General features: G+C 55.6%; 46 protein-coding genes (1 of these 46 only partly in view). 17 read left to right on the plus strand and 29 right to left on the minus strand.

Features of this window, described 5'->3' with window-relative positions:
* Positions 1–299, plus strand: partial view of an RDD family protein gene (locus AC1DA5_RS04565; protein ID WP_480289373.1) — the 3' end only. Its footprint begins 541 nt before the window's first position; the window shows 299 of its 840 coding nt (coding positions 542–840); its start codon lies off the left edge, out of view; it ends in the stop codon at positions 297–299.
* A 1-nt stretch (position 300) separates the two neighbouring features.
* Here AC1DA5_RS04565 and AC1DA5_RS04570 read toward each other — a convergent pair whose 3' ends face one another.
* Positions 301–774 (minus strand): DUF3499 domain-containing protein, encoded by a 474-nt coding sequence (locus AC1DA5_RS04570; RefSeq protein ID WP_480289435.1) that lies wholly within the window; start codon positions 772–774, stop codon positions 301–303.
* A 96-nt stretch (positions 775–870) separates the two neighbouring features.
* Here AC1DA5_RS04570 and AC1DA5_RS04575 point away from each other — a divergent pair, with 96 nt between their 5' ends.
* On the plus strand, positions 871–1,290 hold the full coding sequence (locus tag AC1DA5_RS04575) for a metallopeptidase family protein (RefSeq protein ID WP_480289374.1): 420 nt from the start codon (positions 871–873) through the stop codon (positions 1,288–1,290).
* A gap of 19 nt (positions 1,291–1,309) precedes the next feature.
* Here the strand turns inward: AC1DA5_RS04575 and AC1DA5_RS04580 are convergent, their stop codons facing one another.
* Genes AC1DA5_RS04580 through AC1DA5_RS04590 form a run of 3 tightly spaced genes read right to left on the minus strand, consistent with a single transcriptional unit; the run spans position 1,310 to position 6,601 of the window.
* Positions 1,310–2,797, minus strand: coding sequence for a DUF5719 family protein (locus AC1DA5_RS04580; RefSeq protein ID WP_480289375.1), 1,488 nt, complete (start codon positions 2,795–2,797; stop codon positions 1,310–1,312).
* On the minus strand, positions 2,794–6,327 hold the full coding sequence (locus tag AC1DA5_RS04585) for a glycosyltransferase (protein ID WP_480289377.1): 3,534 nt from the start codon (positions 6,325–6,327) through the stop codon (positions 2,794–2,796). Before AC1DA5_RS04585 ends, AC1DA5_RS04580 begins: the two co-directional genes overlap by 4 nt.
* 4 nt (positions 6,328–6,331) lie before the next feature.
* The gene (locus tag AC1DA5_RS04590) at positions 6,332–6,601 is read right to left on the minus strand and encodes a WhiB family transcriptional regulator (protein ID WP_371935782.1); all 270 of its coding nucleotides are present in this window, start codon (positions 6,599–6,601) and stop codon (positions 6,332–6,334) included.
* A gap of 263 nt (positions 6,602–6,864) precedes the next feature.
* Here AC1DA5_RS04590 and AC1DA5_RS04595 point away from each other — a divergent pair, with 263 nt between their 5' ends.
* Entirely contained in the window at positions 6,865–7,848 is a 984-nt protein-coding gene (locus tag AC1DA5_RS04595) for a hypothetical protein (RefSeq protein ID WP_480289378.1), read from the plus strand.
* Positions 7,849–7,910: 62 nt separating this feature from the next.
* On the opposite strand, the gene AC1DA5_RS04600 is transcribed toward AC1DA5_RS04595, so the two are convergent.
* From AC1DA5_RS04600 to AC1DA5_RS04630, 7 genes are all read right to left on the minus strand, one after another.
* The gene (locus AC1DA5_RS04600) at positions 7,911–8,672 is read right to left on the minus strand and encodes an ABC transporter ATP-binding protein (protein ID WP_480289380.1); all 762 of its coding nucleotides are present in this window, start codon (positions 8,670–8,672) and stop codon (positions 7,911–7,913) included.
* Positions 8,673–9,557 (minus strand): ABC transporter permease, encoded by an 885-nt coding sequence (locus AC1DA5_RS04605; RefSeq protein WP_058237037.1) that lies wholly within the window; start codon positions 9,555–9,557, stop codon positions 8,673–8,675.
* Between the two features lie 21 nt (positions 9,558–9,578).
* Positions 9,579–11,582 carry a glycosyltransferase gene (locus AC1DA5_RS04610; RefSeq protein WP_285015759.1) on the minus strand — a complete coding sequence of 668 codons (2,004 nt, stop codon included), beginning with the start codon at positions 11,580–11,582 and terminating at the stop codon, positions 9,579–9,581.
* Complete coding sequence (gene glf / locus AC1DA5_RS04615) at positions 11,579–12,796, minus strand: UDP-galactopyranose mutase (protein WP_480289381.1); 1,218 nt, start codon at positions 12,794–12,796, stop codon at positions 11,579–11,581. The genes AC1DA5_RS04610 and glf overlap by 4 nt, the downstream gene beginning before the upstream one ends.
* 97 nt (positions 12,797–12,893) lie before the next feature.
* On the minus strand, positions 12,894–14,954 hold the full coding sequence (locus AC1DA5_RS04620) for a DUF6541 family protein (protein WP_480289436.1): 2,061 nt from the start codon (positions 14,952–14,954) through the stop codon (positions 12,894–12,896).
* Entirely contained in the window at positions 14,929–16,836 is a 1,908-nt protein-coding gene (locus tag AC1DA5_RS04625) for a glycosyltransferase (protein WP_480289383.1), read from the minus strand. The genes AC1DA5_RS04620 and AC1DA5_RS04625 overlap by 26 nt, the downstream gene beginning before the upstream one ends.
* 53 nt (positions 16,837–16,889) lie before the next feature.
* On the minus strand, positions 16,890–18,179 hold the full coding sequence (locus AC1DA5_RS04630) for a nucleotide sugar dehydrogenase (RefSeq protein WP_480289385.1): 1,290 nt from the start codon (positions 18,177–18,179) through the stop codon (positions 16,890–16,892).
* 98 nt (positions 18,180–18,277) lie between these two features.
* Between AC1DA5_RS04630 and wecB the strand changes: the two genes are divergently transcribed.
* The 3 genes from wecB to AC1DA5_RS04645 are packed head-to-tail and all read left to right on the plus strand — an operon-like array spanning position 18,278 to position 21,732.
* Positions 18,278–19,375 (plus strand): non-hydrolyzing UDP-N-acetylglucosamine 2-epimerase, encoded by a 1,098-nt coding sequence (wecB, locus tag AC1DA5_RS04635; RefSeq protein ID WP_285015767.1) that lies wholly within the window; start codon positions 18,278–18,280, stop codon positions 19,373–19,375.
* Positions 19,372–20,526, plus strand: coding sequence for a glycosyltransferase family 4 protein (locus tag AC1DA5_RS04640; protein ID WP_285015769.1), 1,155 nt, complete (start codon positions 19,372–19,374; stop codon positions 20,524–20,526). Before wecB ends, AC1DA5_RS04640 begins: the two co-directional genes overlap by 4 nt.
* Before the next feature lie 57 nt (positions 20,527–20,583).
* On the plus strand, positions 20,584–21,732 hold the full coding sequence (locus AC1DA5_RS04645) for a glycosyltransferase family protein (protein ID WP_285015771.1): 1,149 nt from the start codon (positions 20,584–20,586) through the stop codon (positions 21,730–21,732).
* 25 nt (positions 21,733–21,757) lie between these two features.
* Here AC1DA5_RS04645 and AC1DA5_RS04650 read toward each other — a convergent pair whose 3' ends face one another.
* Both AC1DA5_RS04650 and AC1DA5_RS04655 read right to left on the minus strand, forming a co-directional pair.
* Entirely contained in the window at positions 21,758–23,017 is a 1,260-nt protein-coding gene (locus AC1DA5_RS04650) for a hypothetical protein (protein ID WP_480289387.1), read from the minus strand.
* Entirely contained in the window at positions 23,014–24,108 is a 1,095-nt protein-coding gene (locus tag AC1DA5_RS04655; protein ID WP_480289389.1) for a glycosyltransferase family protein, read from the minus strand. The genes AC1DA5_RS04650 and AC1DA5_RS04655 overlap by 4 nt, the downstream gene beginning before the upstream one ends.
* Before the next feature lie 165 nt (positions 24,109–24,273).
* Between AC1DA5_RS04655 and AC1DA5_RS04660 the strand changes: the two genes are divergently transcribed.
* Positions 24,274–25,407 (plus strand): glycosyltransferase, encoded by a 1,134-nt coding sequence (locus AC1DA5_RS04660; protein WP_480289390.1) that lies wholly within the window; start codon positions 24,274–24,276, stop codon positions 25,405–25,407.
* Positions 25,408–25,409: 2 nt separating this feature from the next.
* Here AC1DA5_RS04660 and AC1DA5_RS04665 read toward each other — a convergent pair whose 3' ends face one another.
* Positions 25,410–26,627 carry a lipopolysaccharide biosynthesis protein gene (locus tag AC1DA5_RS04665; protein WP_480289392.1) on the minus strand — a complete coding sequence of 406 codons (1,218 nt, stop codon included), beginning with the start codon at positions 26,625–26,627 and terminating at the stop codon, positions 25,410–25,412.
* Positions 26,628–26,788: 161 nt separating this feature from the next.
* Positions 26,789–28,261, minus strand: coding sequence for a hypothetical protein (locus tag AC1DA5_RS04670; RefSeq protein WP_480289393.1), 1,473 nt, complete (start codon positions 28,259–28,261; stop codon positions 26,789–26,791).
* Between the two features lie 184 nt (positions 28,262–28,445).
* Between AC1DA5_RS04670 and AC1DA5_RS04675 the strand changes: the two genes are divergently transcribed.
* A complete protein-coding gene (locus tag AC1DA5_RS04675; protein WP_480289395.1) occupies positions 28,446–30,041 on the plus strand; it encodes an asparagine synthase-related protein in 1,596 nt (531 codons plus the stop codon).
* A 36-nt stretch (positions 30,042–30,077) separates the two neighbouring features.
* On the plus strand, positions 30,078–31,166 hold the full coding sequence (locus AC1DA5_RS04680) for an acyltransferase family protein (RefSeq protein ID WP_480289396.1): 1,089 nt from the start codon (positions 30,078–30,080) through the stop codon (positions 31,164–31,166).
* A gap of 19 nt (positions 31,167–31,185) precedes the next feature.
* Here the strand turns inward: AC1DA5_RS04680 and AC1DA5_RS04685 are convergent, their stop codons facing one another.
* The 3 genes from AC1DA5_RS04685 to AC1DA5_RS04695 form a co-directional block, all read right to left on the minus strand.
* On the minus strand, positions 31,186–33,276 hold the full coding sequence (locus tag AC1DA5_RS04685) for an acyltransferase family protein (RefSeq protein ID WP_285015788.1): 2,091 nt from the start codon (positions 33,274–33,276) through the stop codon (positions 31,186–31,188).
* 121 nt (positions 33,277–33,397) lie between these two features.
* A complete protein-coding gene (locus AC1DA5_RS04690; RefSeq protein WP_285015790.1) occupies positions 33,398–34,672 on the minus strand; it encodes a lipopolysaccharide biosynthesis protein in 1,275 nt (424 codons plus the stop codon).
* A complete protein-coding gene (locus tag AC1DA5_RS04695; RefSeq protein ID WP_285015791.1) occupies positions 34,656–35,675 on the minus strand; it encodes a glycosyltransferase family 2 protein in 1,020 nt (339 codons plus the stop codon). Before AC1DA5_RS04695 ends, AC1DA5_RS04690 begins: the two co-directional genes overlap by 17 nt.
* A gap of 66 nt (positions 35,676–35,741) precedes the next feature.
* Here AC1DA5_RS04695 and AC1DA5_RS04700 point away from each other — a divergent pair, with 66 nt between their 5' ends.
* Complete coding sequence (locus tag AC1DA5_RS04700) at positions 35,742–36,842, plus strand: UDP-N-acetylglucosamine 2-epimerase (RefSeq protein ID WP_285015793.1); 1,101 nt, start codon at positions 35,742–35,744, stop codon at positions 36,840–36,842.
* 7 nt (positions 36,843–36,849) lie between these two features.
* Complete coding sequence (locus tag AC1DA5_RS04705) at positions 36,850–38,877, plus strand: DUF6541 family protein (RefSeq protein WP_285015795.1); 2,028 nt, start codon at positions 36,850–36,852, stop codon at positions 38,875–38,877.
* 6 nt (positions 38,878–38,883) lie between these two features.
* Here AC1DA5_RS04705 and AC1DA5_RS04710 read toward each other — a convergent pair whose 3' ends face one another.
* From AC1DA5_RS04710 to AC1DA5_RS04730, 5 genes are all read right to left on the minus strand, one after another.
* Positions 38,884–39,240, minus strand: a complete 357-nt coding sequence (locus AC1DA5_RS04710) for a DUF2304 domain-containing protein (RefSeq protein ID WP_285015798.1) — start codon at positions 39,238–39,240, stop codon at positions 38,884–38,886.
* A 10-nt stretch (positions 39,241–39,250) separates the two neighbouring features.
* Complete coding sequence (locus AC1DA5_RS04715; RefSeq protein ID WP_480289397.1) at positions 39,251–39,997, minus strand: glycosyltransferase family 2 protein; 747 nt, start codon at positions 39,995–39,997, stop codon at positions 39,251–39,253.
* Between the two features lie 183 nt (positions 39,998–40,180).
* Positions 40,181–41,209, minus strand: coding sequence for a Gfo/Idh/MocA family protein (locus tag AC1DA5_RS04720; RefSeq protein ID WP_480289399.1), 1,029 nt, complete (start codon positions 41,207–41,209; stop codon positions 40,181–40,183).
* Positions 41,210–41,214: 5 nt separating this feature from the next.
* On the minus strand, positions 41,215–42,336 hold the full coding sequence (locus tag AC1DA5_RS04725) for a DegT/DnrJ/EryC1/StrS family aminotransferase (RefSeq protein ID WP_480289400.1): 1,122 nt from the start codon (positions 42,334–42,336) through the stop codon (positions 41,215–41,217).
* Complete coding sequence (locus AC1DA5_RS04730; RefSeq protein ID WP_480289402.1) at positions 42,336–42,998, minus strand: acyltransferase; 663 nt, start codon at positions 42,996–42,998, stop codon at positions 42,336–42,338. The genes AC1DA5_RS04725 and AC1DA5_RS04730 overlap by 1 nt, the downstream gene beginning before the upstream one ends.
* A gap of 124 nt (positions 42,999–43,122) precedes the next feature.
* On the opposite strand from AC1DA5_RS04730, the gene AC1DA5_RS04735 reads away from it, so the two are divergent.
* The 4 genes from AC1DA5_RS04735 (at position 43,123) to AC1DA5_RS04750 (ending at position 47,652) form a co-directional block, all read left to right on the plus strand.
* Positions 43,123–43,797 carry a glycosyltransferase family 2 protein gene (locus AC1DA5_RS04735; protein ID WP_480289403.1) on the plus strand — a complete coding sequence of 225 codons (675 nt, stop codon included), beginning with the start codon at positions 43,123–43,125 and terminating at the stop codon, positions 43,795–43,797.
* A gap of 5 nt (positions 43,798–43,802) precedes the next feature.
* Entirely contained in the window at positions 43,803–44,294 is a 492-nt protein-coding gene (locus tag AC1DA5_RS04740; RefSeq protein WP_257525480.1) for a DUF2304 domain-containing protein, read from the plus strand.
* A 288-nt stretch (positions 44,295–44,582) separates the two neighbouring features.
* Positions 44,583–45,767, plus strand: a complete 1,185-nt coding sequence (locus tag AC1DA5_RS04745) for an LCP family protein (protein WP_480289405.1) — start codon at positions 44,583–44,585, stop codon at positions 45,765–45,767.
* Between the two features lie 262 nt (positions 45,768–46,029).
* Positions 46,030–47,652 carry an LCP family protein gene (locus AC1DA5_RS04750; protein WP_480289407.1) on the plus strand — a complete coding sequence of 541 codons (1,623 nt, stop codon included), beginning with the start codon at positions 46,030–46,032 and terminating at the stop codon, positions 47,650–47,652.
* A gap of 186 nt (positions 47,653–47,838) precedes the next feature.
* On the opposite strand, the gene galE is transcribed toward AC1DA5_RS04750, so the two are convergent.
* The 6 genes from galE to AC1DA5_RS04780 all read right to left on the minus strand — a co-directional run bounded on the left by galE (position 47,839) and on the right by AC1DA5_RS04780 (position 54,878).
* Positions 47,839–48,834 carry a UDP-glucose 4-epimerase GalE gene (gene galE / locus AC1DA5_RS04755; RefSeq protein ID WP_070726300.1) on the minus strand — a complete coding sequence of 332 codons (996 nt, stop codon included), beginning with the start codon at positions 48,832–48,834 and terminating at the stop codon, positions 47,839–47,841.
* Between the two features lie 161 nt (positions 48,835–48,995).
* Complete coding sequence (gene purE, locus AC1DA5_RS04760; protein WP_070726297.1) at positions 48,996–49,577, minus strand: 5-(carboxyamino)imidazole ribonucleotide mutase; 582 nt, start codon at positions 49,575–49,577, stop codon at positions 48,996–48,998.
* Positions 49,578–49,763: 186 nt separating this feature from the next.
* Entirely contained in the window at positions 49,764–50,960 is a 1,197-nt protein-coding gene (locus AC1DA5_RS04765) for a 5-(carboxyamino)imidazole ribonucleotide synthase (RefSeq protein WP_480289437.1), read from the minus strand.
* Positions 50,961–51,156: 196 nt separating this feature from the next.
* Complete coding sequence (locus AC1DA5_RS04770; RefSeq protein WP_058237061.1) at positions 51,157–52,482, minus strand: HAMP domain-containing sensor histidine kinase; 1,326 nt, start codon at positions 52,480–52,482, stop codon at positions 51,157–51,159.
* Between the two features lie 223 nt (positions 52,483–52,705).
* Complete coding sequence (locus AC1DA5_RS04775) at positions 52,706–53,386, minus strand: response regulator transcription factor (RefSeq protein ID WP_058237062.1); 681 nt, start codon at positions 53,384–53,386, stop codon at positions 52,706–52,708.
* Positions 53,387–53,621: 235 nt separating this feature from the next.
* A complete protein-coding gene (locus tag AC1DA5_RS04780) occupies positions 53,622–54,878 on the minus strand; it encodes an adenylate/guanylate cyclase domain-containing protein (RefSeq protein WP_092648733.1) in 1,257 nt (418 codons plus the stop codon).
* Between the two features lie 268 nt (positions 54,879–55,146).
* Between AC1DA5_RS04780 and AC1DA5_RS04785 the strand changes: the two genes are divergently transcribed.
* On the plus strand, positions 55,147–55,980 hold the full coding sequence (locus tag AC1DA5_RS04785; protein WP_058237063.1) for a Maf family protein: 834 nt from the start codon (positions 55,147–55,149) through the stop codon (positions 55,978–55,980).
* A gap of 199 nt (positions 55,981–56,179) precedes the next feature.
* Positions 56,180–57,202, plus strand: a complete 1,023-nt coding sequence (gene dapD / locus AC1DA5_RS04790; RefSeq protein WP_257525482.1) for a 2,3,4,5-tetrahydropyridine-2,6-dicarboxylate N-succinyltransferase — start codon at positions 56,180–56,182, stop codon at positions 57,200–57,202.
* The last annotated feature ends 469 nt before the right edge of the window (positions 57,203–57,671 follow it).

Consider the following 57,671-nt stretch of genomic DNA (forward strand, 5'->3'; position numbering starts at 1 on the left):
CTGACACTGCGTTGTTCACTGATCCTGGAAGTGACGTGAGGGCGTACGGCCTGTATCTGATGCGCACGATCGCAACCATGTCGCCAGCTCAGCGCGCTCAGCTCACATCGGAGTACGCCCACTCGTTGCTGGAGTATGTCTCACCTGCCCCGCCCACGGCTGATGCGGAGCGTTTCATCGCGGCATTCCTGGTGACATTGCGTAATCGCGAGTATGTGCGCGACGTGCGTCGCCATCACCGTGATGAAGTTCAAAGGTCACGCACAGGCGCCGTGCCTTTTGAGATCGGTGCTGCCTGAATTATTCCTTGTCCTCAGGAGTCATTCCCTGTGTCGTAATCACATGGAACCGTGATTTTCTGGCCTCGTGATCACCAGCGAAGGGACCGCGTTCAGCCTGCCAGGGGCGGTTGAGTGTGTCTTTCCCGTCAATTGACGAAGGGGCAGCCGGGTCGCCTTGTTGGGCGTGGTGCGCGACGCATTGAGCCACTGGTGAGGCTGAATCGGTGTGGGCGGCATCGCGGACTGCGTCAACGAGCGCCATCAGGTCATCGGCCGATGGTGGTGCCGGGTCAAACGAGCTCTGCAAACGCACGATTTGCCATCCTTGAGGGGCAGTCAGATTATTCGCGTGGCGTTCACACAAGTCGTATGCGTGCGGCTCACTCGCTGTTGACAGTGGACCGAGGACGGCCGTCGAATCGGCATAGTCATACGTCAATGTTGCAACAGGAGCCCCTGCGCATCCGGGTTTGGAACAGTGTCGAGCCAGCATCACGCCTTCTACTGTAGGGTGGCCTGACGCCGGTTGCGTGGAGGCACACCCAAGGTTGACTGCCATTTTCGCCATGCCATCGCTTACAGTGACCATGTGCCTACACGGAGTCAAGGTCGTCGTGATCGCCACGGACGAGGGATGCGCGGACCACAGTTTGTGCCGGGTATCCCTGCGCGCATGACGCGGCGCGCACAGTTTGTGCGCTGCGTTCAAGATGCTGTCAGTGAGCTGACTGAACGGTGGCCAGCTGTGGCGACCATTGAATTCGGTGTGGAGGATGTTCCACCGTCCGATCCTGCTGCGTGGGAGGACCATTCGGTGGTCATTGCCCGCATTTTTCCCGCTGATCGCCGGCGCGGGCTGCGTGACCGTATCGTCGTGTATCGCCGGGCGATGGAGCTGCACAACGCGCGCTCAGACATGGACACGGTGATGCGTCAGATTCTGGCTGACCGTATTTCGCATATTCTGGCGATTCCGCCCGACGAGCTCGAAGAGTATTTCGACATGTAGTCGCTTCAGTCCGGTCCGCTTATCGGCTGGGCGTCATGAGGATCGTTTCCTGGCCTTGTCCTAATCCGGCGTGATCCAGCCCTGTCACCGCGTGAAGCATACCTGTCGGTGTCTTCACACTCAGTGCGAGGCTGACGTGGACCGGCTGGCTGGCTTCGAATGTCTGCTCAGCTGCTTCGTCCAGATCGATCTGCGTGCTCGTCCCGGCCGGCAGGTCGTATGTGAGATCCCCGATGCTCACCTGTGTGGCGTTCGCGCCGGTGGTGACATGCACGGACATGGTGCTCAGTTCTGCACCGCTGGCAGTTTCGAGGGCTGTTGGACGCGCCACCTGCTCCTCAGCCAGAATGTCACTCAGGAGTGCCCCGAGGTCCTGGCGAGCCGGGATGGTGAGCGTCGTGATGGGAGCGACCCCGACGGATGCATCTCTGTCTTCCCAGTGCGTCTGCGACCCGTTCCATTGGCTCCCAACCGTCTTCACCATCACGGTTGTCGCGATGGGCACATCTGATTGGACGCGAATTGCACGAGCCTGGTCATCCAGCGTGGAAATATCCACATCCAGAACTGTCCCGTTGTCCACGGTGAGCTGGTCGGTGCCGGCCAACGGCGTTGTTCTCACGGGGTTCAGCACGCTCAACGTGACCTGCGCGTTCTCTCCGCTGGGTACGGCGATACGGATGGCTGCTGATTCGAGTGCGGTGCGATCCGGCAACGCTATGACGGAGTCCAGCGATGCTGGCTGCCCTGCAATTCGCGTCAGTCCCAACGGTGTCTCACCGTTCATGCCGGATGACTGTGCCCAGGCGATGACGCCGGGACCGTCGGCTCGAACGTGCAGTGCAAGGCGCTCATATCCTGGGAACCAGGAGGCTGCCAGCAGCGACATGCGTGATTGGGGCGGGACAACGACGGCAGGTCCTGGCGTGGTGGTCGGGCCAGATTCGCTGATTGCATCGATGGAAACCTGTGTCGACTTGTCGGATGGGTTGACCAGTTGGAGCACCACGTCCTCACCCACGAGAGTACTTCCGAGCGCAACCCACTGGTCCTGCAGAGCTGGTCGGCATGTGTCGAGCGCCAAGGAGCGCAGTTCTCCTCCGCCGTTTCCTGACAGCACCAGCGCGGTGGCACGTTGCACGCGCTCTCCTGTCACGGTGAGTGCCACGTGTGGTTCGTTCTTTGCAGCATCGTTCCCGCCAGCGTTGACACCAGAGGATCCGGCAGGTGACACCCACCATTGCGCCGGCATCCGCGTATTGCCGACGGCTTGCGGGTCGTCCAGGCCTCCCGGGCAGCCCAGTGTCACTGACGAGGGGGACGCCGTCACAACCGGAGCTTCAATACGGGCCGGGCCGATGGCACTGGGCTGCGTTGTGGCGGAGCGTGGGGCCAGGTAGCAGATTGACGCGATAGCCATAATCGTGATCAGTGCGGCGACCATCGGTCGCCGTGAGCGCGCCAGCTTCGTGCCGGGCACGGCTGTGGGTGTGTGCGCGGTACTCATGTGCGCCTCCTGAGTGGCACGAGGCCCATAATGCAGGCGGCTCCGGCCACAGCCAGCACAACGCGCCACAGGGTCTGCGGCCACCACGACCAGGTGATGACAAGCTGCCCCGATTCTGGCAGTGCAAAGCCTTGAGCCCAGGTGGCTTCCGAGGGTGTCACGTATTCAAGTGCGCGCCCGTCCACAGTGGCATGCCAGCGCGCATCTGAACGCTCCGCCCACACCAGGGTGGCAGGGGCTCCCTCGTCCACCCCTGCTCCAGTATCAAGGGTGACTGACGTGCCGAGTTGAGTGGAGTCAATCGGCGTCGTGCCGATCCGTAAGTGTGCGGGCTGGGCTGAATCTGGTCGGACTCTCCACAGGGCACCCGCATCCGTGTCACCTACTTTTTCCAGTGCCGCCACTTTGTCGAGTGATTCTTCGACGTTGGCCTGGCAGTGAGAAGCAGCCGCGTGGGAACCTTTCGATCCGGTGCACACCACTGTGTCGATGTTGTGCTGGTACAGGATGCGCGCAGCCTGCTCGTCAGGGGTCGCAACCAGCGTGGCGAGTGCGCTGAGAAGCTGCGCGGATGCGGGGTCTGGGAGGGCTGCATCGCCATCCGCCTCGCTCGGACTGACTGCGATCAGACGGGCCCATCGTGTCAGCGCTGAATCATCGGTCCATGACACGTCCTGGGCGCGCAGGATCCACGCGGCCAGTGCGCCTTGAGCGCGCGTCGCGTCCTCGTCTTCCTGATGATCATGCGGACTGGCCGCACCTGTCCCCTCGGCCGGGCCAGACGTTTCGGCGGACGGTTCGAGTGGGGCGATCACGAGGGTGCGTCCGCCTCGCGGTGATTCCTGTGCGTGAGTGGACACAGCTGGCAGGGCCGGGCGCGATGTGGCGGTGACTTTGCTCGCCGTTGCGGGTGCCATCATCATCGTGACCCACACGATCATGGGGACCAGCGCGGTGCAGGCAACCAGTGCGGTGGCTGCGCTACGGATGAGAGGCGGGCGCTGCGACCATGCGCGCATGCGCACAGTCAGCTCACCGTCTTCAGCCTTGGCCGTGTAGTGCGGACTGTCGCACGTTGACAACGCGAGGGTCATGCCCAACAGTCCCAGTGAAATAAAGGGGCCGGGCCACGCATAGGCTACCGTGTCTGCGGCGAGCCATCCGGCAGGGGCATGAGCATCGGCCCCCAGTGCCACTGGCACTGTGCTCACACCGTAGGCTGCGAACAGGCTCAGCGCTGCCACGGCCATTCCCCACATGCGGGTGAAGGGCTCATGGACACGCACAGGGAGGATGCTCAACAGGGCGCACACCGCCAGCATGACAATAACGACTGCCCCGCAGATGAGCGCTGTGGTCAAACCGTGAATATTCAGCCACGTCCACACCGACGGGTTGTGTCTGCCGAGTTCTCCGTAGGGGGCACGAATGTCAAAGGGCAGACCCAGTGCAATCTGCCAGGCCTGCGCAGGAGGAACTGCAAGTGTTCCACCGCCAGGCGTGATGAGCGCGTGCCAGCTTGTACCGCCAGTGCGGATCGCCGCGCTGACCAATGGGGTGATCACAACTCCAGCAGGCACGAGGGACCACGCGAGGGCGGCGGCACGCCTCCTCCACCGCATCAGTGCAACGGCGGCGATCAGCACAGCCGCACCCATCAGTGCAGGCACCGCGCTCACGATGACGGCCAGGCTGATTGCCGCAATCCCCCACGCTCCGCCGGCACGGACATGGCGGTCAACAGTGGCCACACCATCCGCGCTCGGGACGACCAGTGTTGGCTTTGCGCGGCTGATCAGTCGGATCCAGCCCCACGCTGCCAGGGGAAGAAAGACGTGGACGAGGGCGGCGCTGAGACGTCCCTGGAGTAATGCCAGCAGCAATGTCGGGGGGCAGGCCCACACCATACACATGACGACTCGAAGGCGCACTGAGGTCGTCACAGCGCACGAAAGGGCCCACATTGTCAGGCACGATGCCGGTATGGCTGCGGCCAGCAAAAGAGCAGTCGCATACGTTGGGGATACTCCCACAGCGCACAACGGCGCAATGAGCACCGTGAGAAGAACGAGGAACGGGTCAGGAACAGCAGCAATTCCACTGCCTGACGGCAACCACCATGTCAGCGCGGCTTGCGCCGTCTGTTTCCATGTCGATGGCAATGCAAGCCAGGCACCTCCGCGCAGGGTGGACAGATGCGAGTGCCAGAGGACGATACTGAGTGCGACAGTGATCACGGTCATCACGGTGAACGTCACAGCACTGGTCATGCGGTAGCTGCGCAGTGAGGCATGCTGGATGGGGTCGCCCTCGTCCATGTCGTTGCGTGCGCGAATGGTGCGGGCTCGAAGTTTACGGGCGCGCCACACCTCGCGCGGACTGGCTTCCACTGATGCGAGTACTCGTCGAGGCAGTGTGGCGGTGCGGGCGGCAAGGTGTCGAGCGCGAATCAGGTCGGGCGTGTGCGCGACCAGCTTGAGCCAGGCGCTCAGCTCAGGTATCGCCAGGTGGGCGGCACTGGTCATGATCCTGCCGATGGCGCGTAGCGGTGTCCACACGGTAAGAGCCACCATGAGCAGCGGCAGTTGCCACCACGGCACAGCCGCCATCCAGTTGAACAACTGGGCATAGCGGCGTACATGGAAAGACGCGTCATCGGGATGGCCAGTGCCTTGGTCACGCAGGCTGGCCTGTTCATGTCGCACTCGTGCCTTCGGAGCGACGACGACGCGGTACCCGGCGCGCCGCGCCCTGCGGCCGAACTCCAGTCCGTCACCGAAAGGTCCGAGGTAGGGGCTCAAGCCGCCCAGTTTCGTCCATGCCTGCCTGCTCACCAGCATGCCGGCGGTGCCGACCGCGAGGACATCGGACGTGTCATCGTATTGACCTTGATCGATCTCATCGGGCATTACTGTGTCGACTCGCCGTGCTGAACGGGTGGCGCGAATACCCAACTCAAGGAGGCGTAAGCCGTCCATTGCGACCTGTTTGGCACCGACCACGCCGATTGTGCGTCCGCTCTGGGCGGTATTCCACTGACGAGACAGACACTGTGGGTGCGCCACACAGTCATCGTGAATGATCCACAGCCACGTGGAATTATCGATCAGTTCAGCCACGCGATCGTTGTCGGCATATGCACGGTGGATGGCGTCAGAGAGGTTGCGCGCACCTGGTGTTGAGACGAAGGTGGTCGGAACCGTGAAGTCACGAATGGCATTGTCGAGCGTGGCGTGTTCGTCAGCCTGGGCGGCAGTGTGAGGTGGCCGGGAATCCCCAGCTTCCGCATCGATGATGACGAGGTGTTCGGGCTGTTCGGCCTGGGAATCGATACTGACCGCGGCTGCGCGGCAACGGTTGTCATTCGTCGAACGGGTGACCAGCACGGCGACAACGCCGTGAGCAGTGTGGCCGCGCGCGCGGCGTGAACCTGGCTCATCGCCATGAGGTGAGACGTCAGCGTCTGATTGTTCAGGATTGGACGAGGGTGGCGTAGTGTGCGCCGAGCGGTGCGAAGCGCTGGAGGTCATGTCATCAGCCAGCGGCACGGCGCAAGCGGCGACGCTCCCGTTCGGACAATCCGCCCCAGATTCCGAATCGCTCATCATGAGCTAATGCGTATTCCAGGCACTCTTCGCGCACTGAGCATGATTGGCACACAGCTTTCGCTTCGCGCGTCGATCCTCCCTTTTCCGGGAAGAAGGCTTCTGGATCTGTCTGTGCGCACAGCGCATGCTGCTGCCACGCCAGCGGGCCATCAGCACGGGCAAATGCCTCGACATCCGCAGCCTCGGACCATGTCAGAGGTCCGTCACCCAGGATGTTCCACACGATTTATCGTCCCCTCGCCGTAAACAGTTCGTACCTGAATTACACCGTTGTTATCCGCCGGTGTCAAGTTCGCTTGCGATTTTTTCTCCGCCACTCGGCGTGTCGAGTTGTCGCTGTGTCGCATCGCGGGTTAGCGTGGCCACTCACGGTGACCTAACCGTTATTCAGCCTGCAATGTCACGGGTTTGCGCGGGCACACCCCCCGTTCCCCCGCCTTTTTCGCTAACGTACCGAGTATGACTCTTCATCAGCTGGTCAGCCTGCTTCAAAGACAGCCGCTGCCACTACTGACGTGGTACGACCTTGCAGCCTCCCCCATTGAGCGCACCGAGCTCTCCGGCCCTGTTCTGGCCCGCTGGTTCTCCAAGATCGCGAACCTTTTGATGGAGTATTCCGCGATGAACCAGTGGGGTGACCTTGCCGGCGTCGGCAGCGGTGACAGTCGCAGCATCAACGCGCCGAGCGGGCAGGTCGCCCTCGACGATCAGGACTGTCAGCCGCGCGGACGGATCTGCGTGGACATGCCGTCTTCGTGGCAAGGGTGTCTGTGGGCGGGTGTCTCGTGGCTGTGCGGGTGGCGCACCGTTGACGCGGCCCTCATGGACGAGGGGGACGCCGACATTTTGATCACGGGCGAGGTGTCTGAGCGGGCGTGCGCCGCTGATGAGGCCGGTGTGAGTGTGTATGCGCATAACTTGTCTGCGCTGGCGTTGCAATGGGACGGGGACCTGCCCGGCGCGATGATGGATGCGATCGCTGAGGTGTCGGGGTACAACGATGTGCCGGACTTCGGTGTTGATGAGTTGCCTACTTTTTCTGCCGGCTGGCGGGTCGATGAGCCCTCGAATCTAGCGTGGGGGCAGTTGTGGGAGACTGACGGCGGCGCGCCTGGCGCTGCGCACGATGAGGGCGCTGCGTCGGAGTCTGTGAATACGGACGGCGGTGTGACGGAGTCCCCACGCGGTGACAGTGCTGTGCCCGGATCTCCACGCGCTGACAGCGCTGCGCCGGCATCCCTGCGCGGCAGCATCGACCTGCCGCCTCGTATCGCTGTGATGAGCCGGGGCCTGGTTGCAGATACGAGCCTGCTGCTCTGGGCGCTGAGCCGCAGCTGCCCTCTGGTCATCATCGCCTGCGGCGGGCTTGACCGAGACGATCCAGCCGTTGCCGACCAGATCACCCGCATCGCCACCCAGGAACGCGCGCAGCTGCGCCCTTAGCCTTCTGGCGGCTTCGCGCGGCGCGGGCGTGTCCTCACAAAAGTCCGGCGGCACCTTGGTCCTTATCGAGAGGCGCGGAGGAAGTCGACGGCCTCAACGATTGACCCATCGAACTTCTTGACTCCATGATCCAGCACGATGCCGCGCTCACAAATGTTCTTAATCATTTCGAGGTCATGGCTGACAACAACAAGCGTCTGGCCGGTACCCCGAAGCTCTTCCATCTTCGAAATACACTTGCGTTGGAAAGGCTCATCTCCCACGGCGAGAATCTCATCGACCAGGAAGACGTCAGGCTCGCAATGGACGGCAACGGAAAAAGCAAGCCGCATGTACATACCTGAGGAGTAGAATTTCACCTCAGTATCGATGAATTTCTCGATCTCGCTAAACGCCACGATCTGATCGAACTTTTCGTCGATCTCCTTTTCTTTCATGCCCAAAATCGCCGCATTCAGGTAAATGTTTTCGCGCCCGGTCAGATCCGGGTGCATTCCCGCGCCAACTTCAATCAAACCGGCGATTCTGCCGCGAGCCAGAACAGTGCCCTGATCGGGGCGCATCACGCCACTGATCAGTTTGAGCGTGGTGGATTTTCCTGAGCCATTGAAGCCAAGGAGCGCCACGGACTCACCCTGGTGGATCGACAATGACAGGTCGTCGAGCGCTTTGAAGGAATCGTCCAGTTCATCTTTGCGCCCCTTCAGGGTCCACACCATGTATTCCTTGATGGAACGGGTGTGGCGCAGCCGAAATTCCTTATCGAGGTGTTCAAGCCGGACCATCTCGAGGGCTTCGGACCCAGAATTGTGAGGATCGTTCATTTACAACTCCTGTGCGAACTTACCTTCAAGACGGTGGAAGACCAGTTGGCCGATGAGCAGCACACCAAACGCAATGACGAAGGATCCCATCATCAGTGCGGGCATGTTTGGGGCCATGAGGTCCCAGCTCGTATGGCCGGCTTCGACAACGCCTTGCGTCGGTGCCCAGAAGCAGAAGTGAGACAGTTCGACGCCCATCGCAAGAGGGTTCAGCATGTAGAGGTTGACAAGCCACCGAGGGAAGACATCCGCCACCATATGCCATTGGTAGAACACAGGCGAGACCCAGATAGCAACCATCGACAGCAAGTCAACGAAGTTTTCAGCGTCACGGAAAAAGACGTTGAAAGCCGCGAAGAGCAGACCTAAACCGAGGGAGAACATGCCGATCGTCAGCACTGAAAGTACACCGACCAGAATGTGCACTGGGGTTGGTCTCCATCCGAAGAGGAGTGCTCCGACTATCAGCACAACGATCTGCGGAACAACATGGACGAAGGCGACCCACAAGCTTGAGACCGGGAATAGCTCGCGTGGTAGATAGATCTTGCCCACCAGCGGAGCGTTCCAGATAATCGATCGCGTGGTGTTGGACAGGATCTCGTTGAAGAAGTTGATCATCACCATGCCGGCGAACAGGTAGACCACGTAGCTGGGAATGGAACGACCCAGGCCCATGAATTTACCCATTGCGATGTAGTAAACGACCAGTTGGACCGCTGGTTTTACATAGCTCCACACCATGCCCAGCGCGGACCCTCTGTAGCGTACCCGCAGTTCTTTCTTCACCAACAGGCGCAGGAGGAAACTCCATCGTCCCAAGTCGAGCAAACCGGCCGAATGGCCGGGCGCTCGAAGTGGGTATTCGCTCAGTTCTTTAGTCATCAATGGAAGAATTCTGTTCGATCAGTACTCCGCGGCGGCAGTTTCACTTGATTCATTGGACGTGATACCAAAAGTCTTCGCCCACTCGTCGAGCGAGACGATATGCGCAAGAGCCTGTCGATATTGCGCTGAAAGTTCATCCCAGCGGCTGATCAGTTGGCTTCTGGCCGAAATTGACTGACTCAGGAGCTTACGCAGTTTCCGTGGATCTCGTTTGTACCATGCTGTGCCAGAGCCGTCCGCTTTCGTGACGAGGACAGAGTCAAACTGGCTCAAAATAAAGTACTTCGAGTCAGCGTGTGCAACAAATCCTTCCGGATGCTGTTTTGCGCTTTCTTTCGGAGGCGTCATCAACCGGATCAGTGTTTTCAGTGTCCAAGGCGCCAAGGTCAGCATATTTGGCCCCTTGGGTAGCCCTTTCTTGAAACGCGAACGGCTCAGACGATTAATCGGCGGGAAGGCGTCCGGCTCTGACTTGTACTGCGCGTCAGTAAAGTTCTTCGTCATTTCACGAAGCTGTTGCATGCGCGTCTTGAGGGTGCGGTGGAGATGCTCAGGGCCAGACAAGATATCGCGCACTGCCATCAGTCGCGCTGACTGGGCGTAGTATTCAGCAGATACAGAGTGCTTCACGTCAAGTGTCGTGAGCTCGTACGGCAGGCGGCCACCGTGGTCATATGGCGAATGCAGAAGAGCCGTCAGGATCCTGTTGTGCTCGTGGTAGTAGGCCTGCCAGTCGCGTGCGTCGTCTTTGTCACCCCACGCTACGTGCCACAGACCTGCCCCTGGGAGGGTCACTGTGCTCACGCCATGCTCGGAGGCGCGCAGCGAGTATTCAAGATCGTCCCACTTGATAAAGATCGGCAAGGACAAGCCAATTTCTTTGATCACTGAGACAGGAATGAGCGTCATCCACCAGCCGTTGTAGTCGACGTCGAGTCTGCGGTGCAGTTCACGACGCTGACGGAGATTAGCCAGTGCAAGATCAATGCGATTCTCAGTTCCCGGAACAGGTCCCCACAGCCAGCGCCACGTATTGATTCCCTCGCCAAAGGAGTGAGCAACTGCACGGTCGTTAAGATCGAACATCTGCCCACCGACGATCGTGCGGTTACGGCACAGTGATGCGAAGCGAACCAAACGTTCGACTGATTCGGGGTTCACGATGACATCGTCATCAAGCAGCATGTGGAATTCTGTCTCGTCAGCTTGTACCGATTCGTACATGCCGCGCGAGAATCCACCGGAGCCGCCCATATTTCCCTGGTGGATCATGACAAGGCGATCGCCCAGTGCCTCCACTGCTTGAGGGTACAGCTCGTCGTCGCTGACAAATTGATTACCTTGGTCAACAACGTAGACCCGCTTGAGAATGTCCTTCAGGTTTTCGGCTTCACCAAGGGCGAGGATTGTCTTTGCGCAGTAATCAGGGCGATTAAAAGTGGTGATACCTATTGACAGGGAGACATCCCATTCGGGTTGCGCGTTCACCTTCCAGCACCCGGAGAGGAACTGCGCGTCTTCATCTGATGCAATGACGTCGAACCAAATCCAGCCGCCGTCAGCAAACGTCTTGAGTGGAACGTCGAATTCGACGGTTTCCGAATCAACGGCTGCGGAGTCGATACGGATGAAGCGTCCCTGAGCATTGGACTTGTAGACCAGGACCGATGCACGTCCTTTGATCGTTATTTCGAGACGTGCTGCTGTCGCACGGGTCCACTGGCGCCAGTAGCTCGCGGGAAACGCGTTAAAGACTGACGCGAATGAGACTCGAAGACCTCCAGGCAGCCTCATTGTCGAGTCCCCGTTGATCAATGCACTATGGTCTTCGCCCCCATGGCGTTGCATGGCAAGACTACGCAGTGTGGCATTGCGCGCCTTCTTGCTGCCGGCATCAATGGGTTCTGTCGAATTGTGTGCCCGGCCGAAATCTACATACAGGGGCAGCAGATCCTCTTCCCCCTGTGCGGGAAAGACTATTCGCGCGACCTGCGTGTAATCATCGTGTGTCTTGGTGCTCATTGGTTTTCTTCTCCAGACTGTAGCGACGTACCGTCGACAAAGTGGGGCTTAAGAACATTGTCGAACATGGTCAGCGCAGAAGCGATCGCCATATGCATGTCGAGGTACTTATATGTTCCAAGCCTGCCGCCGAACAACACATTGGGCTCTTTGTCAGCTTTGGCGCGGTACTTTTCCAAACGCTCGCGATCATCGCTGGTGTTAATGGGATAGTAAGGTTCGTCGCCTCGTTCAGCAAAACGGGAGTATTCGCGATGGATTACCGTCTTGTCAGTCGGGTAGTCGCGTTCGGGGTGGAAATGGCGGAACTCATGAATTCTGGTGTACGGAACATCCAGGTCTGCATAATTCATCACTGATGTTCCCTGGAAATCTCCGGTGTCGAGGATTTCCTCTTCCAAGTCGATGGTGCGCCATCCAAGGTCACCCTCGTCGTAGTCAAAGTAACGGTCGATCGGGCCGGTGTACACAACTGGAATCTTGCCGACAACATGGGATCGGCTGAGTTCGTGTGAATCGTCGAAAAAATCGGTATCGGTGTACACCGTGATATTCGGGTCGTCCACCATTTTTTCCATCCACGCGCCATAACCGTCGGTTGGCAACCCTTCATAGGTGTCGTTGAAGTACCGATTGTTATAGGTGTAGCGGACAGGCAGGCGCGAGACGATTGAAGCGGGAAGATTTTCCGGTTCAGTTTGCCACTGCTTGGCTGTGTAGTTCATGAAGAATGCTTCATAGAGCGGACGCCCGACAAGGGAGATTCCTTTCTCCACGAAGTTTTCCGGCTTTTTGTCACCCAGCTCGGCCGACTGTTCCTTGACCAGTGCGCGCGCCTGATCAGGCGTGTAAGCAGCATGGAAGAACTGGTTAATGGTGCCGAGATTGACCGGCATTGGGAACACTTCGCCCTTGTGCGTCGTGTAAACATGATGACGGTATTCAGTGAAGGAGGTGAAGCGGTTGACGTATTTCCACACGCGCTCATTGGATGTGTGGAACAGGTGTGCGCCATAGCGGTGAACTTCGATGCCAGTGGTTGGTTCTTCTTCCGACCAGGCGTTTCCACCGATGTGCGAACGCTTTTCAATGATGGCTACTTTGAGTCCAAGCTCTTCTGCAGCTCTCTGCGCGATCGTCAGTCCAAATAGGCCTGCACCGACCACTACGAGGTCCGGCTGATCCTTCTCCACTGCATTCTCCTTATTCGTCATTTGTCGTGGCTCCCCACGCCATCATGCACTTAGCTTTAAATGCTAGCGCCTTCTCGTTCCAAAATGCGGCAGGCCGGGGCTCTTCCGGCTAAAGGTGTCATGACGGTTTATCACATTGAGTTATCTCCCACAATGATGCTGTCCGGCCTGAATCAACCAGTCGCATGTCCTTCGTCAGATTTGCTCCATTGCGCAATCCCACTGAGATTGGCCGTGATCGTGCATGTTCAGGCCAATAGGTCAGCAAGTCTGTGTAAAGGTACCGTATGTTGTTTTCATTGAGAGTTTGACAAATCTTTGGGTCTTCGTCGATCTTTTCGAAATTCACGGCGGCATCGACAAGGTCCGGGTCGAATGATCCTGTGATATGTCGAAACACCACATCGATGTTCGCGATCGCGTACAGCAGTGCGGAGCCATTCATTGGATCCCCCAGTACTCGTGCATCCGGGGGCAACTCATCCTTCAAGCGTTTCATGAAGGTGATTTCATCATCTGTGATCAATGAACTGTACCCTCGCCGGATTTGCTGCATGTAGCTCACGTAGACTTGGTGGGCACCAGCAGTGCGTCCGAACTTTCCCGAGGTCAGATAGACGCCCGAAAGTGCGCAAGCTGCTGAGAGGGTCATGGCGAGCGCCGTGCGTGCCGACGGCCCCAGTTTTGACGGTAGCGCGGACCCTATTACGTGCTGAACCTGGGATACCAATGTGATAAGTCCCAGGATGCTTATTGGCGCTGCGATAAGTGGCACAGCGGCTCCAACACGGATCGCATCCGTGTACCATGGCGCGACCAGGAAAAGTCCTGGCTCCCACAGTGAGTAGCAGATCGCGTACAACAACACCATTGAACAGTATGCAATGGTTAGCCAGTACTTCCTGCACACCAGGCAAACAATTAGCCCGAAAATTGTCGCCACTGCGATGAATGGCTTCTGACTGATGTACCCATTCCATTGAAATGGAATCTGGGCGTCGAAAATAGCCTGCTTTATTGCTGTCGAGAAGCTTCCACCCGATCCCATCCTCTGGAAAGACGTTGCTATCCTCCACACTGACGTATGGGACAGGAAAAAAAACCCAACACCTACGACTATCGGGATGCTGAAAACAAAAACTTTCCATTGCCGAGTAGCGAAAGAACGGCCTCGAATGATCGAGAAAAGATGCCCAAGGAACCTCCAGAGCACAAATACACATACCACCAACACCCCAGTGGGATGAACAATCGTCATTCCGATAATTCCCAAGATCACAGCTGGCAGTATTCTCGCGCGCTTCCTTGCTCCGTCTTCAAGCATGACGATAAACAGACTAAGAACGAACGGTACCAGGGAATACGAAAAACCCGTTGGCCACAAAGTGCCGAATGAAAGAGGCCTCTCAGGGAAAGCCGTGAAACAGGTGGCGATCAGAGGTCCAATGACAAAAGCCCACATATTCCTGTTCGATATCAGCCATCCGACAAGTGCCGCACCGATCGGCCAAAGAATCGCACTGATCACAATCGACGTCACGTTCGCCGACGCGACAACGTCATTGGACACTCCACTGCATGCGAGAACTGTCCAATCATGCCAACCGGCGGGATAGAACCGGGGGATGTTGCCAGTTGTCGAGACTGCTCCCAGATCCAGAGTCGACCCGTTCCCGGTATTGAGAATCCATCTGATTGCATTGAGGTGGAAGATCCCGTCCCATGTCTGGGGCGGACGCATAGGCTTACCTATTGGGGCGATTACTCCGTATGCACTGACCAAGGCAGCAAGCGCAAAACCAAAAAAGCTGAAAAGCAATTTCGATCTCGTGATTGCAGTCCGATACGACGCAGTACTTCCATTTCGTGCAGATCGCTCAACGTGCTGTTGACGCAATTTCACAATCAGGACTGGCAGCATGATCAGTATCCACAGGAGGGTCCAAAGCAGATATGCGCCCCACCCCCACAGGATTCCTACTCTCTGCGCAGCTATAGCACCTGTTCCCATGAGGAACACTGACAAGAGGGGTGATGTAGCCAGCAGGATTACGCGTCGGTATCCCATGATTCTCGATAGGAGAAACCCCGGCACGAAAAGCGCAATAACTGCCAGGCAAAACGCCGGCAACGTTTCAGCCCACAAGAACAAATTAGCCATGCGATTGCGCACCACCATTTTGATCACGAGAAAGCATCACTCTGCGCCACAGCCGGTACATCGCTCGACGTGTTGTGGTCGGAATCAGGCGATAAGTGCCTCTGACAAGTAGATTGCGCATATATTCGTGGAGCGTCGTGATTTCTGATTTTCGAAAACGTCGTTGGAGTTCGATTTCACTCTTCAGTAAACGTAGCCCTCCTCGACGCTGATAAGCTCCCGATCCCACACGATATTTCACGAGGACATCGGGAAGATTGGTAACTCGCGCACCGTCAGCAACCATTCGCGCGAAAAGCCAGTAATCCTCCATCAGGTCCAGATGCTGGTAGCCACCGGCATCCCTCACTGCGCTGGCACGATAGACGACCGAGGGATGGTTGAACGGATCATGGAAGGTATAGGCGTTCACAATGTCACGCTGGCGAGCTGGCTGCTTCCTGATCAGGCCAGTGTCGTTTTCGTCTTCTGAAAACTCAACGATCGCCGCACCCACAATGTCAAATCCCTGCTCCATGACTGGGAGCTGGCGCGCAAATCGTTCAGGCACAGAGATATCGTCGGCATCAGCTCGGGCGACAATGTCGTATGAACAGTGCTGCAAACCCGCGTTCAAGGCTGCTGAAAGGCCTCTGTTACGCTCCAGTCTGATGACTTTGACCGGTATATCAGCGACGAGGTGTGGCGATCTGCCATGACGCGTAGAATCCAGGATCTCATCTATTTTCGGGCTCACGGGACCGTCGCACACAATGACGATCTCGTTAGCAGCAAGACTCTGGTCTGCACCTACAGACTGGAGAGCCCTCTGGAAATGTGCTGGATCGTCCTTGATGTATACAGGCAGGAGAACAGAAAAGGGCTGCGTCTCATCTGAGCAGAGCTCTTCGCCCAGAGATGTTCCTGCCTGTTCCTGATGCACGCCCTTACATAGGTTGTTTGCCGCGCTCTGTCCCTGTCTTTGTGCCCGTCGATCTAGCTGCGCTGCTTCACACGCCACTGCCGTATCTGAAAGGACTTCGGCAGTCATGGGCGGCATTTCACCCGCCTGCCTCATCCCCTCCTTCATGTAATCCCACAGCTCGTCTCGTTCAGGAGAGACTGCCAGTAGACGCGCCCAACGAATCGTCGTCATCGCCATGAATGCACACCGCTCAATCGGCCCGAAACCACGTGAGCATCCGAATGCCCATATCTTGTTTCGGACCTCATTGGTAAAGCGTGCACCAGGGCTTGCGGTTGAATTTCCAAAAGTTTTCGTACGATGTTCGACGCGCGCGGCATCAACATACAAGCCCACTCGGCGTCGAAGAAGACGCGCTGTGTATTCAAAATCGTCGTTCCACAGAAAGTACGCCGCTTCAGGGAGTCCATCCTCGCGGATCGCACGAGCGTCGAGCAGGATAGCCACGAACGATGCCGTTCGTATCTGGTAAGCCCCTGCCTTTTCGGCATGTTCATGCAGTCCAGGTTGAAGGAATGCTCGACGTCGCGGCTTGTTCATTGGATGCTCCCGCCCGTCAAACCAGTCCGCCCGACACGCCATAACTGCAGGCTCGCCTGGATATTCTGCCCGCGCTTCCAAAAGTCGCTCGAGGGCGTCCAAGTGCGGCACCGTGTCGTCATCCATAATCCACACGAAGTCGGCGCCTCGGGATACTGCTCGGGCTATGCCGGCAGCAAATCCTCCAGCTCCCCCAAGGTTCGATGGAAGCGTGACGGTATCCGTGACGGCATTGCTGCCGCGAATGACCTGCGGCGTAGAATCCGTAGAAGCGTTGTCCACCACGATAATGTCGTCAAGCGGTCTGGATTGGCGGGCTAATGCTCCAATAGTTTCGCGAAGAAGCTCAGCTCTGTTCCACGCGACAACGACGGCAGCAATTCGTGGGGCAGTCATAGCGCTCATCCTAGGCGAGGTACACAGATTCTTCGGACGCCTCGCCTTGAACATCACTCACCAATCACCATGCGTGGTGTTCCCGCCCATGTGGCAGGCTCGGTCACTCGGCGGCCGTCGAACAGGAGGCGAATGCCGGGCAAGTCCTGAGCAGTCATGTCCTTGTACTCAGGATGGTCCGCCTGGATAATCGCAGCGTCGACCGGCTCACCTAGGTGGTAGGCGTCCCATCCGAAGTGTGCGAGTTCTTCATCGGTAAACATCGGGTCGTGCACCGTCACTGTGGCGCCACGCTTGCGCAGCGCGTCTACTGTTGCGAACACTCCGGAGAACGCGGTTTCCTTGACTTTTCCACGGTAAGACGCGCCAAGGACCACAACGTTCAGTCCTTTGAGATCCCCGAGGACGCCCTCGACACGTGAGACGACGTATTCCGGCATTCCGGCGTTGAATTGGCGAGCTGTGCGCACCACTGACGCGTCGGGGTCAGTGGACAGGTACAGGCGCGGGTAGACGGGAATGCAGTGACCGCCCACGGCGATGCCGGGCTGGTGGATGTGGCTGTAGGGCTGAGAGTTGCATGCGTCGATGACACGCTTGACGTCGATATTGACTTTGTCGGCATACACAGCGAACTGGTTTGCAAGCCCGATGTTGACATCGCGGTATGTAGTCTCCGCGAGCTTCGCCATTTCGGCGGCTTCGGCGCTGCCCATGTCCCACACGCCGTTGGGGCGAGGCAGGTCGTCACGCTCGTCAAAGTCAAGGACGCTGCGGTAGAACTCCATGCCCTTGTCAGTGCCTTCCTGGCTCAGACCGCCCACCAGCTTCGGGTAGCGTCGCAGGTCGGAGAACACGCGGCCAGTCAGCACGCGTTCAGGCGAGAACACCAGGTGGAAATCTTCTCCTTCTTTCAGGCCGGAGATCTCCTCGATCATCGGCTTCCAGCGTCCGCGGGTCGTGCCCACCGGCAAAGTCGTTTCGTATGAGATCAGTGTGTCTTTGGTCAGATGCTCCGCCAGTGAGCGTGTAGCCTGATCCATCCATCCGAAGTCAGGAGCCCAGGTTTCGTCGTTGACAAAGAGTGGCACTACTAGGACAATCGCTTCAGCATCGGGAATTGCTTCACCGTAGTCGGTGGTGGCGCGAAGTTTTCCAGCCGGCACAAGTTCGGCGAGTTTTTCAGCCAGGTGAGCCTCACCCGGGAATGGTTCGCGTCCCTCATTGACGGTTGCGACCGTCTTTTCGTTGACATCAACACCGATGACGTCATGTCCTTTACTTGCAAACTGGACGGCGAGCGGCAGCCCGATCTTTCCCATAGCCACAACTGCAATACGCATGAAAACTTCTTTCCATCTGTCAGCGATAACGCACACATTCTAGCTGTTTGATTGCAATAGTCTCTCCATCTTCTTATCACCCCTGATAAAGTGCCGATATGCGAGTTGTCTCGGTTGTAGGTGCGCGACCCCAGTTCGTCAAGTTGGCACCGATTGCTCATGCCTTTGCCAGCGCTGGGATCGATCACGTGATCGTCCACACGGGGCAGCACTATGACCCTATGCTTTCAGATGTCTTTTTCGAGGACCTCGGTATTCCCGCGCCTGACGTTCACCTGGGCGTGGGATCAGCTTCTCAAGGCGTGCAGACAGGGAAGATGCTGGCCGCCCTCGATGATGTCTTTACCGGCCAGGATCCTGACTGGGTTCTTGTGTATGGAGACACAAATTCCACGTTAGCCGGGGCTTTGAGCGCAGTGAAGCTCCATATTCCAGTCGCGCATCTGGAGGCGGGGCTCCGCTCTTTCAACCGCGCGATGCCCGAAGAAATTAACCGCGTCATGACCGATCATGCCGCAGATCTGTTGCTGACGCCCACTGATGAAGGTGCCCGCCACCTTGCCGATGAAGGTTTGAAAGAGCGCACCGTCATTGTCGGAGACGTGATGACTGATGTCCTGCTCCAGATCCGCGACCAGGTGAAAGATCTGCCCTCCCCTGTCATGGACGAGCTGGGGCTGGCTGAAAGAGCATACTCGCTGGCCACTATCCACCGGGCAGAAAACACCAATGATCGCGACCGTCTGCTGTCAGTGCTCGATTCCCTAGGAGACGTTGATCATCCCGTTGTGCTGCTTGCCCATCCTCGCCTTGTTGCCAAGTGCAAGGAGCATGGCATCGAGTTGTCGAATGATCATCGGCGCGGGAACCTACTCGTTCATCCCCCGCTGGCATATCCAGACCTCATTGCCTCAGCGCTTCATGCACGTGGTGTGATCACTGATTCGGGTGGACTGCAAAAGGAAGCGTTCCTGCTGCGCGTTCCCTGCACGACTGTGCGTCCCCAGACCGAGTGGGTGGAAACCGTACATCTTGGATGGAACAAGTTGGTGGAGCCTGGTTCGGATCTGGCGGCGGCTGCCTCCCGTTCTTATCCGGCCGAACCTGCTGAAGCTGATGCCCATCCATATGGTGATGGCCACGCTGCCGAGCGCGTGGCAGAAGTACTGTCGAACTGGGCAGGGCGCGTCAGGTGAGTCGCGTCGTTCTTGCCACCCGGGTCTTCGCCCCCGAGCCTGCGGCGGCCGCCCTTCGTCTGCGCGGGCTTGCGCATGCGCTCGCGATGGATGGGCACGACGTCACCGTCTTGACCTCGCGTTTTGGTTCCCTTCGCGGTTCGGTAACTGACGAAGGCGTCCTGATCAAACGCTTCCCTGTTCTGCGGGATTCTGCTGGCGCCGTGCGTGGCTATGCGCAGTACATGTCCTTTGACATTCCCCTGTTCTTCCGTCTTCTGACATGCCGCAGACCCGATGCTGTTGTGGTTGAGCCTCCTCCTACGACCGGGTCCGTTGCGCGTATCGCATGCAGTCTCCGGAGAATTCCCTACGTTTATTACGCGTGCGACATTTTGTCTGACGCTGCCGAAGCCGAACATATGAAGCCTCTGGTTGTCAGGGTCCTGCGCAGTATTGAGCGTTTTGCTCTCACAGGTGCAGAACGTGTCATTGCTGTGTCTGAGGGGGTTGCTCAGCGCGCTCAGGAGCTGGGGGCAGCCAATGTGAGCGTGGTGCCCAACGGCGTTCAAACACAGGAGTTGCTTGACCGCACTCCCCTGCCCGACGGTTTTCCTCATGCTGGCGGCCCGGTTTACCTTTACGCAGGTACCGCCTCATCACTGCAGTCTCCTGACGTCTTTATCAGGGCGTTTCCGCGCGTCAAAACCGTGTTTCCGAAGGCTGTTTTGGTCTTTCTTGGACAGGGAAACGCATGGGATGACCTGGTTGAACTGGGTCGAGCAGCATCCACGGACATTGTTTTCCATGAGCCTGTTCCTCCTGATCAGGCTCAGCGCTGGTACGCCAGCGCCGATGTTTCACTCGCATCGATTCGCCCCGGCGGTTACGACTACGCGTATCCCACCAAGATCCTTGTCTCCCTTGCTCAGGGAACACCCGTTGTCTATATCGGGCAGGGACCTCCTGCCAACGATATTCGCAAATCCAATTTGGGGCGTACCTCAGGCTTCAGCCCGGACGAAGTAGCTGACGCGATGATTCAGGCAGGAAATATGGCAATGCACCGCGAGGCAGGCGAGCGCGAGAGGCTGCGCCAGTGGGTCATCTCGCATCGTTCGCTGCCAGCGACATCCAGGCGCGCGGCACAGGTCGTTGCGCAAGCCTTTTAGGTTCACGGTATTTAGACAGAGCACCATGCCTTGTCAAAGGCAGAAAGAAGCGAGCACATGAGTCAGAAGCCACGTATTTTGTGTCTTTCGTTTTCTCCTCTTGCACGCGACGCACGCGTACTTCGCCAGCTGAGCGTACTTCAGGAATTCGGCGACGTCACAACCGTTGGATACGGGCCGACAACCCCGTATTCAACCGAGCACCTTGAGGTTCCTCAATCTGCTGCCTCTTTGCCTCAGACACCATCCGGTGTCGCCAAGCTTGCGCTTCACCGTCACTCTTCGGTCGACCTGGATGCTCCGGCCACGAAGGACGCGTTGCGTCTTCTGGAAGGACATTCATTTGATGTTGTCGTGGCCAACGATGCACGGGCACTGCCTGCCGCGCTGACAGCGGCTCACGGCGCGCCGGTGTGGGCAGACTTGCATGAATGGGCACCGGAGGAACGCACTCAGATTCTCTCGTGGCGCCTGCTCGTTGCTCCCTGGATTGATCACATCTGCCGCACATGGCTTCCACAGGTGAGCGCAGCGACAACTGTCGGGGGGAGAATTGCCTCGTTGTACGAGCAGCACTATGGTATCCGGCCTCGTCTTATGAGGAATGCGGCGCCATGGGTCGATCTTTCCCCTAGCCCGGTTAACGACTCCGGTCCTATCAGACTGGTTCATTCAGGCGGCGCAGTTGCAGGCCGCGCGCTGGACACTGCAATTGACGCCGTGATTGAAGCCGGTGATAATTTCACGCTTGACCTGTATTTGGTGCCGGCGAATGATAAAGGTAAGTATTTACGGGAACTACAAGCCAAAGCCAGTGGATGCGATCGAATTACCTTTCATGACCCTGTTTCCCCTTCTGATTTGCCTTTTGTCTTGAACCAGTTCGATGTTGGTGTCTACTGGATCAAACCGATTACAACGAATGCCCGCCTAGCTTTGCCAAACAAATTCTTCGACTTCATTCAGGCGCGGCTTGCCTTGGCCGTCGGCCCTTCTGTAGAAATGACGGACGTAGTCAATAAATACGGTTTAGGAGTGTTATCTGGCGGCTTCGATATTCCGCAAATCGTAGAGTCTTTGCATTCACTTAATTCACAGCAGATACAAGCATTCAAACAGGCTAGCCACAAAGCTTCACATGCCTTGAGCTTTGAGAATGAAGCTGCGGTTGCTCGGACTATTATGGAAGAACTATTGGGCTCCTAGCTATCGGAGTCCCGAAGGAAAAGCTTTAGGCGGATATCCAATTTTCATATAGCGCACGCGCGCTCAGTTCACCATCGTGGACAAGCGCAAGATAGCGCTTATTTTCTTCGAGGATTGATTCACGCCTGTGCTTATCGCGAGCAAGAGTTGCAATGGTTTCTTCCAACGTGTCCGCTTGCGCCTCGACAATGGGGCATTTGATTCCGGTAGTTTTCTCGATATATGTGCGAAAGCGGGTATCAATATGCGCTATCGGAATGCATCCCGCTCCGATCGCTTCGAGCGACGTTGTTCCATAAATACCCATCGTGATTTGTTCAACCAGAAGATCTGCACTTCCCAAGGCTACGGGCATCTCATTCCGAGGCACTGATTCGAGAAATCTACTCTCCACGATTCCTTTCGCATCAAGGCGCTCGAGCACGGGAACTATTTGTTCAGAGCCCTTCAACCAAGAGCGACTTGGAATATGTGCTACCTGCAGGAGGCTTCGTCTTTCGCTCGACGTTTTGTCTCCCATTCCGCTACTCTTTGATCCCCACTCGTCAGGGTTAATCGCGAGTGGGCACCAATGAGCCTGCGGAACATCGTCAAGCAGATCTGGCGTCGAAACGAAAACTGGTACTCCTAAACGCTCGATCAGCTGCCGGTTACGATCTGAACGTCGTTGGAGTAGTTGCGTCTTAGGGTCGTTTTCATCGAAAGGAGAAGAGTGGATTCGCCGCGCATGCGCGCGAGGATTTCGCGTATCAGAACCATGGGACAACACGGCGACAGAAAGTCCCCGCGACTGTAAAGCTCGCACTTCTTTTTCAACGCTGAAGTTAAATAGTGGCCCGAAAAGAGGCTCCTCCGCCTCGACCAGCACATGCGTAAACTGTGAGACCTGTTCGAAATACTTGCGTGCCCAATCCTTTGAGAGCGTGAAAACGCCGTAGGGAATAACTCGATCGGATCGGAATGGTAACGCTCCAGGAAAGTCGACCATCACATTTTGTGCATTTATGTTCGGATAAGAACGTTCTAGAGCATGTGCCCACTGCCACGCCTGTTCCGCAAAGTTTACGGGCGCAATCAGTACTCGAATAGGCGCGTCGGGAATCGCAAGCGGGGATGGAAGCGGGTAGGGCTTGTATCCTTGAGCTCTGCGAATTACCGGATATAGGGGGCTACCCGGCCCTGCAAGCTTCATGACAGTGTCAGCCACAGGCGCAGGTAGGGAAAATGCGGCGTCGTGGAGAAAATCAAGCAGGCGGGCACGAAATGATTGATTCATCTTTGTCACTTGCTTTCTGTCAAGACTTCGGCAACAGAGCGAGCACGGTCTCTCCACGTATTAGTCTGAGCCGCTATGCGAGCATTCCTCGCTTTCTGCTTAACGTCCTCAGGGTGAGCTTTCAAGAAAGTCAAGATCTGGGCAATATCAGCAATTCCGTAATTGACCTGCCAGCCTGCATCCAGTTTGTTGACGATCCGTGCGGCCTCGGTTCCAGCTGTCACGAGAACTGGTCGCCCTCGCGAAATATACTCGAACAGTTTCGCCGGCGCAGCAAACTTCCGGTAGTCACTCGGCTCAACAGCAAGAATGCCGATGTGAGTATCCGCATACAGCGGATCAAGTTCACTTGAATTCAAGTGATGCACATGAATCTGGTCGCTGCCCAATGAAGAGTCCTGAGCAAGGGCTGCCTTCCATTGTTCAGGCCTCGTCACTAGCTCCAGTTCAATACTTGGTTCTTGTTTAAGGGCTGCGAAGAGCGCATCAAGACGATAATGCCCGCCGAGCCCACCGACATAAAACAATCTCAGCGGACCTGTTGGAAGCGGCATTGTGCGTCCACTATCCCCTGCGGGTGGAAGAGCAGAAAACGTTGCGTCGTTCGGCAGGTTGAGATAGGTTGCCATGCCTTCAGAGGGCAGGAAAAAATGCACATTATTGCGGAGGTATCCACGCATATCGAGTCGGTGAAAAAAAGGCGACAGCTTGCCAATGACAGTTTTTGCTGGGGCATGTGCAAATTTCCAGTAGATATCCCGGTAGAAAACACCCGATGGGATGCCGTGCCTGCGCACATGACTCAAGATCGCATTATCAAGCATCGGCGCAAATCCTGACTTCACGCTCGTAGCGAATACATTGGGTTGCGTGGAGTTTTCGCTGTAGAAAAACTCCGGCTTCATCCCCTGCTGAAGCTCCCGTCTTAACGCAGCCAGCTTCCTGCGCCTTTCAGGCGTCGTCCCTGACATATCAATCACGTGGTAACCGATTTCTGCGAAAGCGCGCCGCATCCGCAGTGGACGCAAACGAGAGGCTGCAGTAGGATTTTGCTCCATCGGATAGGGCGCATGAAAAATCATCGTCGGTGTGGAATGCACTTTGAGCCTCGCATCATCAGGAATTGGATGACACTATCCTACAGGGCGCCAGGATAGCTCGAAATCCTCTATGCTCAAAAGATGACAGGGTCCTCAGTCAGCTCGTTATCGTTTTCACCTCATGTGCTCCTTCTCCCATCGTGGTATCCGAGTGCCAGTTCTCCTTTGAATGGAACTTTCTTCCGCGAACAGGCCCAGATGCTGAAAAAAGCCGGCTTCACAGTTGGTATCATCGCACTCACGTCCCAGCAACCCTGGAAAGCGGCCGAGCCACTCAATTTCACTATCGAGGAGGGGATTGGCGTTGTCCGCGGTTCCGTCAGAAATATCCCCTCAGAAAAGCTGCCCGGTGAATTCTCCGTGATTGCACTTCAAGCGAAAAAGGCTTTTCAACTGTATGAGGCCCATTGCGGTAGACCAGCAATCGCGCACGCCCATTCAGTTTACCCAGGAATTTATCTCGCTGCTGCTGCGTCAAGACGTTGGTGTATTCCTTATTGCCTCACCGAGCACCGACCTTCGTCAATAAAACGAGCACATAACTCACCGCGTACCCGCGAAATTATGCGCCTTGTCAGAGCAGCCCAGGGACGCGCCACCGTGTCTCCACTCTTTGCAAAAAAGCTTGAATCGTATTATTCCACATCTCCTTGGACAGTCATCACTTTGCCTGTTCCTAATGACGCCCAGAGCGTTCCCATACCTTCCTATGTCTCCGGAAGTGATTTTATTTTCAGCCATGTCTCACATCTTGGCGACAACAAACGTCCAAAACTCACTATCCGAGCTTTCGCCCGGCTACGCAACACCATTCCGCATACACGGCTTGTAGTAATAGGAGGAGGAGTATCAGGAGAAATAGCTCGCCTCAAAGCGTATTGCACAGATCTCGGCGTCGCGGATGCGGTTGACTTCCTCGGCTCTCGGCCCAGAAATGAAATCTTCAATCTGCTGTCACACACACATGCGTTTGTGCTTGCGAGCGCTGTCGAATCAGCCGGCGCAGTGTTCGCAGAGGCGCAGATGGTAGGCCTGCCCTGCATCGGAACCCGAACGTGGGGAGGACAATACATGATAGGGCCTTCGGAAGGCGTAACCGTTTCGATAGACGATGAAAGCGAGCTTGCACAAGCAATGCAGTTTGTCGCCTGTGATGCCCTCTACGGCAATCCACGCATTTTTGAGCCAGAACGAATCCGCAAACGGGCACGCGAGCGATTCAGCGAAACGACGTTTGCCACTTCATCAGGCAAATTCTACCGTGATAGTCTCGACTGCTTCCGCAGGCATATGTCTTAGACCTACGAGATAGAAGATTCAGAAGCAGGCGGCTTCCTGTCAAAATCCACGGCGCATTTCCACGCTAGCAACAGCATCACACCCAGCATTAGTGCCATAAGCCCGCCAAGAGCAAATACGGTCGGGAGCAAAGTCAGCGGCGAGAACCACAACCACAATAAAGGAACAACACAGTACAAAACAGCAAAAATCAGCATTCGACGTTGATTTTCGGTAACGACAAATATGTTCGATATGGGAGAAGTCAGGACCGTCATATACAGCCATGGTGTAAGTGCTTGAGCAAAATAGCCAGCCTGATCCCACTGGGCGCCAAAAACGAATGGAAATAGCCATGGTGCCAGAACGAATAGCAAAGCAAATGGCCCAATTGCAGCAAACGCTGCTCGAATCAAAGTAAAACGTACAAGACCTGACATCTTCCCATGCTCAACAACTGCAAGCTTCTTGAGAAATACCTGCGAAACTGAGCCTGCGATAAGTCCAACGGGAACTTGCATAATGGCCCACGCTAGTTGAAATTGGCCAAGAGCGGCGACGGCCACTGAACCAATCAACAAATTAATCCCCATATTGCGAACCGAGTCTACAAGTACGTTTGGACCGTTTAACAAGGGCATCTTTCTATAGCGCCTCATTAGCGAAAGCATCGAAGGCGCATTATCCGGTATGGGTCCACGGAGCTCTGGAGTGCGGATCTTTATTGCGACAAACCCGACCAACTGACCCATGATCGTTCCCGTTATAAGACCGACCAGACCTCCCTTCCACAACAGTCCCATTATAAGTTGAAAGAAGACAATACTTGTCGACTGAAGAACCTGGTTGGAAGCAAGAGCTCCGAATCTCTCTTTTCGCGTCAACCAGTACTGAATATTCGTTATCTCTGCCACCAAGAAGACTGTCAAACCGGAAATCATTAGCCATTTCGATAATTCCTGGGATTGATGATACCTATCTTCAAGAAACTTCGAAAATATAATACAAAATAGTGAAGTCAAAAAAGAGGAGACCACTATCGAACGAGTTGCAATCTTTTTCAAAACACGAGCAACAGTATCTGATTTGGGCAACATCTGGGTAACATCGAATCTCAACGCTGCTACGGCGATAACGAAGGAGGTAATGGTTCCATATATTCCGAAAAGCCCTTTTTCGTAGTCAGTATAAATTCGATTGATAAAAATTTGAAATATAAAAATGACGATCTGGGAGATCATGGTTCCCGTCATCAGAGTCAAGATCGCAGATACCACTGGACTACGATTCTTCTCGCGCAGCAGCTTTTCATGTAGTCGATGCCAGATCCCCCGCAATTCTTTCACCTCCTCAGATAGAAGATTCTCTCGTTTTCACCAGCATTTCACCGTCCTAAGTTCTTCTAACGTGAGTGTCTTGAAACGTACCAACCGTACCCATAACAACTGAGATAGAATATTGGCCAATTGAGCCTCACTATTCTCTTGATATTAGACTCGGGTGTGAAGCCGAAAGAAAGAAGCTTCGGGTCTAGCTGCTGGAAGAGCGATTTATGGAGCTCCTTGCGGACGCGTTGTTTTCGCGGGACCTTGATCCATTCCAAGATAAGTTCTCGACAGTTTGACAGTGTAAGCATGTTCACACCACACATGCCATAGGTAATATCACTTTGAGTAGCCCATCTACAGCAGTCCTGTTCCCAGGCTAAAACATCAAACACATCATTTCCACAATTTTGCCTCACGTCCCTAAGATAGAGTCCGAGTATCTGCAAGGCTGGTTTGCCGCTATTGTAAATACGGGAACGAACAAAGGATGGCGAAGCGAGTCTATCGGGAACGTTATTACCCGTAACACTTTTACCTATTTGGTCGATTATATTCCCGTTGAGAATCGCTCTATTACCGAATGTTTTTCTAATGGTAAGCGCTAGATTAAGCGAATAATCAGTTGCATCTCTACCGACAATTCTTTTATAATGGCTCTTTTCAGATTCCTCCATACGGGAGTCCATAACTATAGAGTGCGGCACGCCATAATATTCAGATATCACATGAGAAATCTTCAAATCCGGCGTTTCATCCGTGAATGAAGGATGCCGGAAGGTGAATGTTGCCGGGTTATCACCCAGTTCCTTCATAAAGGCAAAATTAATCCTACTGTCATATCCAGCAGTTAACGGACACAGCAAGTCATAATACTTATTATATTCTCGATATATATTCTTCATAAGAAGAAGCGTTTTCACTACGACCTCATCGAGAGCTGTCCGTCTGACCAGACCCGGGGTCCTCCACACACGTTCGGCATATTGTTGACGAACATAAAGTATATGATTCGGGAGAAGAATTCTGACATGGTCAAAGCTGGTCACATTGTTCGGAAGGGGCTGACCATCAGGAGCATTCGTTGTAATCTTGACCATCTGAGAATCCGAACGGTTGCTCACATAAGCACCTACCAGATTCTCTGACACACCACAGGCCACCACAGGATCCTCGTGAGTATAGAAGACGGACATACTGCACGTCGCATCCCCCCAGACCACAGTTTCTCCATCAACACTTAAGTAGACGATGTATTTTCCTGCGAGACGGTTACACAGCTCATATGCGTACTTAATCCCGGAATCAAGTGCAGCTTCGAGAAGCATCTGCGGTATCTCGTCACGGGATCGCTCACCATGCGCATCAACACAAAAACCAATAACTACAGCCTGTGAGGACCCATCGACATTTGTGAATTCTCTGCTCTCAGTCTTCTCGGTTGTATTGAGAAATAGAGAACCAGCAAGCTTTTCCGACTGGGCAAAAGCTACATCAGGCTCTTGGGTAATTGAGTAAGCAAAAACTGCGTCGCCTGGTATCTCCAGCATGAACTGTCCTCCTGCATATCTCACGGGCAAGTCCGCAGGTCTAGCAAGACAATACTCCATGTTGCACCATCAGTTTAGCTCCTTCCCTACAGAACTTAAGCAATAGCTATGGTTCTCTTCTGTATGATGATGCTTACTGTGATTCTTGCTCTTTCACATTCGCTCGTCGAAGGAAGCATTCCTAATGAAAATGATCGATCTCAAACTGGCATCGCCTTGGTGGATTACAGATTGTTCAGGCAGACTCCACGTCTGGTCAATGTCCAGCGATACACAGCTCATAATGGAGATGGTATCGAATGGCGTAAATGAAGACATTTTGGCGAAACTTCCTGGCCACTGGACCATCGTCGATGAGCGAGAGGAAAACCCAATTATAGCCAGTGACCGGATTCGTTCCCATCCGCTTGCCTATGCATTTGCTAACGGAAGGTGGCTGGTCACTGACGACTTCGAGACGACTCGCACATTGAAGTCACTCGAGCGGAATGACCAACAGGCTCGGATATTTGAGAGTACAGGCTTTTGTATCGGTCCTCACACCCTTGCGGAAAACGTTTATTCAACTGAAGCCTCCCGCTACGTCATCCTCAGAAAAAACGGGGAGGAAGCGTCTCATCTTTACGCGCGGTATGCCTTCTCTCCAGACAGTGTTACCGATGCTGAAGAATTTAGTGACTTATTCAAGCATGCGCTCGACCGCAGCATCGAGCGCCTCCTCAGCGTCGTCGGGGAAAGGCAACTTGTCATTCCTCTATCCGGAGGGCTCGACTCACGGCTTCTCGCATCCTACCTACGGTTGAAACATGTCGAAAATGTGATCGCATTTACGTACGGAAAAGATGACAGCGATGAAGTCAACATCTCGCATCTGGTTGCAAATGAATTAGGAATTGACTGGTTTGTGGTCCCCCTTGATACTTCAAAAGTCCACAAAGCTGTGACAGGATCTGATTTCGAGCACTTTCTCAGAGAAACCTGGAAAGGAACATCACTCCCACACATTCAAGATTGGTATCCACTTAGTGTTATTAAAGAAAACAAGCTCGTTGAGGACGATGCTGTTTTCCTGCCTGGCCATACGATTGTCGGCAATATGCACGACGAAAATCTTTGCGAAAAAGGGCATTCGTACAAAGAGATCTTGGCCGCAATAACTAAACACCACGCTAATCTTCAAGGCTGCTATCATGCCATTGGCCGCGATCCGGTTTGGCAAGCAGAACTTCAACGAGCAGCTTTAGAAATTGGTTCCAGTAATGGCCCTCGAGCAATACAAGAGCTTATCGAATGGTTCAACCTCAGGGAAAGACAAGCTAAATATATCAATAATTCAATGTCGACGTACGAGTTCTTTGGCTATTCGTGGGCACTGCCGATGCTGGACCATGAATTTTGGATGCTATGGCTAAAGGGCGGATCGCACCTGACTCTTACCCGCGAATGGTATTCAAGATTTACCTCCCATCTTTATCAGGAAGCAACCGGCCGTGACGCACGGCTATTTCATCAGGCACCCATCCGACTGACACCCGCCATAAAGCGTCCCCTACAAGCCGTAGCAAAAGCTACGCGTGCCGACAACTTTATTGCCAAGTATCGTTCAGTCCGCATTATGATGAACCATCCTATGGCTTTCGAAGCTTATTCAAGTCTTTCACGCCTACAGCAGCTCCGCGCATATCTGTGCGGGAAAAAGCAAGTCGGGCTATGGGCAAAGGAATTCGTGGAAAAAGGGTGGTGTGGGCATGAGAATCTACTTCCGCCAGCCGACCAATAGATCTCGCTTCCTATTCTCAGTCATAAGAAATTGCCGATGCATAAACGCCTTGATTCCCTGACCGGCTTACGATGGTGGGCAGCATTTGGCGTCTTCGCATACCATATGGCGAATCTGGCACCCCTTCGGCATCAGTCGCTCCTGGACGTGGGATATACGGGTGTTTCATTTTTCTTCGTTCTTTCCGGTTTCGTCCTCACTTGGTCAGCCGCGCCGTCAACGGGCATTCGACAATTCTGGTGGAGAAGATTCGCCAGGATATGGCCGGCCCATCTCGTGGCACTGATACCCTGTCTTTTCGTTTTCTATTCTTTTTCCACACCGCCTGATGATCAGTCCTGGGTCAAGCAGTTCTCACTTCCAGTCATTGCACTGTCAATCATCTTGCTCCAGGGGTTTTCCACCCAGCCTGCGGTACTGTTTTCAGGAAATCCCGCGGCTTGGACTCTTTCGGGTGAAGCGTTTTTCTATTTCCTTCACCCTTTAGTGAATTCGCGCACGACAATGAAAAAGAAAACTGCTTTCGCCCTCCTCACGTGCGCCATTGGAGTAGGTATTGTCATGTGCCTGCTTCGTGCGTCGGAACTCGTCATTTCCCCTCCGCTGGAGAGAGTCTGGGAGTTCTTTCTCGGAATGGCGCTCGCGCACCTATTGCGCGCTGGTGTACGCTTTCAGCTTCCCCCGTGGTCTGCCTACATCATGATTGCTGGCGTCATTGCTTTCTATTGGCTCCTGAATTCTCGATACCACGACCATCCAAGCTTTTTCATCACGTCCCTACATACTCTCATGCCCGTCATCTTGGCACTCATCTACGCCTTGATGATTGCCATCTGCGCATCGGCGGACATTGAGGGGCGCTATTCGCCCCTGAGGCACCGGTTCCTCGTGACAGGCGGTGAATGGTCGTATGCTTTTTACCTCGTCCACGCTACTGTCCTCTATTCCTTCAAGAGCTTCACTGGACTCATTCCGTGGGGAGTGTGGACTATCCCTGTGTGGTGCGTCGTATTCATCATCGCGCTTGCTGCGGCCGGCGGGCTCCACCTATTGATCGAGAAACCTCTGGAAAAGAGGCTCCGTCGGTGGGGTGACTTAAGATTTGGGAATTTTCGTCGTTCTTAAGGCGCAACCTTTCGCCTCATTAAATCGCCTGAAGTATTTCATTGAGTCGATGACTGAATGCAGGAGCCATGCTTCTGGCGTAGTCGAGGGTGACATGGTTATGGTCCAAGTACACGAAAACATTCCCGATGATCGTCGGACATTGATCATCAATACAAAATGCTTCATCAGTCATATCTATCTGATGAAAACCGTCATACTCCTCTAAAGCAAGGCCTGGGTCAACTTCAGCGAAATATTGCGTCCTGTCAAGCACACATCCGCCGTAGAGCTCATCCGGCTTCCTCTGGTCAGAACAGTCATACAAGCTCTCAGCGCTTCTCAAGTTATCGCGAACTCCGATGACGGTGTGGCCTTGAGTGGTAAGCTTCGCAACCACCTCTTCTAGGCCGGCAACCACCTTTTCGTCAGGCGCATCAACGGCGGCCGCCGTACTGATCACAATTATCGCGTCAAAGTTTTCTCGCTCGATATATTTGAGGATTTTCTCGTTCTGATCACGACATTTTCCTTTGTATTCTTCAGGACTGCCAAACGGACAGGCACCCATCAGGACTGCATCAGCGCTCCAACTTGCTGATGTCAGGAACGGCACAATCTGGGTTAGAATCATTTGCTCGGCGTGCGAATCTCCTGCAATCAGTATTCGTCCGTTTGCCGCGTCAGCATCGCCCCATCGGTTGCATGAGGATTTTTCTGATTCAAGTTCTTCTTCAGCCTCAGCATCGCAGTCATCGGGGAAGCTTGCCCATTGGGAGTCAAGAGCGAAGGGGCTTGGAATCGGCTCCTCAGTAAAGTTGTTGTCCGCATTAAGGCTAGCTCCCGGGAGATCTGCGAGCACTCTTGCTCCGGGGTATGCCTGGGCCTCTTCGCCGCTCTGCAGATCCATTGCCAGACTATCTGCGGCACCCTGACGGAACACGGAGAACGCCACGAGTAGAGGAGCACAGCCAACGACCAGCGAAACAGCAACGACGATCGCCTTATTGATTGTTCGAGCATTAACCCATTTCCCCTGCCGAGCCGGATCGTCTACGAACCGTGTCAGGCCAAGGGCCACAACTAGGGAAACAACAATGAGGATGCACCCCTGAGCGACATCAAGTCGTGGCTGGCCAAGTGCAGCGAGCACCAGAGTAAAGATAGGCCAATGAACAAGATAGACGGCATATGAGATATCACCGATATTGGGTAGCGGTGTTTTTGACACGAAACGTGAAGCAGAAAATCTTGAATCTGACGGAAACAGTAGAATCGCTGATACTGCGAGCATCGGGACTACAGCCATCGGACCGGGATAGGTACCTATCTCAACCAAGCAATACACAATGAGAACTAAGAGTCCCGCCCATGCCACTGGGAAGCGGTGCTTAACATACTTCTGGAGCCATGGAGCGGCTGCAGCAATGGCTGATCCTAGGGAGAATTCCCAGATGCGGGCGCGGGTGTCAAAGTATACTGAAGCATCATTTGGGGCCCAGAACAAAAGCCATAACAGAGATACCAGCGTCAAAATCATGAAAGAGGCGAACACTACCGGACGAATTTTCTTCCGGTCTTTTCTGGCAAGCAGGACGCATATGGTCATCAGAAATGGCCAAAGCAGAAATACTTGCCCCTGCATGGACATGGACCACAGATGTTGAAGCGGGCTGGCCAGGCCGACGTTGTTAGCGTAGTAGTCAGCCGAGACTCCGACGAGGCGCCAGTTTTGCCAATACGTTATAGAGGCAATTCCTTGGGTCAGAATTTCAAGCCATCTCGAAGGCGGGAGAATGGCCAGCGAGGCAACAACTGTCAATAAAACGGTGGCGACTAGCGGAGGCAACAGGCGCTTGAAGGTATTAGCCCACCTTTCGACGAAGAACGGCATCGCTCCGTGCTCAGAGCGGCGCACGAAAGAAGAGGTCATCAAGAAGGCGGAAATCATGATGAACGCATCAACGCCGATGGGGGAACCGATGCGCCACGCGTGATACAGGAGGACTTGCACCATGCATAGTGCGCGAAGACCTTGGATATCCAGCCGTTTGGGTGATCTTCTTAAGACATCTGCCCTATTCGTGCTGTTCGCTGCCAGGGCATGATTCTTGCTCGCTACTTCAGACATCTTTTTGTTGGGAAATCCTGAATCTCGTTGATGGTGCTAGTCATAATCCTGTAGCAGTTCATCTTAACGCAGTCTCTTGAGGATCAGCGTAGCCAACCATCTGTCTTCAATAGGGCTCCTTTTACTCTTCGCTTCTTTCGCTGAGTTTATGCTCGCTCTTAGCTGCTTTCTTGCTTTGCCTCATGACGAAAATGCCAGTCATTAAACAAGCCATCACGGAACCAGTAAGTAAGGCCCAAGTCGCACGCCCAACAAGATCTAGCGGTAAGCAAGTCAAAGCCAGATATGCACCGGCAACCCCGGTCCCCCATCCAACAGCAAGAAGAATATAGCGTTCGAATGCCACAAGGCACGCACACGCTAGCTGCGTTGCAGCAATCATGACCGTAGCTGTTGCCACTATTGCAGACTCAAATCTGCTTGGGGAATATTGAGAACCAAATAAGACGTGCACTGCAAGCGGTCCACAACCATATCCGACGGCAAAAGCGACAATGGCACAAAAAGATGCGAGCAAGTATGAACGTAAAACAACTTGTGCTAGTTTTCTGCTCTTGCCACCGCGTATCAGCCGAACCACTTGCGGAACAGCCACCGCTTGTATAGGCGCCACTAGGATCAGCGGCACTCGTGAAGCTGTAACGATTGTGAAAAAGGAGCCCAGTCCTTCGCTTGTACCGACTATAGCTGTCACAAACGCTGGATACCCTGTAATGAGAACTGCAGACAGTGCAATCCCCGTCCCTAAAACCGCTAGACGACGAAGAATCGAAAGCCACGAGACATTGCATTCTGTACGCCCTACAAACCGCGCGGTCGGAATCAAGAAGAACGAAAATGCATAAGACCCAGTTGCAACCGCCACGATCGAATAGGACAGCAGGCTCTCTCGCAGAGCTATGTACATAAAGACTGCCACTGCTACCAATCGCAAGACAGGTTCTATAACTAAGAGTGCTGCATATTGAAGATGCTCTTCGCGTCCCACCAATACACCGCGCACCACAAATTGTGGAATAAAACCAAGCACTGCGATTAATACAGCATAAACACCTATGCTCCCGAGTTCTTGGCTTAGCCTTTCAAAAAAGCCTGACACTAATCCTGCAACACCAATTGGCACTACAGCACATAGCGATATGATACAAACCTTCAGTGGGTAGTTATTGGGGCCTGAACGGTCGAAGTCCAGATTCGCCTGTTGTCTGGAGATCTCCTGTTCAACAACTGAAAAAGCGGAACCAAATCCAAATATCAATCCCCACGATGCCTGAAATGCAGAATACTCATTGGGCGTAAGCACTCTCGCCACATATGCAAGTAAAATATAGCCCAAAAAAGATGCAAGTAAAAGTGCAACTCCAATAGGACCAATTTTACTAATCAGTCTTCTCATTCTCGCCTCGACACATCTTCGCGAGCAGCAAGTTCCACGAGCCCCGCAAAAGTCCTCCAGTAAACGCTACGCCAAACAAGGGCAACAAAGCAGAAACACAGAGCGCATCATGCGTGGATGCGCCACAATACCGAGAGACTTTCCCAGCTGCCCCATCAGCAAGAAGAGCAACGAGAGCCAGGTGCTTCGGATGGCTCTTTCCGAGAAGACCCAGTATGACAAGCGAGCCGGTGCCCACAAAAAAGAACCGCCGCACGGGGTTTGAATACGTCAAATACGAATCGACGAAGGTAGTCCCCCTATAAAACACCTGTTTAATCCAGTTCCTAAAGTTGTCGCGACTTTCGTATTCGCACACAAAGCGTGGATCAATAAAATAACCCGTTTCACCGGCAATATAGCGAATAAGTCGGGTATCATCCGATACTAATTTTAGATTAGAATAGCTTGATGTAAAGTTCTCATATGCGCTTTTCAACAAGTTCCGTGGTGCAAGAAAACATCCTGTTCCCTTGGGAAAGACCTCGAAATTCTCAATATCGACACGGATGCGTTTCCTAGTGCGGAAATAGCGATGCCATCCAATGGCGGTAAGACCAGCCCAAAATCCTGCATAAGCATTTCGCTCAGTACGAACAACAACATCGCCGTTGTAAGACATGTCTTCATTCGATTTAAGATCATTCCAGACAAAGTCGAGGGATTGTCGCTGGAGAAAAACACGCGAATCGTGCAGAAGAACATAATCCGTGTTCAATTGCTCTAATCCAAATTTTCGAGCAAGAAACCTGCCTTGATTCGACCGATGAAACACTCTGAAGCCATATTTTCCCGAAAGCTCATCCAGTATGACTGGCGAACTATCCGTGGAACCATCGTCAACAATCACAACATCAGCTTTCAGATTTGCGTAACCCAGCGCATCAGCCAACGCTTCAAGGGCACCAGAGATCCATCGCTCTTCGTTGTAGACCGGCACCACGACACCGAGTGTCTCGGACATAGCTGAACCTTCCTGACGCTGCTAGATTGTATGCAGCTAAGGATACTCAAGTTTCTAGGATGACACATGATTGCCTTCATATACGGGACGACGGCCGAACTGATTAAAATCGCGCCAGTACTACGTCTTTTGGACGAACGCGGAGTCCGCTATCTCCTTTGGTGCACTGCCCACCACTCAATGGAGGCGATAAACTCAACATCGCAGGAGTTCGGCATTAGACCTCCGGATAGATGGTTTGTCACCGACCCGAAGCTCACTCCGCTGAGTTCAAATAGCCAGGTACCGCAATGGGCCTGCTCTGTGCTTTCTTACTCACATCACAATAGGCAAGCCTTACTTAACGATCTAAAGCAGGATGCTCATCGTGCCTACGTCGCAGTTCACGGAGACACCTTCACCACACTGCTAGGGGCGAAGATCGCGCGAAGGCTCGGTGCACGTGTTATTCACATCGAAGCTGGGATGCGTTCAGGATCACTATTTTCCCCTTTTCCTGAAGAAATAGATCGAATTTTGACAGCCAAGCTCACCGACATCCATTTCGCCCCAAGTCCGAGGGAAGTGCATAACCTTCGAAAGGCACGAGGGATCGTTGTCAACACTGAGGCGAACACCATAATCGATGCACTCAGGCTCGCTGTCGATAGCGCCAGCGTTGCTGAAGAGCTACCAAGTCGCTATTGCCTTTTGACGCTTCACCGATTTGAGCTGCTGCGATCTACAAGCGACTTCACCGCAGTTGTTCACTGTATGAAAGAACACTCAAAGAAAATACCCGTGATATGGGTCATGGGTGGACCAGAGACAGTCAAGGTAAAGGCACTAGGCTTAGATTCTCTATTCGACTCAGATTTCCAACGTTGGGAGAAACGATCGTACTTCAATTTTGTTCCTCTTGTTTCCCACGCAGACCACATCGTGACCGACTCAGGGGGGCTCCAGCAAGAAGCAACAATACTCGGAATCCCGCTTGCGGTGCATCGAAAGAAAACAGAAACTCGCCACCTAGATGGCTATCAGACTTTCAATCTGACTCATATGTCCATTAGTGCTCTGAAAGACTTCTTTCTCAACGTGGACTCTTTTCGGCATGAGTCTACCCTGAATAAATATCACCCCTCCTCCACCATTGTGAATACGCTTGAGTCTTTGGAGATTATTTAGGATTAATATGCCTACAAGTCTCATTTCCTGGACACATATTGTCTTACCAATATTAGGTGCCATATTCTGGCTCTACGCTCCAGGGCTTTTCATCGGACGTTCGTGGCGCGTCCGAGGCCTGCTGCTATGGGGGATAAGTCCCCTGATTTCCGTTGCTTTCTTTGCGATCTCTGCCATACTGTTCCCATACTTTTCCATTCCATGGAACCCGCTTTGGGTGGCACTCGCAGGCGCCCTTATCTCACTGTTAGGCAGCTTGCGACCTTCAGTATGGAGACAGGTCCTTCCATCCCGCCAGGCACTTCTATCTACGCGTAGCATTCTCTTAGTCGGCGCGATTATTGCCTCTGCCGTTCTCATTGCTGCACGGCTAATTGGCGCATTTGGCATTCCGGGTGCTTTTTCTCAAACCTTCGACGGGGTCTTTCACGTCAACGTTGTTCAATGGATCACCCAAAAAAACGACGCTTCTTCTCTTCACATGTCGATTGTCCCCGGCGGGCCCAGTTTTTATCCAGCTGCGTTCCACGCGATCGCCTCCCTCGTTACCCTCACTTTTGGCACCCCGATACCCGTTTCAGTGAATTCTGTTGTCATAGTCATCGCCTCCTGTGTGTGGCCGGGAAGCGTTGCCGCATTGGTTTCCTCGCTGCGACCAACGAGCTCCAAAGAGATTTACTTGTCCCTTCTTTTTGCCACGCTCTTCCCGCAATTTCCATTTCTCTTTATTTCATACGGCGTTCTTTACCCAAATCTTCTAGCATATTCTCTTATTCCGGCCGCATTCGCAGTCTCGGTAACTTTACTTTTTGATAGGTTCGGCCCGCATAATTGGGAAATTATCCTCATACTCCTAGCTTCACTCGCTGCGCTAGCACTTTCCCAACCCAATGCTCTATTTTTGTTTATAATCGCGGTCGCACCACTATTAGTGTATTGGGCTTGGTCTATTCTTCCGCGTGCACTTTTCAAGAAAGGTCCAGCCTGGGCACGTTTCGTAGCAGCAGCGATAGCGACCAGCCTCATAGTCGTGTCATACCTTATCTTGGAAAAAATCACGTCAATTCCAGGTACTCAACTCGGAAAGATGCGTGCCACGCAAACAGCGTGGGAACCACAGGGCGATAAGTGGGAAGCGCTTTGGCGAGTTCTGACATTTGGTGTGGGTATCAATATCAATGTGCCGGCCTTGTCATGGGGAGGACTGCTGTTAGCTCTTGCTACAGTGATTGGCGCACTGGTATGTCTTTGGAGACCCCGGTACCGCTTTTTGCCTTTCAGCTACTCCACACTCGGATTCCTTGCTGTCACTGCATACGCTCTAGACTTCCCGCGACGAGCTTCCATTCTTGGCCTGTGGTATTCCGACTCTCAACGCCTTTATGCTGCCTTACCGCTCTTAGCGGTGCCAATAGCTGCAATTGGGCTGACTGCGGTTACACAATGGACTACAGCCACACTTCTTTCTTCCTCGCATCGCTCAACAAGAAATATCATTGTTTTCTTAGCCATCGGAGTCTTCGTTATCGTTTTGACATTTTCCGATGAAATGAATCAAGCGAGTCTGTCACTCCGCGAACGATACCGCATTCCTCAAACGGACAGCGATCAGCATTATCTTCTGTCGCTTGATGAATACCAACTTCTCAGTCGTATCTCCAATCATGTCGCCCCAGACGAAGCGATTATGGGCGACCCCTGGGACGGTTCGTCCTTCGTGTGGGCAGTATCGGGTAGAAAAGCCGTTTTCCCCCAACCAGCGCTAACTTATCCACCGAACTCAGATCAAACTCTGGTCGCCAATAATCTAAGAAATGTTGCAAGTGATCCCACGATTTGTCCAGCCTTAAACCGTCTCAATGCATACCATGTTCTCGACTTTGGGGAAGACTTCATCCTATGGGATGGGTTCGTCAACGGCGAGAATGAGTTCTTTCGTGGCTTCGAGCATCTTGACACGGCTCCCGGGATCACTCTAGTCGACAAGCAGGGAAATGCCCGTCTATATGAAGTGACCGAATGCACTCACAAGTAAGTTGTTCTAATCTTCTTTCGCAGTGCCTTTGCCGTCTGAGAGGTCATAACGCAGCAGCGCAATTTCCTCGATGATTCTTCTTCTGTCCTCTTCCAGCCTCGTCACTACCACGCTTTGGTGAAGCTGCAAAACGACCAGAACAGCTACTACGACGACAAGGACCATGTTTGAAGCAAGCTGGAATCCTAAAAGATGCGCGATCCTATCTACAACTGAAGGAAAGATCGCTCCCAAGAATGCAAGAAGATCCAAACTCAGCCAAAGCCAAATGTACTTTTCCTTGATCTGCTTCTTCTGAACTAAACGGACCAAAACTATAGCAATCGAGAGAATAAAAACTGCCAGTAGTATACGATATCCCATTTTCTTCTCTCTATCTCGGCGTGATGACAGCGATGCCTAGGGCCAGCATCGACCGCAAAAGATAGACCGCGGATTTTAGTGGAGAGTGCGAAGGAGTGCCAGCCAAGCGCTTTCTCATTGTCACCCCGACTTGCGTGATACGAAGGTTATTTTTCGAAGCGATCACTATGGCATTAATGGTATCCCCTAGATATTCTGCAGGATATTCGCGAGAATACAATTCGATTGCCTTGCATGAATATGCTTTAAAGCCGGATGTAACATCTGTTAAGTCGGTGTGGCAGATGTGCGATAGAGCCTTTCCCAAAAAACGCATTGCCCATTTTCTTGGCCCTCTCACAGCATATTTGCCGACACCTGCAAAACGCGAACCTATCACGACGTCATATCCATCGTCTAAAGTCGCAATCAAATGAGAGATGTCTTCCGGGTTGTGCTGACCATCCGCGTCCACTTGAACTGCAACGGCATAGCGAGAGAGCTGCGCAAACTTAAAGCCCGCTCGCATAGCACCGCCAACGCCAAGATTAATTGGTAGATCCAACACTTCAGCGCCCGACTCACAGGCTATGGCGGCAGTCGCATCGGTCGAGCCGTCGGAGACAACAAGGACTGACGCTTCGGGGAGCGATTCCTTGACCTCTGTTATAACAGACCCGACACTCGCCTCTTCGTTCCATGCAGGAATAATGACAAGTACGCCCCCACCTACGCATGAATCGATTGCGGTTGCCCGTCTCTCAAAGGCATCAACCACTATCTCACTCCAACAGTTCTCAAAGGTATCTTGCCCCTCCGTTCAGCTCTACTCGTCACTTTTTGAGTGGACGGTTTTCGCCTAGATTACGCCCATCCACATAGTTATACGTTTTCTCTCGCAACAGTAATAAAGTATTTGATAGCTGAGCGTTTTACAGAGGAAAGGCCGCGACTGTATTCCTCACTCAAAGTGCACAACCTCATTGGATGAAGCGGACTTCAGGATTGCTTCGACCACGCGCAGCGCAGCAAGGCCGTCATTCATCGTGACGTGCTCATCGCCAACGCCCCAGATGGCGTCGCGGAAGTGCTCCTGCTCCACGGCGATCGGCTCACGCTTGGTCAAGGCGTAGCGCGTCATGGTGCCTTCGGACACTCCGCGGAATGCGGCGATCTGATCCCACTGGACAGGCATCTGGCCGTTTTCGAAGAAGGTCAGATCCCCCATCACGGTGTTGGCGACCAGCGCGCCATGCTCGCCGGTGACGATCGTGGTGCGGTCCTTGTACGGAGTGAGCCAATTGACCAGGTGGTTGACCAGCACTCCGTTGGCGAAACGACCCGACACCGTGACCATGTCCTCGTGTTCACGCCCTGACCGGTACGCGGTCTGAGCGAACAGTTCGGCATAGGTGGAGCCGGCGACCCATGCGGCCAGATCCACGTCGTGAGTGGCCAGATCCTTGACAACGCCCACGTCTGAAATGCGTGCAGGGAATGGGGACTGGCGACGCGTGACGATCTGGTAGACCTGACCGAGCTGGCCGTCCTGAACGCGGCGACGCATCTCCATGATCGCCGGGTTGCAACGCTCCACGTAGCCAACAGCGCCGACAAGTCCTGCTGCGTTGAACGCGTCAGCCAGACGCTGTCCGGCCTCGACACTTGCGGCAAGCGGTTTTTCAACCAGTGTGTGAACCTCAGCTTCAGCCAGTTTGAGAGCCGCTTCCTCGTGGAAAATGGTGGGGACAGCAACAATGGCGGCGTCAATCCCGGTTTCGATCAGAGCATCAACGTCTGGAAGAACAGGCATGTCACCGGCAACGCCGAAGCGGTCACCGCTGGGATCGGCAATGCCGACCAGTTCGAACCCTTCGGTTGAGCGTGCATTGCGCACGTGGTGACGTCCCATCGAACCGATGCCGAGGACACCTACGCGAATAGGCTGTCCTTTTTCGATGCGATGCCGCTCGGGTGCTGATGATGTCATGCGACTCACGCTCCAGCCTTGGCGCATGCGGACACGGCCTCAACGATGCGATTCAGGTCTTCAGCCGACAGGGAGGGGTGAACCGGCAGGGAGACAACCTCGCGGGCAGCCTTTTCCGTGTTCGGCAGTTCAAGACCCTCAGCGTAGGGTGCCAGGGACTGCAGGCGGTGATTCGGGATCGGGTAGTACACGCCGGAGCCGACCTGCCATTGGTCTTTCAGTGCGTCGCGGAAGGCATCACGTTCCTCGCCGGTCGCGCCTTCCAGACGGATTGTGTACTGGTGGTAGACGTGTGAGTAGCCTTCCGGCACGGTCGGGGTGACCACTCCGTCCACAGAGGCGAGACCCTCGCTGAGCTTTGCAGCGTTCTCCTTGCGGGTCTTCGTCCAGCCTGCGAGTTTCTTCAGCTGTGTGCGACCAACAGCAGCAGCCACATCAGTCATACGGTTGTTCAGACCGACCAACTCATTGGCGTACTGCTTTTCCATGCCCTGGTTACGGATCAGGCGGCAGCGGCGAGCAAGCTCATCGTCAGCGGTGGTGACCATGCCGCCCTCAAGGGACGTCATGTTCTTCGTCGGGTAGAAGGAGAAGGATCCCCAACTGCCGAACGTACCCACCGGCTTGCCGTTGATCGACGCGGCGTGTGCCTGAGCGCAGTCTTCGAAGACCAGCAGATTGTGCTTCTTGGCGATCTCAAGGATGGCTGGCATGTTGGCCGGCAGGCCGTACAGGTGCACGACCTCGATGGCTACGGTCTTGTCAGTGATTGCAGCTTCAACGCTGGCCGGATCGAGGGTGAACGTGTTGACGTCAATATCAGCAAACACAGGGTTGGCTCCTGCGATGGCAACGGAGTTGCCGGTGGCAGCGAAGGTGAACGACGGAACGATGACTTCAGCGCCTTCCGGCAGCTGTGAGGCCAGCGTGGCGACATGCTGAGCTGATGTGCCGGAGTTGACGGCCACGCAGTTCACGCCTGCGACAACCTGCTCAGAGAATTCTTCTTCGAAAGCCTTGACCTGAGGGCCCTGAACAACCATTCCGGTTGCGAGCACATCGTCAACAGCCTGACGCTCGTCGTCACCGATCAGTGGCTTTGCAGGCGGGATAAATGCACGTTCCATTAGTGAGAAACCTCTTTCAACGTTGTCTGTCCATCACTTGATTGTTCTTCGTAGTACAGGTCACCAGTCAAAGGGCAGCGGTACAGTGTCTGCCCCTCGTTCACCGGTTCGAGAGCGCTGCGAGCGCCCTCGTCAATGTCATGTCGATCCACTGGTTCAAGGCGTGCGCCCGAGCGGCCGACCCACCCAATGCGCCTGGCTGGCACGCCGGCAACAAGGGCGAAATCAGGGACGTCCTTCGTGACGACTGCTCCGGCAGCGACTGTGGCCCATGCGCCAATCGTCACGGGCGCCACGCACACGCTGCGAGCGCCAATTGCGGCGCCTTCCTTGATGGTGACGCCAACCGGCTCCCAGTCAGATGCAGATTTGATGGTTCCATCCGGGTTGACGGCCCTGGGGAAGTGATCGTTGGTCAGGACTGCTGCCGGACCGATAAAGACACCATCGGCAAGGGATGCGGGCTCATAGACAAGGGCGTAGTTCTGCACTTTGCAGTTGTTCCCCATGTGAACGCCCTCGCCAATATAGGCACCACGGCCAACGATGCAGTTTTCACCGATGTGAGCATCTTCGCGTACCTGGGCGAGATGCCAGATGCTGGAGCCTTCGCCAATGGACGCGCTCGATGCAACATCGGCAGTATCAACAATTCTGGGCATATACCCTCCTGACGTACTGTAGCCACTTAATCATACGCACTCACAGCCCAAGATCACAGGCACCACCCGCACACTTCGGCAATGCGCAGGCAGAGCGTGCGCACCGGTGTGGAATAATGCCAGCATGGAGCGATATGAGGACACGTGGCTGATTGTGCCTTTATATAACGAGGCCACAGTTGTCAGACAGGTGATCCAGCAGGCGCGGCGCACGTTCCCGAATATCGTGTGTATCGATGACGGTTCACGAGATGGTTCTGCCGAACAGGCACGCCTAGCCGGGGCACACGTGGTGACGCATCCCATTAACCTCGGTCAGGGTGCGGCCCTTCAGACCGGTTTCGAATACTTCCTCACCCGCACCGACGGCACCTACGCCGTCACCTTTGATGCCGATGGACAACACCGTGTCGAAGATGCCGTTGCGATGCGCCGCACCTCAATCGATACCGACACGCCGATTATCTTCGGCTCCCGCTTCCTTGAAGGCCATGTCGATATCTCCAGTTTCAAGCGTGTGGTGCTGAAAACGGCAGCGCTGGTGACTCGCGTGCGCACCGGAATGAAACTGACCGATGCGCACAACGGTCTGCGATTACTGCGCCGCGACGCTGTCGAACACGTGCATTTGACGCAAAACCGTATGGCACATGCTTCTCAAATCGTTGCCCAACTGGCGCGTTCAAAGATGAAGTGGCTGGAATTTCCGGTCACGATCATTTACACCGACTACTCGCGCTCCAAGGGACAGTCACTGCTGAACTCCATTAATATCCTCGTCGAATTGCTGATGGGGTGAGCGACATGTTGACAAATTACTGGCTTATCAAGCTACTCCTGCTGGCGGGGCTGCTACTGCTGGCATGGTTCGTCATGCGTCCCATACGCAATCCGAACCAACTGGCGCTCAAACGCCTCGGCATGCTGCTGATGATCGTCTTTGCAGCATTCGCGGTGCTCTTTCCCGGTCTGCTGAACCGTCTGGCCGCCTGGCTGGGCGTGGAGCGAGGCATCAACCTCCTGCTCTACGCGTTGGTTTTGGCTTTCTTCATGCAAGTTGCCACGACGTATCGGCGCGATGCCGATACGGAAAAACGTTTAACTCAGTTAGCTCGCGCTATCGCGCTGTCAACACACCCGCCGCTTCCTCACTATCGTGATGACGATGCATATTCTGGGACAACCTCTGACAGCGTTTTCCCTGCCGATGCCAAGGATTCAACGGAACCTGTGCCAGATGGCGATGAAACGAAAGATGCCGGCGCCCCCCTCGACAATGACGCTGACGACAAGTAGCATCGGCGGTCAATCTGAGCAACGACGGCGCTTTGACCTCGGGCTGCGTACGCTGGCACGCCAGGGGCCGCATATGCATGGGGAACGACACGACAAACCTTACAGTCTCAATAACGTTTGGATAACGATTTTCCGGTACAATCACACTCAATGAGTACAGCCAAACGATTTCTTGCGTTTCGCGCAATGCAACATAGCGCCACTGAAGTTCGATACTTCAGCGCGATTCGCGCTGTCCTCGGCGTGCTGGTCTCGCTTGTATTGTTAGCAGGCTGTACAGGCTTCTTTGTGATTAAAGATTTTCGTGACCAACTCTCCGAAAACATCATCGATATCAGCGATTTCGACAAGGGTGGCAAGACCGACGAAGAGAAACCACCAGGGGATCCTTTCGCCGGCAAAGCACTGAACATTCTGGTTTCCGGCATTGATTCGCGTAACAACGCAGACTACGCGTATGGCGATCCCGACGAGATCGACACCATTCGCTCAGATACCACGATGATCGTGCACATCTCGCAGGATCGCTCGAGGGTACAGGTGGTGTCGATTCCGCGCGACCTGATGACGACGATCCCCTCATGCCAGTCAGCCGAAGGCTACGAGACCTACGAACACTATGGCCAGTTCAACTCTGCCTTTGCTGACGGGGCAGGCAAAGATGACATCGCCGGCGGGATCGCATGCACGAAAGCGACTGTCGAGTTATTGACAGGACTTGAGCTGGACGGGTTCGTAGTCGTCGATTTCGCTGGTTTTGCGCATATGGTGGACGCGCTCGGCGGAGTCTGGTTTGACGTTCCTTCATACATTGAGGACTACAAGTCGGATATCTACTTTGATCCGGGCTGTCAGCACCTCGATGGGCGGCGAGCTCTTGATTATGCGCGCGTGCGCTACGGAGTGGAGGATTCTGACGGGTCCGACATTGAGAGGATCAGCCGACAGCAAGCACTCGTGGGTGTCATGTTCACAACTTTGTTGTCGAAGAACTTCATCACCGACATGCCGGCATTGCTGTCGTTCCTCAAGCAGACTCTGGCGGCACTCAAGATGTCCAGTGAATTCGCCGACATCACTGATGACGCGGGACTGCTCATGTCACTGGCAAGTATCAGCCGTGAAAACATCCAATTCCTCATGATGCCGAACACGCCAGACGACTACGACCCCAACAGGGTCATCGCAGTTGAGCCCGACGCCACTGACGTGTGGAACGCTCTTGCCAACGATGAACCGTACCCACCTGGCAGCGAGTACCGCGACGGCAACGGCGTGATGCGCACAGTCCCCTACCCTGAGAGTGATGGACAATCCAGTGATGACAGCTCCGGGGCATTCGACGACTCTGATAACACCGAGATTGACGGCGGTAATGCAACCAACGAGGCGCCGGGCCCTGACCCGCTGTCAGAGGATCTCTCAGATGAGTCAGCTGAGAGCACCCCAAGTTGTCCTCCGACCGGCCACTAAAGGTCAAGCCGATACGTTTCGCACGCGTCCTCGTCTTTTTTGTGGTGCCGAGTGGTCGCGTGCAAGCGACCACTCGGCACCACACTGAGCGACAGGATTTGAGACACCGATCAGGCATACGAGCACCTTGAGCCCAATACAACGTAAATTAGACACCGGTACCCATTGGCGTGCCGCGAAGTCTCTCGCTTCTATGATGCTGTGCATTCTCGATTGCATGCGACGCACTGCCGAAGAACTCAACGAGTAAGGAATATTCGACGTGACAGACCATCCCCCGTCATTTGCACCTGACCCGGGTCGGTCTCGCCCTCGTGCCAATGATGCGCACAAAATCTCCGAGCATCGCCGCACGCCAGATGCGCAGCGCTCGCCAGGCCGCAGTGCAGCGAGCCACCTGCGCACAACATCCGATGCTCCCGCAGATCCGAACCCCGCGGCCACACCTCAGCGCCGTTCCTTCCGTGATCCGTATGCTCGCCGTGGTACTCCTGACCCATCATCCAGCTCTTCTCGCGTCCAACAGTCCGGAGGAAGCAGCGCTACCCACGCTGATTCACATTCGCGTGCAGATCGTGGCGGCCCTGTCCACCTGGGCCGTGCGTCCTCACACAGCTCCGGCACCCAGTCCTCACAGCAATCCTCCGCTCACAATCAGCCGGCCGAGCCAACCAGGCGCATGCCATCACACACCACGCCGCGCAATCAGCGGCACCAGCCACCCTCGTTCCTGCCGGCCAACCAAGTGCGTCAACTTCAATCTCAACGCGCTGCGCTCTCTGGCACCAACGATGACGGGACGCCCGCGACGCCGCGCCAGCAGGCTTTTCATCCGCCACGCCAATGGACGATTCCTGAGCGTTCGCATCCAGCGCAACAGTACGGCTCGTCCGGCCCATATGGCCCCTCAGAGCCCTCCAGCTCATCCGCGCGCGACCGCGCACGCCCGCGACGCCGGCGTCACAGGCGCTGGCCACTCGTCCTCGTCATCATTCTGGTGCTCATCATCGGATGGCCGGCATTCCTCGTCTGGGATGCGAACCAGCACCTCGGGCGAGTTGACGCACTCACCACGAACGCGGACACTCCTGGCACCACATACCTGCTCGTCGGTTCAGATTCCCGGGCCGATGGAGCCGTCGCTGACGGTACCGAGGGCGCTCGAGCCGACTCGATTCTGCTGATCAACGTCGCGCCCAACAGTCAGGCCACCGCAATTTCACTGCCTCGCGACACGTACGTGTCGGATCCGGACTACGGCGACATCAAGCTCAACGCATCCTACTCCCTGGGAGGTCCCAACCAGCTGGTCGCAACGGTCGAATCGCTTACCGGACTCACCGTGGATCACTACGTCGAAATCGGAATGGGCGGCGTGGGAACAATCGTTGACGCGCTGGGGGGCATCAATTTGTGCCTCGACATGGACGTGAATGACGAGCTGTCCGAGCTGAACTGGCAGGCCGGATGCCACGACGCCGATGGTCGCACCGCGTTGGCATTTTCACGCATGCGTTATTCAGATCCGCTCGGTGACATCGGCAGAGCCGAGCGCCAACGCCAGGTCATCACCAAGACCATCAGCACGGCCCTGTCCCCCAGTGTCCTGCTCAACCCGATAGCCACCCTGAGAGTTGAACGCGCCGGAGCGAGTTCACTCACCGCCGACAAGTCCGCATATTCAACCGACCTTGCCCGATTGGTGTGGGCATTCAAGTCAGCCAGTGACGCCCAACTCATGGGTGCACCGCCCATCGAATCCATGGGCTTTGAAATCGGATCTGGCTCAGCCGTTTTGCTGCGCGATACAACCGCGCCCGAGTTCTTCGCCAAAGTCGCACGCGGCCAGATCACGCCAGAGGACCTCAACCAGCTTGACGGGTAGGTCGCTAGTGCGGTCCACCTTGTAGTCGGCCGACACTCAATGGTGCGCGCCACCTGCAGACTAAACGAGCGCCACCACGTGCGCACGCTCCCCTATCCTTGGCGGCGACATGACAAAGCCGCCCTCGTCACTGTCGAAAACACCAATGACGAGGGCGACCCGTGAGGCTGTAAACTCCGCCGGCTCCTAGTTGCTGGCGGGAACCTCAAAGTGACGAGGGCCGGCCTGCCACGCTTCCCAGGCGGAGCTGAGGATGTCATGGACATCCAGTTCGGGCGTCCAGTTCAGGTCCTTGCGGATACGGGACGAATCGCCGATGAGCTGAGGCGGGTCGCCGGCGCGGCGATCCAGCTCCTCGACCGGGAAATCCCAGCCCGACACTTCGCGCAAACCGTCTATGATCTCGCGAACGGATGTGCCTTTCCCAGTGCCAACGTTGAACACGCGATGTTCCGGCTTTCCATCTTCAAGAGCATCAAGTGCAGCGATGTGTGCCTGAGCCAGGTCGCGCACGTGGATGTAGTCGCGGATGCAGGTGCCGTCCGGCGTGGGGTAATCCGTGCCGAAGATCTTGGCGGACTCGCCCTTGGAAATGCGATCCAGCACCATTGGAATCAGGTTGAGGGTCGCGGGGTCTTCCAGGTCGTTCCACCCCGCACCTGCCACGTTGAAGTAGCGCAGGCCGATCCAGTTCAGGTCCCATGCGCGTTCACAGTCCGCCATCATCCACTCGGCGATGAGCTTGGTCTCGCCGTACGGGTTGATTGGTTTCTTCTCGATGTCTTCGGGGACGACCTCGACGGGCGGCATGCCATACACCGCGGCCGAAGAGGAAAAGATCATGCGGGTGACGCCTGCATCCTGCATCGCCAGAAGCATGTTGGCGAGGCCGCCGATGTTCTGCTGGTAGTACCAGGCGGGGCGCTCCACCGATTCGCCAACCTGCTTGCGGGCGGCGAAGTGGATTACTGCGTCCACGTCCTCATCGACCATGGCGTTGGTCAGAACGCCGCGAGCTTCATCGGATGCGCAATCGATTTTGATGAGTTTCGCGTCGCCGATACGGTCAGCTGTTCCGTACGACAAGTCGTCGACGACGATGACGCGTTCACCGCGCTGCTGGAGAAGCCGTACTACATGTGCGCCGATGTAGCCGGCGCCGCCACATACAAGAATGCTCATGTCACTACTGTATTACGGATTTGCATGCCAGGTCACGCACGTGGTGCGTGACCGTCCGACGAACTCTCAGTGTGATTCGAGGGGCGGCGCGCATCGGTCCGAACGCTGGGCCAGATAGATGCAGGTACTGGTTGGTGGATCGACAACGGTAGTGAAAGGTGTTAGTGCTTCTGGCTACCCAGTTCATCGCGCAGGCGTGTTCCTTTGTTCATGGCAACTGCGCGCAGATCCTGCTGGAAAGCTCGCATGTGGGCGCGAAGATCGGCAGCAGCCTCGTCGGTACCGACGCTGAGGATACGTACCGCCAACAATCCAGCGTTTCGTGCACCGCCGATTGACACCGTGGCGACCGGGACGCCAGCAGGCATCTGCACAATCGACAGCATGGAGTCCACACCATCCAAGTGTTTCAGTGGTACCGGAACACCGATGACGGGCAGTTCGGTGAGCGCTGCGAGCATGCCGGGCAGATGCGCTGCACCACCGGCACCTGCGATGACGACACGCAGACCTCGCTCGGACGCTGACCTGCCGTAATTCACCATGTCTTCAGGCATGCGGTGCGCAGAAACGACACCGACTTCACAGGCAATGCCAAACTCTGCAAGGGCATCAACGGCAGGTTTCATCGTCGGCCAATCTGAATCCGACCCCATGACCACCCCGACCAGGGGATTCTGACCGGTTGGGGTCACGATAGGAAACGCGTCGCCACCCTCCCCGCGCCGAGTGGTCGCTTGCATGCGACCACTCGTGGATTCCTCTGATGGTTGTAGGCTCATGGTGCTCCGTGTCCTCTCGTGTTGTTCATTGGTGCTTTGCGCACTCACAGCGCGCCGCCACCTCATCATCAGGCATACCCCTGTCTTAATCTCATAGTGCCACGCCGCAGAGCGTCGCCCTCGTCAATGACGACCAGTGTGACGGGCCTAGCCATCCTCCTCCGGCTCGCCGCACAGCGCATCGACAGCCGCCTGAGCTGCGGCCTGAGCTTCTTCCACCGTAGTCGCAGATGCGTTGACATGTCCGAGCTTCCGGCCGGGTCGCACCGACTTGCCGTACAGATGGATCTTTGCTTCCGGACTCGATGCCAAAGCCTGAGACAGGCCCGCGCTGGGATCGTGTCGATTCGACCCCAGTAGGTTCACCATGACCGTGGCAGGCGCCGTCATTCGCGTGCTCCCCAACGGCAGGTCGAGCACAGCGCGAAGATGCTGTTCAAACTGACTGGTCACAGACCCGTCGATCGTCCAGTGACCCGAATTGTGCGGTCGCATGGCAAGCTCGTTCACCAACACGCGCGCACCGTCAACCCCATCAGCAACAAAGAGTTCGACAGCCAAAACACCGGTGACTCCCAGCTCAACTGCAATACGCTCCCCAAGATCTTCCGCCTGCCGGGCAAGCTCGGCAGAAATACCTGGTGCAGGCACCCGCACAATGGAGCAGACTCCGTTGTGTTGGATCGTCTGAGCAACTGGCCATGAGCGCACCTGACCGGATGGATTTCGGGCGACGAGGGCGGCCAGCTCCACCGTGAATGACACCTTTTCTTCAGCAAGGAGCGGCGCTCCACGGTCGAACCAATCGTCAACACCATGAGCATCGCCGACAACCCGCACGCCATGACCATCATAGCCGCCAACCGGTGTCTTCACGATGACCGGCCATCCAACCGCGTCGCCAAATGCTGCCAGTTCCTCGGGTGTGGTGACCTTCGCCCAACGGGGGCACGGAATCCCGGCGTCAGTGAGGCGTTCACGCATAGCGAGCTTGTCCTGCGCGTACAGCAAAGCCGATGCAGGTGGATTGATTGCAATGTCGGATCCAACCTGCTTCAGGATGTCCTGCGGAACGTGTTCATGCTCGAACGTCAGCACATCCGCGCCGCTGATGATCGTGCGCACAGCATCGATGTCCGAGGGGTCCCCCACCACTGAATGCACAACAACTGAGCCCGTTGCACCATCCTCAGCTTCAACCAGCGCATGTAGGTCGATTCCCAGTGCAATGGCACTTTCCTGCATCATGCGCGCCAGCTGACCACCACCAATCACAGCGATGACAGGGCGAGGTGCAGAAGGCGCTGGCGCACCGCTAGGTGCCCCGGTGGTATGAGACGCCACGTGACCATTTGGCGCTTCGAGGTTGTCGACGGCTGCTGCCGTGTTTGCGGATTCTTCGACTGGTGACTGCGCAGTATTTGATGAGCTCACACATAGAATCTACCGCTCACCCGCGGCTTCGTCACATCCCAGCGCACTAGGGTTGTGTGTGCCGAGTGGTCGCTTGCACGCGACCACTCGGCACACACAATAAAAATCAGAAGCGCCGCGAGCGCCTTCCCATTGATACCAGGGGTCCCTGCGGCATGACTCGGTCGGGGTCAATCGACGCGGGAATGGCCGCGAGTGACACGGTGAATACCGGTGGCGCTGCCTGCGTCAGTTCCAGTCGCCCGCCCATCGCTTCGGTCAGGTCGTGCGCTAATCCCAGCCCAATTCCACTGGACCCGTGACCGGATACGCCGTAGTCAAAAATCTCGGGAGCCAGTTCCTCAGAGACACCCTCGCCCTCGTCACTCACATCGATCATCACACCGCGCTTCGTGGGTGACTTGCGGGAAACCACTCGCGTTTCGCCGGCACCGTAACGCAAGGAGTTTTCGATCAGTGTTGCCAGCACCTGCCCGAGCTTCGCTGCATCGGCCAGCACCGAAGCACCCGATTCATCGGTGAAAGTCAAAGTCCGACCGGCCTGCGTGAAAGCACTCTCCCACTCTTCGCGAGCCGTGTTGAATATTTCCACCACATGGATAGCCTCCGTGTGCCCGCTGGTGCGTTTGGACGTGTCGAGCAGGTCCGTCACCACGGTCGTCAAGCGCTCGACCTGTTCAAGACAGCTGGATGCTTCTTCACGCACTTCGTCTTGCTCAGCGATCATCTCGATCTCCTCGAGCCGCATCGACAGAGCCGTCAGAGGCGTGCGCAGCTGGTGAGAAGCATCAGCGGAAAAACGGCGTTCTGCCGCCAAGCGCCCCGCCATGCGCTCTGCTGTTCTGGCCAGTTCATCCTGGACCAAGTCAATTTCCTCAATGCCGGATGGCTTCACTCGCGCACGCACCATACCGGCGCCAATTTGCTCGGCCTGAGCAGCCAGATAAATCAGCGGAGCGGACAGTCGGCGTGACAGCCGCTTCGCCAAAGCCCAGCCAACTAGCATCGATAGTGCTGCACCACCGATGAACAGGACAATCACACCGATAACGCGACGTATCGCGGGCATCGCGGAAGTTTCCATCGTCACGATCGTCCCCAGCGAAGATGATTCCGACGACCTGAGTTTAGGGCCCGAGATGGTCTCACCCACCACGATTTCCTCCTGCCCGCGCGCCTTCACACGTGTCCACGCATCAGCCTCTTCCACGACCAGCGGTTTCGCCCAGGCTTCAACCAGATGCTCAGAAATCTGCGTGCCCTCCGAAATGCGGCGGTCAGATGCCCGCATGAGGGATTCGACGCGCGCGTCCAGAGCATTTTGCTCACTTTGCCACGCCATGATGGAGCCGATCGTCGCACCCGGAATACCCATCAGCAGGACAACGACTGCTACGGCAGCCAGGATCATTTTTGCTGCTCGGCGTCTCATCGTTCCCTCCAATCTTGGCGTCAGCCCATCGTTTTGTGCAAGCGCTGACCGGTTGCACCGCAACGTGTCGACACTGGCTGACTGCGAGCACGTGCATGCGCCGGCAGGGACTAACAGGCGTCAGCGTTGGCTCACTGCTAGGATGAGCATCCACCAGTAGGCCACGCCAATTCCAAACTCAGCGCAGCAAGGGGAGCGCAGCAAGGCTTCGAGCAGGAGCGGCCTAGTGACCGTTCTTTTCGAAACGGAAACCCATTCCACGCACGGTTGTGATATAGCGCGGCGACCCGGCATCGTCTCCGAGCTTGCGGCGCAGCCACGACACGTGCATATCCAGCGTCTTGGTCGACCCTGATGGGTCAGACCCCCACACTTCACGCATCAGCGCTTCACGCTCGACCACGTTGCCGGCTTCACGTACCAGCACTCGCAGCAGCTCGAATTCTTTGGCAGTCAGATGCAGTTCACGCGATCCGACGAACGCCCTGTGTGCAGAGACATCGATTGTCACGTCCTGAGCGCTGATCTCATCCTCTGACACGTCACCGACCGAGCGGCGCAACAAAGCGCGCACACGAGCCAGGAGCTCAGCCAGGCGGAACGGCTTGGTCACATAGTCATCGGCACCGGCATCCAGGCCTACGACCATGTCTACCTCGTCAGTGCGAGCGGTCAGAATCAGGATAGGTGTGGTGCGGCCTTGCGAGCGGATTTCACGCGCAACCTCAAGGCCGTCAATGTCAGGCAAGCCCAAATCGAGGACAACTAGATCGGCGCCATCAATCTCATTGAGAGCGCCTTTACCAGTGCCATGAGCTCGGACCTCGTAGCCTTCACGCCCAAGGGCGCGAGCCAGAGGCTCGGAAATCGCGGGATCGTCTTCGACGAGCAGTACTGTAGTCACGGCTTAATGGTACATCCTAGGAGCGCTCTTTCACATTACTTGACCTTTTTCATCTCAATTTGCACCGTTCTTTAACGAGGAGAACGCGGCCTTTGAGCGAGCGAGGTCACACCGTTGTCTCACGTGGCAGGTGTTTTGAGCAGGCCGGAGGCGAAGGCAACGAGATGGAATTTTATGCGCGCAGCTTAAAACAGACGCTGTAACTGACGCGGCGCTCTCCCCTCGTCCACCACCGTTATTCGTATTGACGCGAGAGCAGGTATGGAGAGACGAGGCCGAAGCCGCGAAGTTCTGTGCTGGGGAAGGTTTCGATCGCATAGCCTTTGCCGCCTTTACCCGCGGAAACTGCCGCGGCGGTAGTCGGGTCAGTCAGGATTCGCCCAACCGGCGCGATATCCACCAGACGAGACGCGAGGTTCACCGGCGGTCCAAATACATCACCTGAACGGGAGAACACGTCACCCCGTACGAAGGAAGCGCGAACCGGCAAAATGTCATCATCGGCGTTAAGGCGCTCAATCAAGGAGGTCACCACATTCAGTCCGGTGGGCAAATCGTCAGCAATGAAGAACACGGCGTCACCAATCATCTTGACGACTCTGCCGCCTGCTTGAGTCACAGCGATTCGGCTCGCGTCCTCAAAACGTTGGATCAGGCCAACTAGCTTGCCGCCCAGGATGGTCGAGGAGGCCGTGTATGAGACCATGTCGACAAAACCGAGGGATCGGTTCAGCGGGAATCGACGCTTGGCTGATTCGTGCCCGCGCTGCGAGACTTCATGGTCGACGCGATCCAGGAGCGAGTGCAGCTGTCGCTGCCAGGAGTAGACGAGGGTCTCGCCCAGCAGGTCGACGTACTGGCGCATCTGGTCGAGTGTGACGAGGCGGGCCGCTGTATCATCAAGCCTCAGGCGGCGGACAGAATCTTCCACGAACGCTTCCACCTGCCACAACGCCAGGCGGTCGGTGATGTGGGAGTGGGCTCGGAGCAAAGACTGTGCGGTGGATCGGTCGACACTTCCATCGGCGACGAGCTGAGTCCACTTGGCGTAAATTTCCTGGTCACGGTGGGTGAAGAGCGGCGATTCGGGGTCGGCGTCCGGGAAGCCCATCGTCGTCCAGAAATCATTCACGTCGTCAACGGTTCCGCCAACCGCGTTGGCAAGGTCTTCAACGGTCAGATGCGGGATTTCGCCTAGCAATTGTTCCTCGTACTCGCGTATCGTGGCTCCCGCCCCGCGGCTCACTCCCGCCTGCACGCTTCCCCGTTCTTCCCCCGCTTGCGCCGAGTGGTCGCGTGCAAGCGACTGCTCGTGATGCATAGAAGATGGCGAGCCCGGCTGCGCGGACGGTTGATCGTCTTCTGAGGGCACAACTGAACTGGCCGGACGTGAGGGCGGGTGCTCAGAAGTTCTGCTCGACGAAGCATCACTGTGACCGTCTCGCTGATCATTGTTCATGTCGCTAATGTCAGCTTCGCACTGTCCAGTCACGCATCATTCCTCCCTTCCGTACTCGCATCCTTCTGCATCAGTATTCTGCATCGCGCAGCGTAAGCCGTAGCGTTATCTCTTCGCCTGACACACTTGTGAAAGTAGCGTTCGTATCGCCCCAACGCGGAAATTTTCCGCGATTGGCATGCCACCTGCATGAATGCAACCTTCCATAGCATAGCGCCTTATGTGTCGATCGTCACGTTCCCCGTTATCCGCGAGTGGTCGCGTGCACGCGACCACTCGTCGAAGTGACACACTAGGCGGTATGCATCTAGTTTTGGCTTCCCGTTCGCCGGCGCGCCGCGCGACGCTCCTATCAGCAGGAATCACACCGATTGTCATGGTGTCAGATGTTGATGAGAACGAAGTTCTCCGACGGCTCAAAGAAGCCTTCTCTTCGTCAAGTGACCCTGCACACGAAGACCCATCGCCTGCCGACCAAGTTCTCGCTTTGGCTCAGGCAAAATGCCTCGCGGTGGCAGACAGGCTGGCCTGCGTTTCCCTCGACAATACGGCCGTCGACGAGGTTCGTGCCGAAGATCGCACACACGAAGACCTTATCGTCGTGGGCTGCGACTCCATGTTCGAACTGGATGGCGTCATGTATGGAAAGCCGCATAACCGCCTGACTGCCATCGAACGCATCAGGTCGATGCAAGGACGCAGCGGCACGTTGTGGACAGGGCACTGCGTCGCCCTCCTGACAGCGCAAAGCCACAATTCGATTGACGAAGAGAGTGCCTCTCCCCTTGCTGGCGTGAAGCCGTCCCGTGCCCCCGAACCCGCCGCTAACACGCCCAAGTCGACGGACGTGGCCTATCAAGTTGCGCGAACGGCCGGGCGTTCAGCTTCCACAACCGTATATTTCGGCTCAATGACCGACGAAGAAATCAAAGCGTACGTTGACTCGGGTGAGCCGCTTGAGGTGGCGGGCTCATTCACGATCGATGGTCTTGGAGGGGCATTCGTCCGGGGCGTCGAGGGGGATCCCCACTCCGTTGTTGGTATCTCGTTGCCGCTCCTTCGGTCGATGCTGGCTGAGCTGGACGTATTCTGGCCCGACTTATGGGATCAGCACAACAGGCCCAACGGGCACTGACACCCATTCAAACCATTCGACGATCTCACAATATGGGAAAACCTGATCGCGTTTCAATCCTCTTGTGTGCCGAGTGGTCGCTTGCAAGCGACCACTCGGCACATGCCTCGTCGACTATCGCACCCACCTGCGAGCCGCCTGCAGCCCTCCCCCTCGCCAAAGTCCTTCCGGGAAATGCCAAGCACCGTAAACTGAGACCATGACTGAGGACACAACTGAGACCCACAATATGAACGCATGGGGAATTGGGCTGGCAACAGTTGCCGACGATGGTCACACACTGGACGTGTGGTACCCGCACCCCCATTTGGGCGAACGTTCTAACTCGGCCCCAGACGCCGAGCTCTTCGATATGCTCTCCGAACTGGAACGACGCGATGAGGCTCGCGGAGTGCACACACAGGTTGTCACATGCACCGCCGACCTAGAGGATCGCCCTCAATCCACCGCCGATGCCTACCTTCGCCTGCATCTTTTGTCCCACCGGCTCGTCAAGCCCAACACGATCAACCTCGACGGCATTTTCTCGCGCCTCCCTTCAGTTGTGTGGACGTCGGCAGGCCCGTGTCCGATCGATGACTTCGAAGGAACTCGCCTTCGCCTGCGCCAACACCTCGGCCGTCCTGTCACCGTAACCGGCGTGGATAAGTTCCCCCCGATGGTGAACTACGTCGTGCCAGATGGAGTCAGGATCGCTGACGGTGCGAAAGTTCGCCTGGGTGCCTACCTGTCGAAGGGCACAACAGTCATGCATGCCGCGTTCGTGAACTTCAATGCGGGCACGCTGGGCCGCAGCCTGATCGAAGGCCGTATCTCGCGCGGCGTTGTCATCGGTGATGGATCCGACGTAGGCGGCGGAGCTTCGACCATTGGCGCTCTGAGCGGTAGCGGCGACGACCAGGTCCGCCTGGGCAAACGCTGTCTGCTGGGCGCAAACTCCGGCTTGGGCATTCCGCTGGGTGATGACTGCGTGATCGAAGCCGGACTGTTCCTGACAGCCGATACCCAGGTGGCGCTCATGCCTGGAGGCGGCGTCATTCCGGGCGCGAACGGTCTTTTCGCAGAACCGCGAACAGTGGAGGCTCGTGAACTTGCCGGAGCCTCGAATGTTCTCTTCAAGCGCTCCGTGTCCGGCAGAGTTGAAGCCCACGCGCGCGGAGGCCGCTCAATCGAGTGGAATGACCCGCAGCAGCATCATCGTGAAAACCACGAGGACGACTAGCCGAGCCGCATACTTGAGCTCTCCCCACCGTTAGGTCTTTGAATGGAGGTCAGCCTCCTCGTGACGTGATCGTGATGCTGGGTGCAGCGACGCGTGGCGGCACGTCCGGGTGCTAATAAGCCGGAAGCCGCATCGCATTTGAGCGTCACGTGGAGATAGCGGGGTAACGTCATGTTCCTCGCTCCCAGCAAATAGGACCTCCGAGATCAGTCATTTCCTAGTGGGCCAGCCAGCTTCTAGGTGCCTGGCTATTGCAGGGGTGCTGGGCGCTGCTTATGCCCGTGGTTGATACTGCACGAGGGTGGCTCACGCTATCCACAATTTCGTCATTTTTCTCATATTTTCTGTGGATTACTGCACCTTTTCAGTAAGGTCACACCCTGTAGCGCACCCAAACTTAATTGTCAAATTGGCGTCTTTCCAACGATTTCCGGGACTGCGCCGACTGGTTCCACACAGTCCACAGTTT

Source organism: Pauljensenia sp. C0254C2, from assembly GCF_056583835.1.

Excerpts from the sequence above, each read along its gene's own strand:
- AC1DA5_RS04570 (WP_480289435.1), bottom strand. The coding sequence starts at position 774 with ATGCTGGCTCGACACTGTTCCAAACCCGGATGCGCAGGGGCTCCTGTT.
- AC1DA5_RS04580 (WP_480289375.1), bottom strand. The coding sequence starts at position 2,797 with ATGAGTACCGCGCACACACCCACAGCCGTGCCCGGCACGAAGCTGGCG.
- AC1DA5_RS04585 (WP_480289377.1), bottom strand. The coding sequence starts at position 6,327 with ATGACCTCCAGCGCTTCGCACCGCTCGGCGCACACTACGCCACCCTCG.
- AC1DA5_RS04595 (WP_480289378.1), top strand. The coding sequence starts at position 6,865 with ATGACTCTTCATCAGCTGGTCAGCCTGCTTCAAAGACAGCCGCTGCCA.
- AC1DA5_RS04600 (WP_480289380.1), bottom strand. The coding sequence starts at position 8,672 with ATGAACGATCCTCACAATTCTGGGTCCGAAGCCCTCGAGATGGTCCGG.
- AC1DA5_RS04605 (WP_058237037.1), bottom strand. The coding sequence starts at position 9,557 with ATGACTAAAGAACTGAGCGAATACCCACTTCGAGCGCCCGGCCATTCG.
- AC1DA5_RS04610 (WP_285015759.1), bottom strand. The coding sequence starts at position 11,582 with ATGAGCACCAAGACACACGATGATTACACGCAGGTCGCGCGAATAGTC.
- glf (WP_480289381.1), bottom strand. The coding sequence starts at position 12,796 with ATGACGAATAAGGAGAATGCAGTGGAGAAGGATCAGCCGGACCTCGTA.
- AC1DA5_RS04620 (WP_480289436.1), bottom strand. The coding sequence starts at position 14,954 with ATGGTGGTGCGCAATCGCATGGCTAATTTGTTCTTGTGGGCTGAAACG.
- AC1DA5_RS04625 (WP_480289383.1), bottom strand. The coding sequence starts at position 16,836 with ATGACTGCCCCACGAATTGCTGCCGTCGTTGTCGCGTGGAACAGAGCT.
- AC1DA5_RS04630 (WP_480289385.1), bottom strand. The coding sequence starts at position 18,179 with ATGCGTATTGCAGTTGTGGCTATGGGAAAGATCGGGCTGCCGCTCGCC.
- wecB (WP_285015767.1), top strand. The coding sequence starts at position 18,278 with ATGCGAGTTGTCTCGGTTGTAGGTGCGCGACCCCAGTTCGTCAAGTTG.
- AC1DA5_RS04645 (WP_285015771.1), top strand. The coding sequence starts at position 20,584 with ATGAGTCAGAAGCCACGTATTTTGTGTCTTTCGTTTTCTCCTCTTGCA.
- AC1DA5_RS04665 (WP_480289392.1), bottom strand. The coding sequence starts at position 26,627 with ATGATCTCCCAGATCGTCATTTTTATATTTCAAATTTTTATCAATCGA.
- AC1DA5_RS04670 (WP_480289393.1), bottom strand. The coding sequence starts at position 28,261 with ATGCTGGAGATACCAGGCGACGCAGTTTTTGCTTACTCAATTACCCAA.
- AC1DA5_RS04675 (WP_480289395.1), top strand. The coding sequence starts at position 28,446 with ATGAAAATGATCGATCTCAAACTGGCATCGCCTTGGTGGATTACAGAT.
- AC1DA5_RS04680 (WP_480289396.1), top strand. The coding sequence starts at position 30,078 with ATGCATAAACGCCTTGATTCCCTGACCGGCTTACGATGGTGGGCAGCA.
- AC1DA5_RS04685 (WP_285015788.1), bottom strand. The coding sequence starts at position 33,276 with ATGTCTGAAGTAGCGAGCAAGAATCATGCCCTGGCAGCGAACAGCACG.
- AC1DA5_RS04690 (WP_285015790.1), bottom strand. The coding sequence starts at position 34,672 with ATGAGAAGACTGATTAGTAAAATTGGTCCTATTGGAGTTGCACTTTTA.
- AC1DA5_RS04695 (WP_285015791.1), bottom strand. The coding sequence starts at position 35,675 with ATGTCCGAGACACTCGGTGTCGTGGTGCCGGTCTACAACGAAGAGCGA.
- AC1DA5_RS04700 (WP_285015793.1), top strand. The coding sequence starts at position 35,742 with ATGATTGCCTTCATATACGGGACGACGGCCGAACTGATTAAAATCGCG.
- AC1DA5_RS04705 (WP_285015795.1), top strand. The coding sequence starts at position 36,850 with ATGCCTACAAGTCTCATTTCCTGGACACATATTGTCTTACCAATATTA.
- AC1DA5_RS04710 (WP_285015798.1), bottom strand. The coding sequence starts at position 39,240 with ATGGGATATCGTATACTACTGGCAGTTTTTATTCTCTCGATTGCTATA.
- AC1DA5_RS04720 (WP_480289399.1), bottom strand. The coding sequence starts at position 41,209 with ATGACATCATCAGCACCCGAGCGGCATCGCATCGAAAAAGGACAGCCT.
- AC1DA5_RS04725 (WP_480289400.1), bottom strand. The coding sequence starts at position 42,336 with ATGGAACGTGCATTTATCCCGCCTGCAAAGCCACTGATCGGTGACGAC.
- AC1DA5_RS04730 (WP_480289402.1), bottom strand. The coding sequence starts at position 42,998 with ATGCCCAGAATTGTTGATACTGCCGATGTTGCATCGAGCGCGTCCATT.
- AC1DA5_RS04735 (WP_480289403.1), top strand. The coding sequence starts at position 43,123 with ATGGAGCGATATGAGGACACGTGGCTGATTGTGCCTTTATATAACGAG.
- AC1DA5_RS04740 (WP_257525480.1), top strand. The coding sequence starts at position 43,803 with ATGTTGACAAATTACTGGCTTATCAAGCTACTCCTGCTGGCGGGGCTG.
- galE (WP_070726300.1), bottom strand. The coding sequence starts at position 48,834 with ATGAGCATTCTTGTATGTGGCGGCGCCGGCTACATCGGCGCACATGTA.
- purE (WP_070726297.1), bottom strand. The coding sequence starts at position 49,577 with ATGCAAGCGACCACTCGGCGCGGGGAGGGTGGCGACGCGTTTCCTATC.
- AC1DA5_RS04770 (WP_058237061.1), bottom strand. The coding sequence starts at position 52,482 with ATGAGACGCCGAGCAGCAAAAATGATCCTGGCTGCCGTAGCAGTCGTT.
- AC1DA5_RS04785 (WP_058237063.1), top strand. The coding sequence starts at position 55,147 with ATGCATCTAGTTTTGGCTTCCCGTTCGCCGGCGCGCCGCGCGACGCTC.
- dapD (WP_257525482.1), top strand. The coding sequence starts at position 56,180 with ATGACTGAGGACACAACTGAGACCCACAATATGAACGCATGGGGAATT.